At 70.3% G+C, this 57,119-nt stretch carries 54 protein-coding genes (2 of these 54 running past the window's edge); 21 read left to right on the top strand and 33 right to left on the bottom strand.

Features of this window, described 5'->3' with window-relative positions; genetic code table 11:
- On the top strand, window positions 1-2,100 hold the 3' portion of the coding sequence (locus ACX80N_RS05100) for an acyl-CoA dehydrogenase family protein (protein WP_459338556.1). The gene continues 30 nt to the left of window position 1, outside the view; 2,100 of the gene's 2,130 nt are visible here — the last part of the coding sequence; the start codon falls outside the window, past its left edge; it ends in the stop codon at window positions 2,098-2,100.
- 136 nt (window positions 2,101-2,236) lie between these two features.
- Here the strand turns inward: ACX80N_RS05100 and glgA are convergent, their stop codons facing one another.
- On the bottom strand, window positions 2,237-3,430 hold the full coding sequence (gene glgA, locus ACX80N_RS05095) for a glycogen synthase (RefSeq protein ID WP_459338555.1): 1,194 nt from the start codon (window positions 3,428-3,430) through the stop codon (window positions 2,237-2,239).
- Between the two features lie 133 nt (window positions 3,431-3,563).
- On the opposite strand from glgA, the gene glgC reads away from it, so the two are divergent.
- Window positions 3,564-4,808, top strand: coding sequence for a glucose-1-phosphate adenylyltransferase (glgC, locus tag ACX80N_RS05090; protein WP_105030653.1), 1,245 nt, complete (start codon window positions 3,564-3,566; stop codon window positions 4,806-4,808).
- 75 nt (window positions 4,809-4,883) lie between these two features.
- Here the strand turns inward: glgC and ACX80N_RS05085 are convergent, their stop codons facing one another.
- The 3 genes from ACX80N_RS05085 to ACX80N_RS05075 are packed head-to-tail and all read right to left on the bottom strand — an operon-like array spanning window position 4,884 to window position 8,260.
- Window positions 4,884-5,735 (bottom strand): transglutaminase family protein, encoded by an 852-nt coding sequence (locus ACX80N_RS05085; protein WP_105030654.1) that lies wholly within the window; start codon window positions 5,733-5,735, stop codon window positions 4,884-4,886.
- The gene (locus tag ACX80N_RS05080; RefSeq protein WP_459338554.1) at window positions 5,732-6,658 is read right to left on the bottom strand and encodes an alpha-E domain-containing protein; all 927 of its coding nucleotides are present in this window, start codon (window positions 6,656-6,658) and stop codon (window positions 5,732-5,734) included. Before ACX80N_RS05080 ends, ACX80N_RS05085 begins: the two co-directional genes overlap by 4 nt.
- A gap of 36 nt (window positions 6,659-6,694) precedes the next feature.
- Window positions 6,695-8,260 carry a circularly permuted type 2 ATP-grasp protein gene (locus ACX80N_RS05075; protein ID WP_459338553.1) on the bottom strand — a complete coding sequence of 522 codons (1,566 nt, stop codon included), beginning with the start codon at window positions 8,258-8,260 and terminating at the stop codon, window positions 6,695-6,697.
- A 105-nt stretch (window positions 8,261-8,365) separates the two neighbouring features.
- Here ACX80N_RS05075 and pepN point away from each other — a divergent pair, with 105 nt between their 5' ends.
- The gene (gene pepN, locus ACX80N_RS05070; protein ID WP_459338552.1) at window positions 8,366-10,987 is read left to right on the top strand and encodes an aminopeptidase N; all 2,622 of its coding nucleotides are present in this window, start codon (window positions 8,366-8,368) and stop codon (window positions 10,985-10,987) included.
- On the opposite strand, the gene ACX80N_RS05065 is transcribed toward pepN, so the two are convergent.
- From ACX80N_RS05065 to ACX80N_RS05050, 4 genes are all read right to left on the bottom strand, one after another.
- Complete coding sequence (locus tag ACX80N_RS05065) at window positions 10,972-12,048, bottom strand: lipoate--protein ligase family protein (protein ID WP_459338551.1); 1,077 nt, start codon at window positions 12,046-12,048, stop codon at window positions 10,972-10,974. The genes pepN and ACX80N_RS05065 overlap by 16 nt on opposite strands.
- 149 nt (window positions 12,049-12,197) lie before the next feature.
- A complete protein-coding gene (locus ACX80N_RS05060; RefSeq protein WP_105030659.1) occupies window positions 12,198-12,455 on the bottom strand; it encodes a type B 50S ribosomal protein L31 in 258 nt (85 codons plus the stop codon).
- A gap of 101 nt (window positions 12,456-12,556) precedes the next feature.
- Complete coding sequence (locus tag ACX80N_RS05055; protein WP_459338550.1) at window positions 12,557-13,396, bottom strand: TrmH family RNA methyltransferase; 840 nt, start codon at window positions 13,394-13,396, stop codon at window positions 12,557-12,559.
- Window positions 13,397-13,475: 79 nt separating this feature from the next.
- A complete protein-coding gene (locus ACX80N_RS05050) occupies window positions 13,476-14,258 on the bottom strand; it encodes an ABC transporter ATP-binding protein (RefSeq protein ID WP_105030661.1) in 783 nt (260 codons plus the stop codon).
- Window positions 14,259-14,455: 197 nt separating this feature from the next.
- On the opposite strand from ACX80N_RS05050, the gene serB reads away from it, so the two are divergent.
- Together serB and ACX80N_RS05040 are read left to right on the top strand one after the other, a co-directional pair.
- A complete protein-coding gene (gene serB / locus ACX80N_RS05045) occupies window positions 14,456-15,340 on the top strand; it encodes a phosphoserine phosphatase SerB (protein ID WP_459338549.1) in 885 nt (294 codons plus the stop codon).
- A 274-nt stretch (window positions 15,341-15,614) separates the two neighbouring features.
- Window positions 15,615-16,448 carry a formate/nitrite transporter family protein gene (locus ACX80N_RS05040; protein WP_459338548.1) on the top strand — a complete coding sequence of 278 codons (834 nt, stop codon included), beginning with the start codon at window positions 15,615-15,617 and terminating at the stop codon, window positions 16,446-16,448.
- A gap of 24 nt (window positions 16,449-16,472) precedes the next feature.
- On the opposite strand, the gene ACX80N_RS05035 is transcribed toward ACX80N_RS05040, so the two are convergent.
- Window positions 16,473-17,222 carry an SDR family oxidoreductase gene (locus tag ACX80N_RS05035; protein ID WP_105030664.1) on the bottom strand — a complete coding sequence of 250 codons (750 nt, stop codon included), beginning with the start codon at window positions 17,220-17,222 and terminating at the stop codon, window positions 16,473-16,475.
- Window positions 17,223-17,292: 70 nt separating this feature from the next.
- Window positions 17,293-18,030: a 3-oxoacyl-ACP reductase FabG gene (gene fabG, locus ACX80N_RS05030; protein ID WP_240614974.1), complete on the bottom strand. Its 738-nt coding sequence runs from the start codon at window positions 18,028-18,030 to the stop codon at window positions 17,293-17,295.
- 229 nt (window positions 18,031-18,259) lie between these two features.
- On the opposite strand from fabG, the gene ACX80N_RS05025 reads away from it, so the two are divergent.
- Genes ACX80N_RS05025 through ACX80N_RS05015 form a run of 3 tightly spaced genes read left to right on the top strand, consistent with a single transcriptional unit; the run spans window position 18,260 to window position 19,808 of the window.
- Entirely contained in the window at window positions 18,260-18,688 is a 429-nt protein-coding gene (locus ACX80N_RS05025; RefSeq protein WP_105030666.1) for a DUF3099 domain-containing protein, read from the top strand.
- Window positions 18,681-18,980 (top strand): hypothetical protein, encoded by a 300-nt coding sequence (locus ACX80N_RS05020; protein ID WP_459338547.1) that lies wholly within the window; start codon window positions 18,681-18,683, stop codon window positions 18,978-18,980. The genes ACX80N_RS05025 and ACX80N_RS05020 overlap by 8 nt, the downstream gene beginning before the upstream one ends.
- Window positions 18,981-19,808, top strand: a complete 828-nt coding sequence (locus tag ACX80N_RS05015) for an SURF1 family cytochrome oxidase biogenesis protein (protein ID WP_459338546.1) — start codon at window positions 18,981-18,983, stop codon at window positions 19,806-19,808.
- Between the two features lie 13 nt (window positions 19,809-19,821).
- On the opposite strand, the gene ACX80N_RS05010 is transcribed toward ACX80N_RS05015, so the two are convergent.
- The 3 genes from ACX80N_RS05010 to ACX80N_RS05000 form a co-directional block, all read right to left on the bottom strand.
- The gene (locus ACX80N_RS05010) at window positions 19,822-20,244 is read right to left on the bottom strand and encodes an MmcQ/YjbR family DNA-binding protein (RefSeq protein ID WP_459338545.1); all 423 of its coding nucleotides are present in this window, start codon (window positions 20,242-20,244) and stop codon (window positions 19,822-19,824) included.
- Window positions 20,245-20,329: 85 nt separating this feature from the next.
- Window positions 20,330-21,454: a serine hydrolase domain-containing protein gene (locus ACX80N_RS05005; protein ID WP_459338544.1), complete on the bottom strand. Its 1,125-nt coding sequence runs from the start codon at window positions 21,452-21,454 to the stop codon at window positions 20,330-20,332.
- Window positions 21,455-21,524: 70 nt separating this feature from the next.
- Window positions 21,525-23,123, bottom strand: coding sequence for an ABC-F family ATP-binding cassette domain-containing protein (locus ACX80N_RS05000; protein WP_459338543.1), 1,599 nt, complete (start codon window positions 23,121-23,123; stop codon window positions 21,525-21,527).
- A 167-nt stretch (window positions 23,124-23,290) separates the two neighbouring features.
- On the opposite strand from ACX80N_RS05000, the gene ACX80N_RS04995 reads away from it, so the two are divergent.
- Genes ACX80N_RS04995 through ACX80N_RS04985 form a run of 3 tightly spaced genes read left to right on the top strand, consistent with a single transcriptional unit; the run spans window position 23,291 to window position 25,301 of the window.
- The gene (locus ACX80N_RS04995; protein ID WP_459338542.1) at window positions 23,291-23,926 is read left to right on the top strand and encodes a biotin transporter BioY; all 636 of its coding nucleotides are present in this window, start codon (window positions 23,291-23,293) and stop codon (window positions 23,924-23,926) included.
- A complete protein-coding gene (locus ACX80N_RS04990) occupies window positions 23,923-24,618 on the top strand; it encodes an energy-coupling factor ABC transporter ATP-binding protein (protein ID WP_459338541.1) in 696 nt (231 codons plus the stop codon). The genes ACX80N_RS04995 and ACX80N_RS04990 overlap by 4 nt, the downstream gene beginning before the upstream one ends.
- Window positions 24,615-25,301, top strand: a complete 687-nt coding sequence (locus ACX80N_RS04985; protein WP_459338540.1) for an energy-coupling factor transporter transmembrane component T family protein — start codon at window positions 24,615-24,617, stop codon at window positions 25,299-25,301. The genes ACX80N_RS04990 and ACX80N_RS04985 overlap by 4 nt, the downstream gene beginning before the upstream one ends.
- Before the next feature lie 73 nt (window positions 25,302-25,374).
- Here the strand turns inward: ACX80N_RS04985 and ACX80N_RS04980 are convergent, their stop codons facing one another.
- Window positions 25,375-25,656: a winged helix-turn-helix transcriptional regulator gene (locus ACX80N_RS04980; protein WP_459338539.1), complete on the bottom strand. Its 282-nt coding sequence runs from the start codon at window positions 25,654-25,656 to the stop codon at window positions 25,375-25,377.
- Window positions 25,653-25,970, bottom strand: coding sequence for a VOC family protein (locus ACX80N_RS04975; protein WP_459338538.1), 318 nt, complete (start codon window positions 25,968-25,970; stop codon window positions 25,653-25,655). The genes ACX80N_RS04980 and ACX80N_RS04975 overlap by 4 nt, the downstream gene beginning before the upstream one ends.
- Window positions 25,971-26,009: 39 nt before the next feature.
- On the opposite strand from ACX80N_RS04975, the gene ACX80N_RS04970 reads away from it, so the two are divergent.
- Window positions 26,010-27,761 (top strand): alkaline phosphatase D family protein, encoded by a 1,752-nt coding sequence (locus ACX80N_RS04970; RefSeq protein WP_459338537.1) that lies wholly within the window; start codon window positions 26,010-26,012, stop codon window positions 27,759-27,761.
- A 51-nt stretch (window positions 27,762-27,812) separates the two neighbouring features.
- Here ACX80N_RS04970 and ACX80N_RS04965 read toward each other — a convergent pair whose 3' ends face one another.
- The 7 genes from ACX80N_RS04965 to ACX80N_RS04935 form a co-directional block, all read right to left on the bottom strand.
- Window positions 27,813-28,565, bottom strand: a complete 753-nt coding sequence (locus ACX80N_RS04965; RefSeq protein WP_459338536.1) for a DUF72 domain-containing protein — start codon at window positions 28,563-28,565, stop codon at window positions 27,813-27,815.
- Between the two features lie 174 nt (window positions 28,566-28,739).
- Window positions 28,740-29,069, bottom strand: a complete 330-nt coding sequence (locus tag ACX80N_RS04960; protein WP_105030674.1) for a metal-sulfur cluster assembly factor — start codon at window positions 29,067-29,069, stop codon at window positions 28,740-28,742.
- A gap of 77 nt (window positions 29,070-29,146) precedes the next feature.
- Window positions 29,147-29,914 (bottom strand): Fe-S cluster assembly ATPase SufC, encoded by a 768-nt coding sequence (sufC, locus tag ACX80N_RS04955; protein ID WP_459338535.1) that lies wholly within the window; start codon window positions 29,912-29,914, stop codon window positions 29,147-29,149.
- Window positions 29,915-29,967: 53 nt separating this feature from the next.
- Window positions 29,968-30,327 (bottom strand): non-heme iron oxygenase ferredoxin subunit, encoded by a 360-nt coding sequence (locus ACX80N_RS04950; protein ID WP_105030676.1) that lies wholly within the window; start codon window positions 30,325-30,327, stop codon window positions 29,968-29,970.
- Window positions 30,327-31,664, bottom strand: coding sequence for a Fe-S cluster assembly protein SufD (gene sufD / locus ACX80N_RS04945; protein WP_459338534.1), 1,338 nt, complete (start codon window positions 31,662-31,664; stop codon window positions 30,327-30,329). Before sufD ends, ACX80N_RS04950 begins: the two co-directional genes overlap by 1 nt.
- Window positions 31,665-31,666: 2 nt before the next feature.
- Window positions 31,667-33,139: a Fe-S cluster assembly protein SufB gene (gene sufB, locus ACX80N_RS04940; protein ID WP_459338533.1), complete on the bottom strand. Its 1,473-nt coding sequence runs from the start codon at window positions 33,137-33,139 to the stop codon at window positions 31,667-31,669.
- On the bottom strand, window positions 33,139-33,990 hold the full coding sequence (locus tag ACX80N_RS04935) for a helix-turn-helix transcriptional regulator (protein ID WP_459338532.1): 852 nt from the start codon (window positions 33,988-33,990) through the stop codon (window positions 33,139-33,141). The genes sufB and ACX80N_RS04935 overlap by 1 nt, the downstream gene beginning before the upstream one ends.
- Window positions 33,991-34,118: 128 nt before the next feature.
- On the opposite strand from ACX80N_RS04935, the gene ACX80N_RS04930 reads away from it, so the two are divergent.
- Genes ACX80N_RS04930 through ACX80N_RS04920 form a run of 3 tightly spaced genes read left to right on the top strand, consistent with a single transcriptional unit; the run spans window position 34,119 to window position 36,818 of the window.
- On the top strand, window positions 34,119-35,069 hold the full coding sequence (locus ACX80N_RS04930; RefSeq protein ID WP_459338531.1) for an ABC transporter ATP-binding protein: 951 nt from the start codon (window positions 34,119-34,121) through the stop codon (window positions 35,067-35,069).
- Window positions 35,066-35,839, top strand: coding sequence for an ABC transporter permease (locus ACX80N_RS04925; protein ID WP_459338530.1), 774 nt, complete (start codon window positions 35,066-35,068; stop codon window positions 35,837-35,839). Before ACX80N_RS04930 ends, ACX80N_RS04925 begins: the two co-directional genes overlap by 4 nt.
- Window positions 35,840-35,843: 4 nt before the next feature.
- Window positions 35,844-36,818 carry a COX15/CtaA family protein gene (locus ACX80N_RS04920; RefSeq protein ID WP_459338529.1) on the top strand — a complete coding sequence of 325 codons (975 nt, stop codon included), beginning with the start codon at window positions 35,844-35,846 and terminating at the stop codon, window positions 36,816-36,818.
- Window positions 36,819-36,976: 158 nt separating this feature from the next.
- Here ACX80N_RS04920 and ACX80N_RS04915 read toward each other — a convergent pair whose 3' ends face one another.
- Window positions 36,977-37,876, bottom strand: a complete 900-nt coding sequence (locus tag ACX80N_RS04915; RefSeq protein WP_459338528.1) for a dihydrodipicolinate synthase family protein — start codon at window positions 37,874-37,876, stop codon at window positions 36,977-36,979.
- A gap of 44 nt (window positions 37,877-37,920) precedes the next feature.
- Window positions 37,921-38,865: a heme o synthase gene (locus ACX80N_RS04910; RefSeq protein WP_459338527.1), complete on the bottom strand. Its 945-nt coding sequence runs from the start codon at window positions 38,863-38,865 to the stop codon at window positions 37,921-37,923.
- Window positions 38,866-39,378: 513 nt separating this feature from the next.
- On the opposite strand from ACX80N_RS04910, the gene tkt reads away from it, so the two are divergent.
- The 6 genes from tkt (at window position 39,379) to pgl (ending at window position 47,712) form a co-directional block, all read left to right on the top strand.
- Complete coding sequence (gene tkt, locus ACX80N_RS04905; protein ID WP_459338526.1) at window positions 39,379-41,565, top strand: transketolase; 2,187 nt, start codon at window positions 39,379-39,381, stop codon at window positions 41,563-41,565.
- Window positions 41,566-41,658: 93 nt separating this feature from the next.
- The gene (tal, locus tag ACX80N_RS04900) at window positions 41,659-42,771 is read left to right on the top strand and encodes a transaldolase (protein ID WP_459338525.1); all 1,113 of its coding nucleotides are present in this window, start codon (window positions 41,659-41,661) and stop codon (window positions 42,769-42,771) included.
- A 4-nt stretch (window positions 42,772-42,775) separates the two neighbouring features.
- On the top strand, window positions 42,776-44,419 hold the full coding sequence (locus ACX80N_RS04895) for a glucose-6-phosphate isomerase (RefSeq protein ID WP_459338524.1): 1,644 nt from the start codon (window positions 42,776-42,778) through the stop codon (window positions 44,417-44,419).
- Window positions 44,420-44,421: 2 nt separating this feature from the next.
- Window positions 44,422-45,966: a glucose-6-phosphate dehydrogenase gene (gene zwf, locus ACX80N_RS04890; RefSeq protein WP_459338523.1), complete on the top strand. Its 1,545-nt coding sequence runs from the start codon at window positions 44,422-44,424 to the stop codon at window positions 45,964-45,966.
- A complete protein-coding gene (locus tag ACX80N_RS04885; RefSeq protein WP_105030689.1) occupies window positions 45,963-46,907 on the top strand; it encodes a glucose-6-phosphate dehydrogenase assembly protein OpcA in 945 nt (314 codons plus the stop codon). Before zwf ends, ACX80N_RS04885 begins: the two co-directional genes overlap by 4 nt.
- Window positions 46,897-47,712, top strand: a complete 816-nt coding sequence (gene pgl / locus ACX80N_RS04880; RefSeq protein ID WP_459338522.1) for a 6-phosphogluconolactonase — start codon at window positions 46,897-46,899, stop codon at window positions 47,710-47,712. Before ACX80N_RS04885 ends, pgl begins: the two co-directional genes overlap by 11 nt.
- Before the next feature lie 95 nt (window positions 47,713-47,807).
- Here the strand turns inward: pgl and secG are convergent, their stop codons facing one another.
- The 9 genes from secG to uvrC all read right to left on the bottom strand — a co-directional run.
- Window positions 47,808-48,059, bottom strand: coding sequence for a preprotein translocase subunit SecG (gene secG, locus ACX80N_RS04875; protein ID WP_043445180.1), 252 nt, complete (start codon window positions 48,057-48,059; stop codon window positions 47,808-47,810).
- A 52-nt stretch (window positions 48,060-48,111) separates the two neighbouring features.
- Window positions 48,112-48,927: a triose-phosphate isomerase gene (gene tpiA / locus ACX80N_RS04870; RefSeq protein WP_459338521.1), complete on the bottom strand. Its 816-nt coding sequence runs from the start codon at window positions 48,925-48,927 to the stop codon at window positions 48,112-48,114.
- A 116-nt stretch (window positions 48,928-49,043) separates the two neighbouring features.
- Window positions 49,044-50,294, bottom strand: coding sequence for a phosphoglycerate kinase (locus ACX80N_RS04865; protein ID WP_459338520.1), 1,251 nt, complete (start codon window positions 50,292-50,294; stop codon window positions 49,044-49,046).
- A 12-nt stretch (window positions 50,295-50,306) separates the two neighbouring features.
- A complete protein-coding gene (gap, locus tag ACX80N_RS04860) occupies window positions 50,307-51,317 on the bottom strand; it encodes a type I glyceraldehyde-3-phosphate dehydrogenase (protein WP_105030693.1) in 1,011 nt (336 codons plus the stop codon).
- 246 nt (window positions 51,318-51,563) lie between these two features.
- A complete protein-coding gene (locus ACX80N_RS04855) occupies window positions 51,564-52,193 on the bottom strand; it encodes a superoxide dismutase (RefSeq protein WP_105030794.1) in 630 nt (209 codons plus the stop codon).
- Between the two features lie 126 nt (window positions 52,194-52,319).
- On the bottom strand, window positions 52,320-53,300 hold the full coding sequence (gene whiA / locus ACX80N_RS04850) for a DNA-binding protein WhiA (RefSeq protein WP_105030694.1): 981 nt from the start codon (window positions 53,298-53,300) through the stop codon (window positions 52,320-52,322).
- 10 nt (window positions 53,301-53,310) lie between these two features.
- Window positions 53,311-54,336, bottom strand: a complete 1,026-nt coding sequence (locus tag ACX80N_RS04845; RefSeq protein WP_105030695.1) for a gluconeogenesis factor YvcK family protein — start codon at window positions 54,334-54,336, stop codon at window positions 53,311-53,313.
- Window positions 54,336-55,235, bottom strand: a complete 900-nt coding sequence (gene rapZ / locus ACX80N_RS04840; RefSeq protein ID WP_105030696.1) for an RNase adapter RapZ — start codon at window positions 55,233-55,235, stop codon at window positions 54,336-54,338. Before rapZ ends, ACX80N_RS04845 begins: the two co-directional genes overlap by 1 nt.
- Before the next feature lie 94 nt (window positions 55,236-55,329).
- Window positions 55,330-57,119, bottom strand: partial view of an excinuclease ABC subunit UvrC gene (gene uvrC / locus ACX80N_RS04835; RefSeq protein WP_459338519.1) — the 3' portion only. 262 nt of this gene lie beyond the right edge of the window; only the last 1,790 of its 2,052 coding nucleotides appear in the window; the start codon falls outside the window, past its right edge; its stop codon occupies window positions 55,330-55,332.

Genomic DNA, 57,119 nt, shown 5'->3' with positions numbered 1-57,119 from the left:
ATCCCCGCGACGGCCGACATCAGGGACGACGACCAGGCCACCGTCGACGTCGCGGAGCTCGGGGAGCTGCTCCTCGGCCGCTGGGCCCATGTCCGCCGGATCGCCCGGGAACTCGCCGGACGCCCGGAGCTGCACAAGATCGAGGGCCTCACGCACACCGAGCACCGCCTGCGCTGCTTCGACCAGCTCCACTACCTCGTGGGACAGAAGGCCGTCCACCGCGCCTTCCCGAAGGCCTTCGGCGGTGACGGCGACAACGGCGGGAACATCGCCGGGTTCGAGGAGCTCGTGGTCGCCGACCCCTCGCTGCAGATCAAGGCGGGCGTCCAGTGGGGCCTCTTCGGCTCCGCCGTGCTGCACCTCGGCACCGAGCGGCACCATGAGGCGTGGCTGCCGGGCATCATGGACATGGAGATCCCGGGCTGCTTCGCCATGACCGAGACCGGCCACGGCAGCGACGTCGCGAGCATCGCCACCACCGCCACGTTCGACCCTGCCACCGACGAGTTCGTCATCGACACCCCCTTCCGCGCCGCCTGGAAGGACTACATCGGCAACGCGGCTGTGGACGGTCGCGCCGCCGTGGTCTTCGCACAGCTCATCACCAACGGCGTGAACCACGGCGTGCACGGCCTCTACGTGGAGCTGCGCGACGCGGACGGCACCTTCAAGCCCGGCGTGGGCGGCGAGGACGACGGCATCAAGGGCGGCCTCAACGGCATCGACAACGGGCGGCTGCACTTCACCGGCGTCCGGGTCCCGCGGACCAACCTGCTCAACCGCTACGGCGACGTCGCCGAGGACGGCACGTACAGCTCGCCCATCGCCTCGCCGGGGCGCCGCTTCTTCACGATGCTGGGCACCCTCGTGCAGGGCCGGGTCTCGCTCGACGGCGCCGCCGTCGCCGCCAGCAAGCTGGCCCTGACCGCCGCCATCACCTACGCCACGCAGCGCCGCCAGTTCAACGCGTCGTCGAACCTGAAGGAGGAGGTGCTGATGGACTACCAGCGGCACCAGCGCAGGCTCCTGCCCCGCCTCGCCGCGACGTACGCCGCGTCCTTCGCGCACGAGGAACTCCTCGAGAAGTTCGACGGCGTCTTCTCCGGCGAGCACGACACCGACGAGGACCGCCAGGACCTCGAGACCCTCGCCGCAGCCCTGAAGCCGCTCAGCACGTGGCTGGCACTCGACACGCTGCAGGAGTGCCGCGAGGCGACGGGCGGGCAGGGGTTCCTCATCGAGAACCGCTTCGCCTCGCTCCGCGCGGACCTCGACGTGTACGTGACCTTCGAGGGCGACAACACCGTCCTGCTGCAGCTGGTTGCCAAGCGCCTGCTGACCGACTACGCCCGCGAGTTCAAGGGCGTGGACTTCGGGGTGCTCGCCCGGTATGTCGTCACCCAGGCTGCGGGCAGGACCCTGCACCGCTCGGGGCTCCGGCGGGTCGCCCAGACCGTCGCCGACTCCGGCTCGGAGAAGAAGTCCGCGATCGCCCTGCGCGACGAGGACACGCAGCGCGAACTGCTGACGGATCGCGTGCAGGCCCGCGTGGCCGAGCTCGCCGCCGTCCTGCGCGGAGCGAAGGGCATGTCGCAGGAGAAGGCTGCCGCACTGTTCAACGAGCACCAGGACGAGCTCATCGAGGTGGCCCACGCGCACGCCGAACTGCTGCAGTGGGAGGCCTTCACGCGCGGACTGAAGAAGCTCGAGGACCCCGGCACGCGGGAGGTCCTCACGCGACTGCGCGACCTGTTCGGCCTGTGCCTGATCGAGAAGGACCTCGCCTGGTTCCTGATGAACGGCCGGTTGTCCTCGCAGCGCGCCCGGACGCTGGACGGCTACATCAACCGCCTGCTGGTGAAGATCCGCCCGCACGCCCTGGATCTCGTCGAGGCGTTCGGCTACGGCCCGGAGCACCTGCGCTCCGCCGTCGCCGGTGGCGCCGAGCAGGAACGCCAGGAGGAAGCGGCCGAGTACCTGCGCCGCCGCCGCGCCAGCGGTGAGGCCCCGATCGACGAGAAGACGCTCCTGGCCCGCGAGGCCAAGGAGAAGAAGGCCAAGAAGGCCACGAAGACCGCGAAGGTACGCGCGCCGCGCTGACCGAAGGGTCGGGTGGAGGAGCCGGGATCGGCAGCCCGGCTCCGTCGGGTCGCTCCCGGCACGAGGAAGGCCCGGGACATCACGTCCCGGGCCTTCCTCGTGCCGTGGGCTTTCCTGCCCCGGCTAGACGGCCGAGTCAGAGGACGCTGCGGTACACCCCGAGCGTCGTCTCCGCGATGGAGTCCCAGCCGAAGTGCTGCTCCGCCCGCTGCCGCCCGGCCTCGCCCATGGCGCTGGCCCGGGCCGGATCGGCGACGAGGGCGTTCAGGGCCGCCGCGAAGTCGGTCACGAACCTCTCGGGATCGAGCGGGGTGCCCGTGCCGTCCTGCACCTGCTCCAGGGGCACGAGGGTGCCGGTCACTCCGTCGTCGATGACCTCGGGGATCCCGCCGGTCGCGGAGGCGACGACGGCGGCACCGCAGGCCATCGCCTCGAGGTTCACGATGCCCAGGGGTTCGTAGATGGACGGGCAGGCGAAGACCGTGGCGTGGCTGAGGATCTGGATGACCTCGCGCCGCGGCAGCATCTGCTCGATGAGGACCACGGAGCCCCGCCGCTCCCGCAGGTCCGAGATGAGCACCTCGCTCTCGGCGGCCAGCTCGGGGGTGTCCGCGGCGCCCAGGCAGAGGACCAGTTGGACGTCGGCGGGCAGGTGCGCGGCCGCCCGCAGGAGGTAGGGCACACCCTTCTGCCGGGTGTTGCGCCCCACGAAGACCACGCTGGGCCGGTCGGGGTCGATGCCGTGGGCGCGCAGGGCGTCGTCGTCCTCGTCGCGCGCCCACAGGGAGACGTCGATGCCGTTGTGGACCACGTGTACCTTGCCGGGGTCGACGTCGGGGTAGCTGCGCAGGATGTCCGCCCGCATGCCGGCGGAGACGGCGATCACGGCGGCCGCCGCCTCGTAGGAGGTCTTCTCCACCCAGGACGAGAGCGCGTAGCCTCCGCCGAGCTGCTCGGCCTTCCAGGGGCGCAGCGGCTCGAGGCTGTGGGCGCTGAGCACATGCGGGATGCCGTGCAGGAGCGAGGCCAGGTGGCCCGCCATGTTGGCGTACCAGGTATGCGAGTGCACCAGGTCCGCGCCCGCCACCCCGCCGAGGATCTGCAGGTCTGTGCCCAGGGTCTGCACGGCCGCGTTGGCGCCCGTCAGGCCTTCCGGGACTCCGTAGGAGAGCACCGTGGCGCCGTGGTAGTCCTCCGGGCGGGGCGCGCCGAACGCGTGGACCCGCAGGTCCACCTGCGGCGCGAGGACCCGGCTCAGCTCGGCGACGTGCACCCCCGCTCCACCGTAGATCTCGGGCGGGAACTCCTTGGTCACAATGTCTATTCGCACCACCCCAACGTAGTGCAGTGCGTCGGAGTCCTCTAGTGTGAGGAGACCGGAAGGCTTCCGGAGGCATGGACCGGCCCCTGGCCGGCCGCCGCCCGGGCACGCAGAACACTCGAGGAAGAGCGGGGGGTCAGAAGTGGCACCGAAGAAAGTACTAGCCGTCGTGTTGGCGGGCGGGGAGGGCAAGCGGCTGATGCCGCTGACCGCGGACAGGGCCAAGCCGGCCGTGCCGTTCGCGGGGAGTTACCGGCTCATCGACTTCGCGCTGTCGAACCTCGTCAACTCCGGCTACCTGCAGATCGTGGTGCTGACCCAGTACAAGTCCCACAGCCTCGACCGGCACATCTCCGAGACGTGGAGGATGTCCACGCAGCTGCAGAACTACATCGCCTCCGTGCCGGCGCAGCAGCGCCGGGGCAAGAGCTGGTTCCTCGGCAGCGCGAATGCGATCTACCAGTCGCTGAATCTGATCCACGACGCCCAGCCGGACATCGTCGTCGTGATCGGCGCGGACCACGTGTACCGCATGGACTTCGAGCAGATGGTGGACGCCCACGTGAAGAGCGGCGCGTCCGTCAGCGTCGCCGCCGTGCGCCAGCCCATGAACCTCGTGGACCAGTTCGGCGTGATCGAGACGGCGCAGGACGATCCCGGCCGGATCGCCGCGTTCGTCGAGAAGCCGGCGACGACGCCCGGCCTGCCCGACGACCCCGACAGCTTCCTCGCGTCCATGGGTAACTACGTGTTCACGACGGAGGCCCTCGTGAAGGCCCTCGAGGACGACGCCGCGCGGCTCGACACCAAGCACGACATGGGAGGGGACATCATCCCCTACTTCGTGGAGCGCAACGACGCCGCGGTGTACGACTTCACGACGAACGACATCCCCGGGGCCACCGACCGCGACCGCCAGTACTGGCGTGACGTCGGCACCATGGACTCGTACTACGACGCGAACATGGATCTCATCTCGCCCCTGCCGCTGTTCAACCTCTACAACCTGCAGTGGCCCATCTACACACGGCAGAGCGTCTCACCACCGGCGAAGTTCGTCCGTAGCTCCTCGGGGCGGTCGGGCGAGGCCCACGACTCGATCGTGTCCGCGGGCGTCGTGGTCTCCGGCGGCGCTGTCCAGAGTTCCATCCTCGCGACGGACGTGTTCATCGACGAGGCGGCCGAGGTGACCGGCAGCGTCCTCCTGGACAAGGTCACCGTGGGCTCCGGTGCGGTGGTGCGCCGGGCCATCGTCGACAAGAACGTGCGGATCCCGGCAGGTGTGCAGATCGGCGTGGACGCCGAGCTCGACCGCCGGCGCGGCTTTTCGGTGACCGAGTCCGGGTTGACGATCGTGAGCAAGGGCCAACTGGTCACGCCGGCCTGACCGGGGCGATCCCGCTCCATACAAGAGGAAGGCCCGGCGATTCGCCGGGCCTTTCTCATATATGCAGGCAGGGCCCTAGGCGACCCGCGTGATCGCCACCGTCACGTTGAGGGTGGAGCCTCCACCGCCGGACAGGATGCCCTTGAGCGGGGAGACGTCCCGGTAGTCCCGCCCGCGGGCCACGGAGACGTGGAAATCGCTCACCGGTCCGCTGTTGGTCGGATCCCAGCCCCGCCACTCGCCGTCGTACCACTCCACCCAGGCGTGCGACTGGCCTGCGACGGTCTCGCCGATGCCGGCGCTCCGCCTCGGGTGCAGGTATCCGGAGATGTACCGGGCGGGGATGCCGAGGCTCCGCAGGGCTCCGATCGCCACGTGCGCGAGGTCCTGGCAGACGCCCTTCCGTTCCTCCCAGGCGTCCCGCGCATTGGTCTGCACACCGGTGGCCCCCTGCACGTAGTCCATCTGCGTCCGCAGCCAGTCGAAGACGGCGCGAGCGGCCTCGTGGGGGTTGAGGCCCTTCACGGCGTCGGCGACGAGTTCCCGGACCTCCTCCCCGGGCTCGCTGAGGGCGGTCTGGCTCAGCCAGTCCGCGAACCCGTCCGTGAGCGCCGGCGAGGCCAGATCCTGCCAGGACATGATCTCGTCCTCGCCGGGCACGCGCTCGGTCCGGCTCACCTCGACGGTGGAGACGGCCGTCACCTCCAGGTGCTCGTGCGGCACGTGGACGTCGAAGGACGTCACGCGGGTGCCCCAGTAGTCGCGGTAGGTCGCGACGGCCGCGCTCGAGGGGCTGACCTTCAGCGTGGATTCCAGGACCACCTGCTGCGGATCGGTGAGCGGCGTCATCCGGGCCTCGTTGTACGACAGGGAGACGCGCCGGAGGTAGTCGTAGCCGGTGCGGTGCTCGATCAGCAGGCGTGTCATGACATCTCTCCGACCCAGGCCAGCTCGTCGGCCTGGGAGAAGTACGTACGGGAGACCGCGTCCGAGGCACGGGCGCAGGCCTTCTGGATGCGGTCCATGTGCTCGGGCAGTTCGGACATCAGGTCCCGTGTCTGGTGGAACTCGAGGAACGTCCTGGCCTGGCCGACGATCCGGCTCGCGTCGTTGATGAAGCCGACGCGCTGGTAGGCCGGGTTGAGCTGGGTAAGGCACGTCTCGGCGTCGCTGAGAGCATAGACGATCGAACGCGGGAACAGACGGTCCAGCAGCAGGAACTCGGCCGCCTGCTGGTCGCCGAAGGAGGCCCTGCGCGTGCGCAGGAACGACTCGTACGCGCCCGCACACCGCAGCATGTTGACCCAGGAGAGACCCGCGGCGTGCACGTCATGGGTGGAGAGCATCCGGGCCGTCATGTCGGCGCGCTCCAGGCTGCGCCCGAGGACGAGGAACTGCCACGACTCGTCGTGGCTCATGGTGGTGTCCGAGAGCCCGCGCACCATCGCGGTGCGCTCCACCACCCAGTGGCAGAACCGGTACGTCCCGACGACGTCCTTGCGGTGCTGGGTCAGGCCGTACCAGGTGGTGTTCAGGGACTCCCAGACGCTGCTGGAGACCGTCTCGCGGGCGCGTCGGGCGTTCTCGCGCGCCGCACCGAGGGCACCGGCGATCGACGTCGCGCTGGAGCGGTCGTAGGCCAGGGCCTGCAGGAGGTCGGAGAGGTCGCTGTCCTCCTTCTCGGGCCTGCTGCCCATGACGCCGAGCAGCTGCCGGGACGTCTCGCGCTGCTGCGGCAGGGGCATCTGGTTGAGCCGTTCGAGGTGCACGTCGAGGATACGCGCCGTGCCGTCGGCCCGCTCGACGTAGCGGCCGATCCAGAACAGCGATTCAGCGATGCGGCTGAGCATGGGTTCCGCCTTTCGGGAGGTCTGTGGTGGGGGTCGTCACTGCTGCTGCTGCTCGGACTGCTTGTCCTGCCAGTTCGTCTCGATGGGCCACACACTCGTGCGCGCGCGCACCGCGGCGGGGCGTTCGTCCTGGAGGGCGCCCCGCGCCGGCCCGCGGACCTCGCCGTCGACCACCCACGTGTCCTTGGATCCGCCGCCCTGGCTGGAGTTCACGATCAGCGAGCCCTCCTTCATGGCGACGCGCGTCAGGCCGCCGGGCAGCACCCACACGTCCTCGCCGTCGTTCACGGCGAAGGGGCGCAGGTCCACATGCCGGGGGCTGAACTGGCCGCCGGACATCGTTGGGACGGTGGAGAGCTGGAGGACGGGCTGCGCGATCCAGCCGCGCGGGTCCTCGAAGATCTTCGCCCGCAGGGTGGCGAGTTCTGCCTTCGTGGCGTCCGGGCCGATCACGAGGCCCTTGCCGCCGGAGCCGTCCACGGGTTTCACGACCAGCTCGTCGAGGCGGTCGAGGACCTCCTCGCGGGCGGGGGCGTCCTCGAGCCGGTAGGTGTCCACGTTCGCGATGATCGGGTCCTCGCCGAGGTAGTAGCGGATGAGGTCGGGCACGTACGTGTAGACGAGCTTGTCGTCGGCGACGCCGTTGCCCACGGCGTTGGCGATGGTGACCATGCCGGCGCGTGCCGCGTTGACGATCCCAGGGCACCCGAGCACCGAGTCCGCACGGAACTGCAGCGGGTCGAGGAACTCGTCGTCGATGCGCTTGTAGATGACGTCGACGCGCTGCTCCCCCGCCGTGGTGCGCATGTAGACGCGGTTGCCGCGGACGATCAGGTCCCGGCCCTCGACGAGTTCGACGCCCATCAGGCCGGCGAGCAGGGTGTGCTCGAAGTACGCGGAGTTGAACACGCCGGGCGTCAGAACCACGACCGTGGGATCCTCGACGCCGGGGGGTGCGGTCTTCCGCAGTGCGGCCAGCAGGCGGCGGGGGTACTCCTCGACGGGGCGGATGTGCTGCTGGCCGAAGGCCTCGGGCAGGCCCTTGGCCATGGCGCGGCGGTTCTCGAGGACGTAGCTGACGCCGCTGGGGACGCGGACGTTGTCCTCGAGGACCCGGAACGTCCCCTGCTGGTCCCGGACGACGTCGATCCCGGAGATGTGCACCCGCACGCCGCCCGCGGGCGTGAAGCCGGCGACCTCACGGTGGAAGTGCGCACTGGAGGTGATCAGGCGGCGCGGGATGACGCCGTCGGCCACGACGGTCATCCTGTCGTAGACGTCGTTGAGGAACGCCTCGAGGGCCTTCACGCGCTGGGCCACCCCACGTTCGAGCGTGTCCCAGTCGCTGCCGGCGATCACGCGGGGGACGATGTCCAGCGGGAACGGGCGCTCCTCCCCCGCGAAGTCGAACGTGACGCCGCGGTCGAGGAAGGTGCGGGCCATGGAGTCGGCGCGGGCGGTCACGTCGGCGAGGTTCAGGGCATCCAGCGCGGACGCCACCTGGCCGTACTCGGTGCGTGGCAACTGGCCGGCGTCGAACATCTCGTCGAAGGCGGGCGTCTTGCGTGCGGCGGCTGCATAGTCAGCGAAGAGCTCGGACATGGGGACTACAGTGCCATGGATCACCCCTCGGTACACATCAGCACACACCGGTACACGCGCTGTTAACACGCCGGAAACGGCACGCCCGAATGGTTGAATGGCCGGATGGAGAACGAGAACCTCTCGCGGGACGAGGCAGCCACCCGATCGGCCCTGCTGGAGACCGAGAGCTACGCCGTCGAGCTGGATCTGAGCGACGCGAAGGACCCCGCGGCGCGCACCTACCGCAGCACCACCACCGTGGTGTTCTCCTGCCGGGAGCCGGGCGGCTCGGTGTTCCTCGACTTCATCGGCGACGTCACGGCGCTGGAGCTGAACGGGCGGACACTCGACCCCGCCACCGCGAGCGACGGCGCCCGCGTCACGCTGCACGGCCTCGCCGCCCGCAACACCGTGACGGTGGAGGGACGGGCGCGCTTCAGTTTCAGCGGTGAGGGTCTGCACCGGTTCGAGGACCCCGCGGACGGGGAGACCTACCTCTACACGCAGTACGAGCCGGCCGACGCCCGCCGTGTCTTCGCCTGCTTCGAACAGCCGGACCTGAAGGCGTCGTTCTCCTTCGGCGTCCTCGCACCCGCGGACTGGACCGTGGCCTCCAACGGCGCCGAGGTGGCGGCGGCTCCGGTCGAGGGTGCGGACGGCGGGACCCGCCGGTGGACCTTCGCGCCGACGCAGCGCATCTCGACGTACATCACCACGGTGCTGGCCGGCCCCTACCACCGGGAGACCGGTTCCTGGACGGGCCGGGACGGGACGGCGGCCGAGGGACTCGAGATCCCGCTCGCGCTGTACTGCCGGCGCTCCCTGGCGCCGTCCTTCGACGCCCCGGAGATTTTCGACACCACGCGGCGCGGTCTGGACTTCTTCCATGACCTCTTCGACTACCCCTACCCCTTCGGCAAGTACGACCAGGCGTTCGTGCCCGAGTACAACCTCGGCGCCATGGAGAACCCCGGCCTCGTGACCTTCACCGAGAGCTACGTGTTCCGGTCCGCCGCCACCGAGGCGCAGCGCGAGGCACGCGCCAACACGATCCTGCACGAGATGGCGCACATGTGGTTCGGCGATCTCGTGACGATGTCCTGGTGGGACGACCTCTGGCTCAAGGAGTCCTTCGCCGACTACATGGGCGCCCTCGCGGTCGCCGAGGCCACCCGCTGGGAGACCTCGTGGGTCAGCTTCGCGAACCGCCGGAAGTCCTGGGCCTACGTGCAGGACCAGCTCCCGACGACGCACCCGATCGTCGCCGACATCCCGGACCTCGAGGCCGCGAAGCAGAACTTCGACGGGATCACCTACGCCAAGGGCGCCTCGGTGCTGAAGCAGCTCGTGGCCTTCGTGGGCCGCGACGCATTCACCGCCGCCACGCGGCAGTACTTCCGGAAGCACGCGTACGGGAACACGACGCTCACCGACCTCCTCGACGTGCTCGCCGCCGCGACCGGTCAGGACCTCGCCGGGTGGTCACGATCATGGCTGGAGACCTCGGGCGTACCGTCGCTGCGCGCGGAGGTGACCGCCAAGGACGGTGTCCTCGCGGAGGTGACGATCGTCCAGGAGGCCGTCGATCCCGTCACGGGTAGGGACGAGCCCCGGCCCCATACGATCCGCGTGGGCCTGTACAGCTTCGACGACGCCGGGTGGCTGGTCCGCACGGCGTCCGAAGCGGTGACCGTCGAGGGCGGGCGGACGTCGGTGCCCGCACTCTCCGGGGTGGCGCAGCCGGACCTCCTGCTGGTCAACGACGACGACCTCACCTACGCGAAGCTCTCCTTCGACGAGCATTCCCTGTCGACGCTCCTGACCTCGGTCCACCGCCTCCAGGACCCCCTGGCGCGGGCCACGTGCCTCACGGCGCTGTGGTCCGGTACCCGGGACGCAGTGCTGCCGGTGGACTCCTACCTCGACGCCGTGATGCTCGCCGCACCGGCCGAGACGGGTGTGGGTGTGCTGCAGGTCCTGCTCGGCAATGCGCGCACCGCCGTCGAGAGTCTCGCACCCGCGGAGCGGCGGGGCGCGCTGCGCGACCGTCTGAGCGGTTTTCTGGCCGACGGACTTCGGGCGGCCGGGGCCGGGTCCGATCTGCAGCTCGCGTGGGCGCGGGCCCTCGCGTCGGCCGCCCGCACCTCGACCGGCGCGGCCGGCGTCGTACGGTCGGTGCTCGACGGCGACGAGGAGATCGCGGGCCTGCGCCTCGACGCCGAGCTGCGCTGGTTCTTCCTGCAGGGGCTCGCCGCGCAGCAGTGCGTGCGCCCCGGGGAACTGGAGGCCGAGCGGACGACGGACGCGACGGCGTCAGGCCGCGTGGGCTTCACGCTGGCATCGGCCGCGATCCCCGACGCCACCATCAAGGAGGCCACCTGGCAGGAGGCGGTCCACGGCGAGAGGCTGTCCAACGAACTGCTCGGCGCCGCCATCGAGGGGTTCATGATCGGTCCCCGCCAGCTGCTGGGGCGGTACGAGGAGCCCTACTTCGAGGCGATCCGCGGGGTGTGGGCGACGCGCGGGATCGAGATGGCCGGCAGGATCGTCCGGGGGCTCTATCCGGGTCACCAGGACCTCGACGGCTCACCCGACGGGGATCCCGCCCGGCACGCCGTCGTCGTGCGGACGGACCGGTGGCTCGCTGCGCATGCCGATGCCCCGGCCGCGCTGCGCCGGATCATCGTCGAGGAGCGCGATCACCTGCTGCGGTCGCTGCGGTCGCAGGCTCAGGGCACGCGGTAGAGCCAGTCCTCCGTGCCGAACTTGCGCTCCACGAGCTCCTCGGCGCGGCGTAGTTCGTCATCGCTCAGGGTGGCGTCCACCGCACCGTAGCGCCGGCGGAACGTGGAGATCAGGACTTCGATGATCTCCTCGCGTGTCCTGCCCGTCTGGCGGCGCAGCGGGTCGACGCGCTTCTTCGCGCTCCTCGTGCCCTTGTCGGACATCTTCTCCTTGCCGATGCGCAGCACCTCGAGCATCTTGTCGGCGTCGATGTCGTAGCTCATGGTCACGTGGTGGAGCATGCCGCCGTTGGCCAGCCGCTTCTGTGCAGCCCCGCCGATCTTGCCCAGGTCGGTGGCGATGTCGTTGAGCGGCTGGTACCAGGCCGTGATGCCGAGCTCCTGCAGTGCCTCCATGACCCAGGCGTCGAGGAACGGGTAGGAGTCCGCGAAGCTCATTCCGTCCACGAGGGACTGCGGGACGTAGAGGGAATAGGTGATGGCGTTGCCGTGCTCCATGAACATGGCGCCCCCGCCGCTAATCCTGCGCACCACGGTGACACCGTGCCGGGCGGCGCCCTCGGGGTCCACCTCGTTGCGCATGGACTGGAAGCTGCCGATCACCACGGAGGGTGACTGCCACTCCCAGAAGCGGAGGGTGGGGTTGCGGGCGCCGGTGCCGACGTCGTGCGTGAGGACCTCGTCCATCGCCACGTGCATCGCGGTGGACAGCGGGGTGGGCGGGATGATCTCCCACTGGTGGTCGGCGAAGCCCGTGGCCCTGCCGAGGGCCCGGCGGACCGCCGTGGCGATCGCCTCCGGTGAGAACCCGAACAGGACGGCCGACGGGTCGAGGCGCGCCGCCACGGCCGCGGCGAGTTCCCCGGGTGCCGTGTCGGCGGGGAGTCCCTCGAGCGCCGCGTTGATGTCGAGCAGCGCCTCGTCCGGTTCGAGGAAGAAGTCACCGTTGACCGAGACGTCGGCGAGGCAGCCGTCGCTGACCGTGAGGTCGACGGCGGTGAGCTTGCCGCCGGGGGTCTTGAACTCGCCGTGCAGGCGCCCCGTGTACGATGCCTGTGCCATTCCTGGACCTCCGGTTCCGCCCGCTGCCGGGCACTGGTGTGGTGGATCGCGGTTCGTGCCGTCTTAAGCGGGAAAAGCCACGCCGTGGCGGCGTGGCTTTTCCTCGGAAGGATACGGACTCTCGCCCGGGCGTCCAGTCCGGAGCTGGACTACTTCTTGCCGCCGAAGCCCTTGAAGCGGGCGTTGAAGCGCTCGACGCGGCCGGCGGAGTCCATGATGCGCTGCTTGCCCGTGTAGAACGGGTGCGACTCCGAGGAGATCTCGACCTCGATGAGGGGGTAGGTGTTGCCGTCTTCCCACTCGATGGTCTTGGGCGAGCCGACCGTGGACTTGGTCAGGAACGCCTTGTCGGAGGCCAGGTCGCGGAACACGACCGACTGGTACTTGGGGTGGATATCAGACTTCACGGGACTACCTTCTCTGGTGGCCTGGATTTTGCCAGGCACGGAAAATTGAAAGTGTGGCGACAGCGCCAGCTGTCCATACTACCGCAGGAGCCGTGCCGCCGCTAAACGACGGCGTCCACCACCGCTGCTGCGGCGTCCTCGTACCGGCACTCCCAGAACGCGACCGCGGCCGCCGCTGCGACGTTCAGCGAGTCCACGCCCCCGTGCATGGGGATGGTCAGGGCGACGTCGGCCCCGGCGAGCGCGGCGTCGCTCAGGCCGTCACCCTCGGTGCCGAGCAGCAGGGCGAGCCGTTCCTGCTCCCGCCCGGGGAACGTCCCGAGCGCGACGGCGCCGGGTACCAGGGCCAGGGCTGCGACGGTGAAGTCGGCGTCACGGACGGTGGCGAGATCCGCCGGCCACGACCCCAGCCGTACCCACGGCACCTGGAAGACGCTGCCCATGCTGACGCGGACCGCCCGCCGGTAGAGCGGATCGGCGCTACGGGGGCTGAGAAGGACGGCGTCGATCCCGAGGGCGGCCGCGGAGCGGAACACGGCCCCCAGATTGGTATGGTCCACCATGTCCTCGATCACCGCGACGCGCCGGGCACCGGCGAGGACGTCCTCCAGCGGGAGCGGCGCGGGCCGGTGCATCGCGGCGAGCGCTCCGCGGTGGAGGTGGAAGCCCGTGATCGCCTCGAGGGTGCTCTCGGGCGCCACGAACGCAGGGACGGTCGGGAACCGGGCAAGGACGTCCTCGAGGTCCGGCAGCCATTTGGGTGCAAGTAGAAAGGACCGCGGTGTATGGCCCGCATCGAGCGCGCGGCGCAGCACCTTGGAGCTCTCGGCGATGTAGAGGCCCTCGGCGGGCTCCCGCGCGAGGCGCAGCTGCACGTCCGTGAGATTCCGGTAGTCGCCCAGCCGGTGATCGTCCACGGTGTCAAGGTCGATGACCGGCATCAGCGGACGCTCGCCACCGCGGGATGCGCACTGGAGACGGAGCGAGCGGCAGGGCTGCCGGCCGGGCTCTCGGCAGGGCTCACGCGGCGACCGCGCTGTACCGGCCGTTCTCCTCGGTGACCTTCAGTGCGACGTCGAAGGCGGCGCTCAGGTTCTCCTCGGTCAGGACGCCCTCGATCGGACCGGCGGCGACGACGGCCCCGTCGCGCAGGAGCAGCGCATGCGTGAAGCCCGGCGGGACCTCCTCGAGGTGGTGCGTGACGAGCACCATGGCCGGGGCTGCCTCGTCACGGGCCAGGTCCGTCAGCCGCTTCACGAGGTCCTCGCGGCCGGCGAGGTCGAGACCGGCGGCGGGTTCGTCCAGGAGCAGCAGCTCGGGGTCGGCCATGAGGGCACGGGCGATCTGCACGCGCTTGCGCTCCCCCTCGCTGAGGGTGCCGAACGGCCGGTTCATGAAGCGGGACATGCCCCAGGTGTCGAGCAGGCGGAAGGCGCGGCGCTCGTCGAGCCGCTCGTACTGCTCCCGCCACCGCCCGGTCACGCCGTAGGACGCCGTGACGACGACGTTCAGCACGGTCTCGTGGTCCGGGACCTGGGAGGCCAGGGCCGCAGAGGCGAGCCCGATCCGCGGGCGCAGCTCGAACACGTCGACAGCGCCCATGACCTCGTCGAGGATCCCGACAACGCCGCGGGTGGGATGCAGCCGCGCTCCCGCGAGCTGGAGGAGGGTTGTCTTGCCCGCCCCGTTGGGGCCCATGACCACCCAGCGCTCACCCTCGCCGACCTGCCAGTTGATGTCATCGAGGAGTGTCTTGCCGCCCCTGACGAGGCTCACTCCCGCCAGCTCCAGAACGTTCCACATGGTCCTAGACACTAGGCTAAGGAGCGGCCCCGTGGCGAAACCGCCCGGCCGTGCGGGCCGGGCCGTCGTCGCCCTCGGGCCGGCCGTCGCGCAGGCTCCCTCGGCCGGCGTCCAGGGACGAGCCGGCGGGGACGAGTGGACGAGGACGAGCCGACGCGTCCCCCGGGGCGGGCGGAGTGGACAGGAGCGCAGGACACATGCCGGACAACGCCAGGGTGGTCGCTTATGCGCAGCACCTCGACGACGGACACCGCGAAGCCCTCGCTGCCGCCCTGCAGGGCCTGGGCGCCGACGTGGTGGCGGCCTCCTCCGCGGCGTCCGCGACCTATGACGTCCTGACGCTCGATATCCGCCTCCGGTCCGATGCGGCGCAGGTCCGGGCGGGCCTCGGGCGGTGGACCGCGGAGAGCGGCCTCGGCGCGGCCCTGGTCCCGGAGGCCGTGTACGCACCCGGCCCGAAGCTGCTCGTCATGGACGTCGACTCGACGCTCATCAAGCAGGAGGTCATCGAACTGCTCGCCGCCCACGCCGGCCGCGAGGCCGAGGTGGCGGCCGTGACGGAGGCCGCGATGCGCGGCGACCTCGACTTCGCGCAGTCCCTGCACCACCGCGTCCGTGCGCTGGGCGGACTGCCGGTGGCGGTGATCGACGACGTCGTCGCGCGGATCGAGCTGAGCGACGGCGCGGAGCAGCTCGTCGCCGCGTACCTCGACGCGGGACACCGGGTCGGTGTGGTGTCGGGCGGCTTCTCCCAGGTCCTGGCGCCCCTCGCCGAGCGCCTGTGCCTCAGCTTCGCCAGGGCGAACGATCTCGGCGTGGAGGCCGGGGTGCTCACCGGGAAGGTGATGGGCGCCGTCGTCGACCGCCGCGAGAAGGAACGGGTGCTCCGGGCGGAGGCCGGCCGCGCGGGCGTGCCACTCGCGGCGACGGTCGCCGTCGGCGACGGCGCGAACGACCTCGACATGCTCGCGGCTGCAGGACTCGGGGTCGCCTTCCGGGCGAAACCGGCCGTCCGTGCGGCCGCCGATGCCGCGCTCGACCTCCCCGACCTGGACGTCGTCCGGCATTTCGCCTGCCTGTGACGGACCCCGGTGCGTCCGGTCCGCTCGACGTGCCCGATGCCGTCCGGCCTTTCGCCGGCGCACGCCGGGAGCGGGGAGCCCGCCCTCCGCCACCACACCTGGCCTCCCGTGCCCAGAGAAATCTCGGCCCTCGCGTGCCCGCCTCCCGGTGACACGATGGCAGTCCACGGAGGGCGGTGCCGCTGCCGGGTGCCCCACGTGCCCGGGCGTCGCCGGTAGACCACACAGCGGTGCCGGAGCGGCGCCAGGCGGTCGGTCAGGCGGAAGGGCGGGCATGAGCGAGGAACGCAGGCGGCAACTGGGCGAGACCGACGCCCCGGTCGAGGACGAGCTGAAGCAGTCCTTCGACAGGACGACCGGCGAGGGCGCGGAGCGCCTGCACAGGACCCTGAGGACGGTCCTGGTGACGGGGGTCTTCGGTGGCTTCGAGGTGGGCCTGGGCATCATGGCGTACCTGGCCGTGCTGCACGCGACCGGCGACCACCTGCTCGCGGGTCTCGCCTTCAGCGTGGGACTGGTGGCCCTCATGCTGGCCCACAGCGAACTGTTCACCGAGAACTTCCTGATGCCGGTGGCCGCCGTCGTCGCCAAGCAGGGCAGCGTGGCACAGCTCGCGAAACTCTGGGGAGGGACCCTGCTCGCCAATCTCGCCGGCGGGTGGGTGTTCATGTGGATCGTCATGCAGGCGTTCCCGCAGTGGTCCGCGACGGTCAGCACGAGCGCTCACCATTTCGTCGATGCCCCCTTCTCGCTGCAGGTCGTCGCCCTCGCGGTGCTCGGCGGCAGCACGATCACCCTCATGAGCAGGATGCAGCAGGGCACGGAGAACGACGTCGCCCGGATCGTCGCGACCGTCATCGGCGGCTTCCTCCTGGCCGGCCTGCAGCTGTTCCACTCCATCCTGGACTCGCTGCTGATCTTCGCGGCGATCCATTCGGGCGCGGACATCGGCTACGGGCAGTGGCTCGGCTGGTTCGGCTACACGACCCTGTTCAACGTGCTCGGGGGGATCGTCCTGGTGACCCTGCTGCGCCTGGTGCGCACGAAGGAACTCCTGGAGCAGAGCCGGGCCCAGGCGCCGGCGGACCCGGACGCACCCCGTACCTGAGCACCAGGTCCGCCGCCCGGCGGATCAGCTCTTGGCGAGGAAGTCCTCCGCACCGCCCACGTACTCCGTGTGGCCGGTGGGCACGTCGGCCGTCGCCATCCTCACGATCTCGGCGGCGAACTCCGCCACCGAGTAGAGGCGCCCGGCCTCCTGGCGTCGGGCCTCGATGGCGCCGGGGGTCGCGCGATCCAGCAGCGTCGCGGTGACGGTGCCCTCGATCATGTCGCCCGAGACGACCACGAGGGTGATGCCCTTCTCCTCGAGCTGCGGGATGAGGGCGCGGAGCGCGTCCTCGCCGGCGCGCTTGCTGCGGGCCACGGGCTCGTAGGCGTCCATCGTCTCCACCTTCTCGATGAAGTGTGCCTGGTGGCTGGTGATGAACACCACGCGCGACCCGGCCGGCATGACCTCCGCCGCGGCCGTGAGCATGGCCACCTGCGCGTCGCGGTTGAGCCGGAGGGCGTAGTCCTCCCCCATCGAGGTCTCCATGCCGCCGGAGGCGTTGAGCACCAGCAGGTCCAGCCCGCCGAAGCCGGACACGGCGGCGTCGATCAGGGCTGCCGGCCCTTCCGGAGTGGTCAGGTCAGCTCCCACGGCCACGGCCCTGCCTCCGGCCGCCTCGATGCCGGCGACCACCTTGTTGGCGCGGGGTGCCTTCTGCCGGTAGTTGACCACGACGGCGGCGCCCTGCGCGGCGAGCAGCTGCGCGACGTCGGCGCCGATGCCGCGGGACGACCCGGTGACGATTGCTGTGGTTCCCTCGAGGGTGGCCATGGTGCTCCTTCTGCTCAGAATCAGGGATGGTGCCGGCGGCGCCGGCGGTACTGCTCGTGGTGGGGAGGCGTCAGTGGCCCATGCCGAGGCCGCCGTCGACCGGGATGACCGCACCCGAGATGTACGCGGCAGCGTCGCCGGCCAACCAGGAGACGACGCCGGCCACCTCGTCGGGGGATGCGAAGCGCCCGGCCGGGATGGTGGCGAGGTAGTTCTTGCGGGTCTCCTCGGGCAGTTCGGCCGTCATGTCCGTGTCGATGAAGCCGGGCGCCACCACGTTGGCCGTGATCCCCCGGGAGCCGAGCTCACGCGTCAGGGATCGGGCGATACCGACGAGTCCAGCCTTGGAGGCCGAGTAGTTGATCTGGCCCGGCGCGCCGTAGAGGCCCGTCACGCTCGAGATCAGGATGACGCGGCCTCGCCGGAGGCGGATCATCCCGCGGGACGCCCGCTTGACCACCCGGAACGCACCGGTGAGGTTGGTGTCGATCACATCCGTGAAATCGCTCTCGGTCATGCGCAGGAGCAGGACGTCCCGGGTGATGCCGGCGTTCGCGACGAGCACCTCCACCGGTCCGTGCTCGGCCTCGACCTGTGTGAACGCCGCATCGACCTGCTCCTCGCTCGTCACGTCGGCCCGGACGCCGAGCATTCCCTCGGGCACCTCGCCGCTTCGGTAGGTGATGGCAACCTTGTCGCCGTTGGCTACGAATACCTTTGCGATGGCAAGGCCGATGCCCCGATTGCCCCCGGTGATCAGGACGCTCCGACCGGATCCTGTGGTCTTGCTGTCTGCACCAGGTGCCAAGGGGAAACTCCTCTGTCGGTGGGCCGGCGACGACCCGCGTTGTTCGTTGTCCATCGTTCGTTGTCGACGGTCGCGGAAGCGGTCCGGAGCGCCCATCGGGTGACCGTGGGCGACGTCGGACCGTCCCGCGGCTCCCCGTCAAACTATCCCGACGATCCTATCGGCGCATCCCTCGACTTCGGGAACGGGACCCGGAGTGAGACAATTGAGGGAGTCTTCATGGAGTGTGATGAGCAAGCAATCGAAGCACAACACAGACGTCCACAGCATCTCCGACGCTCGGGAATCCCACACGGACGAGATGCGGTCGCGCATGATCCGGTACACGGTGTCGATGAGCATCCGCCTCGTCTGCTTCGTCCTGATCTTCGTGGTCCCCTACGTGTGGCTGCAGTGGGTCATGATCGCCGGGGCGGTGTTCCTGCCCTACTTCGCCGTGATCGTCGCGAACGGCGGCAGTGACACGAGCAACATCCGGCACAGCGACGCGCTGATCGATCGCGCCCCGGTCCGCGAGATCGAGGCGAAGGTCCTCGACGCCGGCCCGGACGACACCGACACCGTCCTGAGCGGCGAGATCATCGATGATTCCGCGCGGCCCACGCCGCACGGCTCGTCCGCGGCCGGTTCCGGCAGGGCGACGGGTACCGATGGCTGACGACCTCCCGCCGCTCGGAGGACCCGCGGCCGCCCGGACGGCGGGGCCCTCCTTGTTCCCGCCTGCGCAGCAGCCGGCGGGTGAGGGGCCCGTGTGCTCGCGCAAGGGCTGCCGCAGGACCGCCGACCGGCAGCTGCTGTGGAACAACCCGCGTATCCACACGCCCGAGCGCCGCAAGGCCTGGGCGTCGTGTCCGGACCATGTCGCGTGGTTCGAGGAGTACCTCCGCGACCGCGGCCTGTGGAAGGAGACGCTCCCCCTCACCGCCGACCGACCGATGGAGACCCGCTAGGTGTACCGCTTCCTCTTCTCCAGCCGCTGGCTCGGCTGGCTCGCGATGGTGATCGTGCTCGCCGCCGGCTGCGTGGCGCTCGGCCGCTGGCAGCTGGACCGCCGCGAGGCCGTCGTCGAGAACATCCAGCGCATCGAGGCGAACTACGACGCCGCGCCGCAACGCTACGTGCCCGGGGTAAACGGGTTCGACAGCTACGAGCCCGGCCGCGAGTGGACGCCGGTCACCTTCGTCGGGACGTACGACGTCGACCACCAGGTGGTGGTGCGCAACAGGCCGCTGAACGGGCAGCCCGGGTACGAGGTCCTGACGCCCCTGAAGCTCGACGACGGCACGGCCGTGGTGATCGATCGCGGCTGGCTCCCGATCGGCAACGCCGAGGCGGGACGTCCGGACGAGATCCCCGCCCCGCCGCCGGGCCAGGTGGAGGTGACCGCAAGGACGAAGCCGGGCGAACCGGCGGTGAACCGCGGCGCGCCCGAGGGCCAGGTCGCGTCGATCCACCTCCCGGCGCTCGCGGAGCGGGTGGACTACCCGCTGCAGGACGCCGCGTACGGGCTCCTCGCCCTGGAACGGCCGGCGGCCGCGCAGACACCCCTCGCCGCCCCGAAACCCTCGATCGACGAGGGCCCGCACCTGTCCTACTCGATGCAGTGGTTCGCCTTCGGCGTGCTGGCCTTCGTGGGCCTGGGCTACGCGGCCCGACAGCAGCGCAGGAGCGACGCGGAGCAGGACGGGACGGCACCGCAGCGCCCGACCCGGCAACGCCGTCGGCCCTCTGCCGAGGAGGAGGAGGACGCCATCCTCGACGCCCAGGAGATCCGCTAGTCCCGTACGCCTGTCATGGTTCGGGTTCAGGTTCGGGATCCGGCGTGCCGGACGGCCAGCCCAGTGCGGTACGGTCCGCTGCGGGCAGGGACGCGACCACGAGGTCGTAAGAGTCCTCGATCATGTCGCGCACGGTGGCCGCGGGCAGGTCGCCGTCGAGCCGGACGCCGTTCCAGTGCTTCTTGTTGAGGTGCCAGGCGCCCGTGATCTCCGGGTGGGCCGCGCGGAGCTGCACGGCGAGGGCGGGATCGCACTTCAAGGAGATCGACGGCGGGACGGCCTCGACGCCGCTGAGGGCGAAGATCCTCCCGGGCGTCGGCGTCCGCCCCCGCTGCCGGACCCGGACGCGGAACACCGCCGTCCCGGGGCCGAAGGGATAGTCCTCGTAGGCACCGGGGAATGCCAGGCACGAGGTCCTGAGCCAGTCGAAGTCCACGCGACCACCCTAGCGGCTCCTCTCCCGGTGCAAACCGTCGCCCAACCTCGTGCGGGCGGCCGTCCCCGATCGGCGCAGCCCGTCCTCAGCGCGCCAGGACTGCCTCGGCCGTGGCGATGACCGCATCGAACAGCGGAGCGGTGGGAGGCATCACCTGGGTCATCAGGACGATCGCCGTGTCCTCCTGCGGCCAGCTGTACCAGAGCGTCCCCAGCCCGCCGCCCCAGCCGTACCGTCGGCCGAGATCCCCCACGTCCACTCCCACGCCGTAGCCCCAGCCGCCGCCGTTCAAGAAGGCGCGGGCCGAGGGGCCCGACCGTTGCTCGGGGGTGAGCCGGTCGGAGGTCATCGCCTCCGTCAGCGCCGGGGACAGCAGCCCTCCTCCGCCGTCGAGCAGCATCCGGGCGAAGCGGAGGAGATCGCCCGCCGTCGACACGAGTCCGCCCCGGGCATCCGGGAACACCGGCGGTGCCGACCACCGGCTCTGCGGGGCTCCGTCGAAGAGCGCCAGGCCGTCCCCGGTCCGAACGAACGACGGGACGAGGCCGTGCGGTGGGGCCACGAACCCGGTGTCCTGCATCGCGAGCGGTCCGAACAGGCGCTCGCGCATCAGGTCATCGAGGGAGCAGCCGGCCGCGCGGGCGAGGACCACCCCGAGCAGCGCGTAGGCCAGCTCGTAGCGCCATACCGTGCCCGGCTGCTCGAGCAGCGGCAATGCCGCGAGGCGCGCCACCCAGTCGTCAGGCGCAGGCATCCCGGCAGGGTCGGGAGGTCCGAACCCCAGGCCCGCTGCCGCGGCTGCCTCGGCGGCCGGGCACTCGCCCTCGACCACGAACCCGATTCCCATGCGCATCGTCAGCAGGTCCTCGACGGTGACGGGGCGTCGTGCCGGCACGGTGTCGTCGAGCGGACCATCGAGCCGGCGGAGGATGCGCCGCCCGGTCAGTTCCGAGACGTACTCCTCGACGGCGTCGTCGAGTGCCAAGACCCCCTCCTGGACGAGGAGGAGCGTGACGGCCGCGACCATCGGCTTCGTGTTGGAACTGATGCGCATCACCGCGTCCACCGGCATGGCGCCGGTGCCATCGGGCTCGGTGGTCCCGACGGCGCCCATGGACACGTCCGTGCCCTGCAGGACGCCGACGACGGCACCGGGGACCTCGTCCCCCACCCATGGTCGGATGGTCCGGATCAGCTGCTCGGCATCCACGGACGAAGCGTAGCAGTGGCCATGCGGGCGCCGCAGGCCCCGCTGAGCGGCGGCGCGGCAGGGGCGGAGGTCAGGCCAGGGTGACCAGCTCCAGGTAGTCGGAGTTCCACAGGTCCTCGACGCCGTCGGGCAGCAGGACCACGCGCTCGGGGTCGAGGGCGTCCACGGCTCCCTCGTCGTGGCTGACCATGACCACCGCGCCGCTGTAGTTCTTGAGGGCGCCCAGGATCTCCGCACGGCTCGCCGGGTCCAGGTTGTTCGTCGGCTCGTCGAGGAGCAGCACGTTCGCCGAGGACGCGACGATGGTGGCGAGCGCCAGGCGGGTCTTCTCACCGCCGGACAGGACCCCGGCGGGCTTGTCGACGTCGTCGCCCGAGAACAGGAACGATCCGAGGATGCCGCGTACCTCGGCGTCCTGCATGTCGGGTGCGGACGACTTCATGTTCTCCAGCACCGAGCGTTCCGTGTCCAGCGTCTCGTGCTCCTGCGCGTAGTACCCGACCTTCAGCCCGTGGCCGGCGATGACCTTGCCCGTGTCGGGCTTGTCCACGCCGGCGAGCATGCGCAGCAGCGTGGTCTTGCCCGCACCGTTGAGGCCGAGGATCACCACCTTGGAACCGCGGTCGATCGCGAGGTCCACGTCGGTGAAGATCTCCAGCGACCCGTAGGACTTGCTGAGGCCCTCCGCCGTCATGGGCGTCTTGCCGCACGGCGAGGGTTCGGGGAAGCGCAGGGCCGCCACGCGGTCGGAGGCGCGCACGGCGTCGAGGCCGCCGAGCAGGCGCTCGGCCCGCTTGGCCATGTTCTGGGCTGCGACCGCCTTGGAGGCCTTGGCGCGCATCTTGTTGGCCTGGTCCATGAGGACCTGCGCCTTCTTCTCCGCGTTGGCGCGTTCGCGCTTACGGGCGCGCTCATCGGTCTCACGCTGGAGCTGGTAGCGCTTCCAGCCCATGTTGTAGATGTCGATCGTGGCGCGGTTGGCGTCGAGCTGGAACACCTTGTTGACGGTCGCCTCGAGCAGTTCGACGTCGTGGCTGATGACGATCAGGCCGCCCTGGTGGTTCTTCAGGAAGTCGCGCAACCAAGCGATGGAGTCGGCGTCGAGGTGGTTGGTGGGCTCGTCGAGGAGCATGGTCTCGGCGCCGGAGAACAGGATGCGGGCCAGCTCCACGCGGCGGCGCTGGCCTCCGGAGAGCGTCTTCAGGGGCTGGTTCAGGATGCGCTCGGGCAGCGCGAGGTTCGAGGAGATGGACGCTGCCTCGGCCTCCGCCGCGTAGCCGCCGCCAGCGAGGAACGCGGACTCGATGCGGTCGTAGCGGGCCATCGCCTTGTTGCGCACCGAGGTCTTATCGCTGGCCATGTCCTCGTGCGCCTGGCGCAGCTCACCGACGACGGCGTCGAGGTTGCGGGCGGAGAGGATGCGGTCGCGGGCGAGCTGCTCCATGTTCGGGGTGCGCGGGTCCTGGGGCAGGTAGCCGATCTCGCCGGAGCGGGAGACCGTGCCGCCGGCCGGCAGCGACTCGCCGGCCAGCACCTTCGTGAGGGTCGTCTTGCCGGCGCCGTTGCGGCCCACGAGCCCGATCTTGTCGCCCTTGTCCACCCTGAAGGACACCTGATCCATGAGCAGGCGGGCTCCGGCGCGGAGCTCCAGGTTCGAGACGCTGATCATGGTGGGGCCTTTCGATGGTGCCGGACACGGCGTTTGTTGTAGGAATCCCACAAGGGAGTCCCTGATGACCGGCGCTAGTCTCGGTACAGAAGCAGTTGCGGCTGGAGGAAATCGACATATCACCGGAATAGCCGGTGCGACTCCCGCCGCCTGGAGGAGGATGTGCCATGCAGCCAGCTGCGAGAACCGCTGCCGGACCGGCCGGCTCGGGCCGACCGACGTCCCGCCGGCGGTGGGACACCACCGATCTCTCGCTGGTCGCTGTCTTCGCCGCCCTCATCGCCGCCCTGGCAATCCTACCCGGTATCCCGGTCGGCCCGCTCGGGGTGCCCATCACCCTGCAGACGCTCGGGGTCATGCTCGCCGGGATCGTCCTCGGACCTGCGCGCGGAACGGCGGCCGTCCTGCTCTACCTCGCCGCCGGGCTGATCGGCCTGCCGGTGTTCAGCGGGTTCACCGGAGGCTTCGGCGTGCTCGCCGGCCCGTCGGCCGGGTACCTCGTGGCGTTCCCGCTCGCCGCCCTCGTCGCGGGCCTCCTGGCCGTCGCGGTCCTCCGCAGGACGCGACGCTTCCGCACGGCGCTGCTGTTCCTCGCGTGCCTGACCGCCAGCCTCCTGACGGTCCACCCGATCGGTATCGCGGGACTGGTCGTCAACGCGGGCCTGCCCCTGCGGGATGCCGTCCTCGTCGACGCCGCCTACCTTCCCGGGGACGTCCTCAAGAACCTGCTCGCCGCGGTGCTCGCCGTGTCCGTCCACCGCGCCTTCCCGCGCCTGCTCGCCGGGAGGCGCAGGAACGCGTGATCGAGTTCGACGGCGCGAGCGTCCGCACCGACGACGGCCGTACGCTGCTCCATCCGCTCACGCTGTCGCTCTCCGAGCGCCGGATCTCGGTGATCGGCGCCAACGGCTCCGGCAAGTCGACCCTCCTGCGCCTCGTCAACGGCCTCCTCGTCCCGTCCGCCGGATCGGTCGCGGTCTTCGGCCGCGACACCCGGACCGAGGGGCACGCCGTCCGCCGCAGCGTCGGTTTCGTGTTCACCGATCCCCTCTCCCAGCTCGTCATGCCGACGGGGCGTGAGGACGTGGAACTGTCCCTGCGGTCCCGGAAGCTGACGGCGGCGGACCGTCGGCGTCAGGGCGAGGCCGTCCTGCGGCGGTTCGGGATGGACCACCTCGCCGACCGCAGCATCTATGACCTCTCGGGCGGTGAACGGCAGATCCTCGCCCTCGCCGTCGTCCTCGCCGTGGAGCCACGCGTGCTGGTCGCCGACGAACCGACGACGCTGCTGGATCTCCGCAACGACGCCCGGGTGCGCTCGCTCATCAGCGGCCTCGATCAGCAGGTCGTGTTCACGACGCACAATCTCGACTTCGCACTCGAGAGCGACCGCACGCTCGTGATCGACGGCGGCAGGATCGTGTTCGATGGGCCCCCGCCCGCGGCCGTCGCCAGGTACCGGGAGATCGCCGCGGCCGGGATCGGTGGGACATGAGGGGTTTCGGCAGCACGCTCGGGCTCTACCAGCCCGGTTCCGGTTTCCTGTACCGGACGCCGCTGTCGGTGAAGGCCATCGTGTCCCTGGCGTGCGCCGTCGTCGTGGTCACCTGGCGGTCACCGGCGACCAGCGCCGTCGCGCTCGTGCTCTCCGTGGGTGCCCTGCTGATCGGCGCCCACCGCACACCCGTGCGCGTCCTGCGGATGCTGCTGCCCGCGGCACCGGTGCTCGTCATCCTCGCGCTCTACCAGGGCCTGTCCCAGGGGTGGCCGCAGGCGTTCGCGGTGGTGGGCGGCATCACGGCCTGCCTGCTCGCGGCGCGGGCCGTGACACTGACGACACCCCTGCAGGACCTGCTCGACGGCGCGGCGCAACTGGCACGGCCGTTCCGCGTCGTGGGCGCGGATCCGGAGCGATTCGCCCTGGCGCTGTCCATCATGCTGCGGAGCATCCCCTACCTCGCGGGACTGTTCGTCGACGTCCGCGACGCGGCCCGGGCGCGCGGACTCGACCGGAATCCACGCGTCGCGGTCACGCCGCTCGTCGTCGGTGCCGTGGCCTACGCGCACCGCACGGGTGAGGCCCTCGCGGCGCGTGGCCTGGGCGACGGCGCCGCCGACGATGCCGCCGACGATGCCGCCGACGATGCCTCGGACCGGTCGGGCCCCCACGCCGACTGAGCGGGCGCCGGGACTCGACCGGCGTCCGGATGGCCCCAGGGGTGGTCGGATGCATCGCCACCCGGTACTCCGCCTACGTCTCCTCGGCGCCCCACCGTCCGAGCGCGACGATCGCCTCGCGCAGTGCGAACCCGCGATCGGTCAGTGCGTAAGCCCGGGTGTTGTGCCGGAGGGGCAGGCGGGCCAGTACGCCGGCCGCCTCGAGTTCCCGCAGGCGGATCGCGAGCATGTTGGTCGGCACCCCGAGGTCGCGCTGCAGATCACCGTAGCGCTGCGGCCCGTCGAGCAGCCGCTCCACGATGAGCAGCGCCCACCGGCTCCCGACGACGTCCAGGGCCGCGGCGAGGTCGCTCACGCAGTCTGATCGGCGTCCGGCTTCATCCAGAACGGCGAGTAGTGGTAGCCGTCGGGGTCGTCGAACTGGCGCTGGTACATGAAGGGGTAGTCATCGGTGTCACCGATGCGCCCGCCGGCGGCACCGGCGCGCTCGAGGAGCTCGTCGACCGCGTCGCGGCTGCCGAGGTCGAAGGAGACCGTGACCTTCGAGGGCGTGCGGGGCCCGCCGACCAGCTCCTCGACGCCGCCGACACCCGCGTACATCTCACGGCTGCCGAGCATGACGTACTGGCCGGGCGCGATCGCGAAGCACGACACGTTGTGATCGGACATCGACCTGCGGGGCGAGGGGTAGAAGGGTAGAACATACGTATGACACCGACTCCCCTGGTCCTGGGCCCCATACTGCGGTACGTCGACGAGACCTCGGCGAGTATCTGGGTGGAGGCCGGCACCGCCGCACGCGTCGTCGTCCGGGCCGCCCAGCGAGCCTGGGAAGCACGCACGTTCGCGGTCCACGGGCACCATTACGCGCTCGTCGAGGTGGACGGGCTCGAGCCGGGAAGCGTCACCCCGTACGCGGTGGAGATCGACGGACACCAGGTCTGGCCGGACCCGGGATCGGTCCCCGAGTTCCCGCCGTCGAGCATTGCGACACGCACCCCGGGAAGGCCCCTGCGACTGGTCTTCGGGTCCTGCCGCACGAGCGTCCCCCACACCAGGGAGGGCAACCGGACCCACGGGGTCGATGCCTTGCGTGCGTACGCGATCAACCGTATGAAGGACGACGGTTCACCGCGGCCGGACCTGATTCTCTTCCTCGGCGACCAGGTGTACGCCGATTCCACCAGTGAGGAGATGCAGCAGTTCATCCGCGGGCGGAGGGACATCGAGGAGGAGCCGGGCGCCGAGCTGAAGGACTACGAGGAGTACGCCCACCTCTACAACCTGGCCTGGTCCGACAGTGCCAACCGCTGGTTGCTGTCCACCCTTCCCAGTGCCATGATCTTCGACGACCACGACATCCGCGACGACTGGAACGCCTCCGCCTCCTGGAAGCGGGAGATGGAGGCCACCTCCTGGTGGCAGGACCGGATCGTCGCGGGTCTGGCGTCGTACTGGGTGTACCAGCACCTCGGCAACCTGTCACCGGACCAGCGCGCCGAGGACCGCTTGTGGCAACGGATCGTCGACCATCACGGCGCCGCCGAGCTCGACCTCAGCGAGGAACTCGACGCCTTCGCCGACCGGGCGGACAAGGACCCGGCCAGCTACCGCTGGAGCTACTGCCGCGACTTCGACGACACGCGCCTGGTCGTGGTCGACTCCCGCGTATCCCGCGTGCTGACACCCGATGCGCGGGCCCTGCTCAGTAGGGAGGAGACGGCGTGGCTGGATTCCAGGATGGTGGGCGGATTCCGGCACCTGCTGGTGGGCACCTCGCTGCCGTTCCTCCTGCCGCTGGGACTGCACCACATCGAGTCGTGGGACGAGGCCCTCGCACAGGGTGCGTGGGGTGCGCGGGGCGCCCGGCTGGGTGAGAAGCTGCGGCAGGGCATGGATCTCGAACACTGGGCCGCCTTCCAGACCAGCTTCCGCGCCGTGGCCCTCATGGCGACGGACGTGGCGGACGGCAACCGGGGGCCGGCACCGGAGACGGTGACGTTCCTGTCGGGAGACGTGCACTTCTCGTACGTCGCGGAGGTGGACAGGACGTCCGGCAGCCGTATCCTGCAGGTGGTCTGCTCCCCCATCCGCAATCCGCTGCCGCGGCTCCTGCGCTCCTCCACCGCCATCCTCTCCTACGCCGTGGCCGCACCTTTCGGGGCCCTCCTGGCGCACTCCGGGAGAGTTCCCGATCCACCGTTCCGCTGGCGGAACATCAGGGGACCGTGGTTCGACAACAACCTCGCGTCGCTCGAGGACACCGCGGACGGGCTCACGCTGTCGTGGCAGTCGGGAGCGGTGGACGGTGACCAATATCTCCACCCCCGGCTCAGGGAGGTTGCCGCCATGACAGTGCCGAAGCGGAGGTCCAGCGATGTGCCGGGAGGGGAAGCTGTGCCCGAGGCAGCGCTCGCGACGTCCGAGGGCATTCGGGCACGGAGAGGACGGCGACAGTAGGAAACGCCTCCAGCGCCGTGTCCCCGGTTCCCGTAACCGGAGATGAATGTGTCAGCTGCGGGTAGGCAGGTCGTCTGCCCGGACCAGTGCCTGTAGCGTCTCGGCGTTCCGCACCGCGTTGCCGCCGCCGTCGTTGTTGAAGTAGACATACGCGTCCCGGCCGGCGCCGTGCCATTCCAGGATCCGGTCCGCCCACCAGCGCAGGTCCGCGTCCGAGTACGAGCCCGCGTAGAGATGCTCGTGGTCCGGTCCGTGCAGCCGCACGTACACGAACGGTGCCGTCGCCCTCAGGATGCACGGCAGCCCGGCGCCGCTCATCACGCAGTAGGCGGCCCCATGTCGCCCGAGCAGGCTGTAGACGGTGTCGTCGTCCCAGCTCGGATGGCGGAACTCCACCGCTACACGGATCCATCCCGGCACGCACGACAGGAAGTACTCGAGGCGGGCGTCGTCCCGCTCCATCGCCGGCGGGAGTTGGACGAGCAGGACGGCTCGTCGGTCGCCCAGCTCATGCCAACAGTGCGCGATTCGCTCGATCCAGACCTCCGGCGCGTACAGCTTCTTGCCGTGGGTCAGCCCGCGCGGCGCCTTCACGGACAGCGCGAATCCGGAGGGAAGGCGGCGCTGCCACCCGGCGAAGGTCGTATCGCGCGGCCAGCGGTAGAAACTGGCGTTCAGCTCCACCGTGTCGAAGCGTGCCGCGTAATGGTCCAGTCGCTTCGCCGGCGCGGTTCCCTGCGGGTAACAGACGCCGTTCCAGTGGTCATAACTCCATCCGGAGGTGCCGATGCGGATTTCGCTCACCCTTGCCACACTACTCATGCGTCCCGCACTCCCAGCATCAGGTGCTCCGACGACGTGGCACGATCAGCTGGTCCGGCCGTAGCCGATCGGAGGCGTCACGGATTGCCTCCTGGGCTCATACCCGGAAGGGCGGCCCCGGCACATGCCGGAACCGCCCTCAACCGTGGCTCGTCCTCAGATGTTGAATCCGAGGGCGCGCATCTGGTCGCGGCCGTCCTCGGTGATCCGCTCGGGACCCCACGGCGGCATCCACACCCAGTTGAGGCGCCACTCGTCCACGACACCGTCCAGCGCCTGGCCCACCTGCTCCTCGAGCACGTCGGTCAGGGGACAGGCGGCGGTGGTGAGGGTCATGTCGATCAGGAGGGCGCCGTCCTCCGCGTAGTTCAGGCCGTACAGGAGCCCGAGGTCGACGATGTTGACGCCGAGCTCCGGGTCGATCACGTCCCGCAGCGCCTCTTCGATGTCATCCAGGGCGGTCTGCGCCTGCTGCACATCACTCATCCGACTGTTCCTTTCAGGCGATGTATCCGCGATATTCGGGTGCCCGGTACGCGCGCGTGCCGGGCGGGGAGGAAGTCCTACGCTTCGACCGCGGCCTGGGCCGTGAACCGATCGTAGCCCTCTTCCTCGAGGCGGTCCGCGAGTTCCGGTCCGCCCTCCTCGGCGATGCGGCCGGCGACGAACACGTGCACGAAGTCCGGCTTGATGTAGCGCAGGATGCGCGTGTAGTGCGTGATGAGCAGCGTGCCCATCTCGCCCTTGGAGTGCTCGCGATTGACGCCCTCCGAGACGACCTTCAGGGCGTCGACGTCGAGGCCGGAATCGGTTTCGTCGAGGATGGCGAACTTGGGGCGGAACAGCTCGAGCTGGAGGATCTCCACGCGCTTCTTCTCGCCGCCGGAGAAGCCCTCGTTGACGTTGCGCTGGGCGAAGTCCGCGTCGATGCGCAGCTGGGCCATGGCGGTCTTGACGTCCTTGGTCCAGTGGCGGAGGCTGGGCGCCTCGCCGTCGAGCGCGGTCTTCGCCGTGCGCAGGAAGTTCGTCATCGTCACGCCGGGTACCTCGACCGGGTACTGCATCGCGAGGAAAAGCCCCGCACGGGCACGCTCGTCGACGCTCATGGACAGGACGTCCTCGCCGTCGAGGGTGATGGAGCCGCTGTCGACCTTGTAGCGGGGGTGGCCGGCGATGGTCGACGCGAGGGTCGACTTGCCGGAGCCGTTGGGTCCCATGATCGCGTGGGTCTCGCCGGTGTTGATGGTCAGCGTGACGCCGCGGAGGATGGGGACGTTGCCCTGCTCCGTGTCGATGCTGACGTACAGATCCTTGATTTCAAGGGTGGACATGTGTTCTCCTTCGCCTGCTGTGCAGGAAGAGTGCGGGAAGTGGAGGGTCGGCCTCAGCCGAACTGCGGGGCGGGTGCTCCGTTGGTGACCGTCGCGACGTCCACGTAGACGTGACCGTCGTGGATCTCGAGGGCGAACACCGGCACGGGGTCGTACGCCGGCAGCTGCAGCGGGGCGCCGCTGCGCAGGTCGAACTGGGAGCCGTGGCCCCAGCACTCGATGGCGCACCCCTCGACGTCGCCCTCGGAGAGGGAGATGTCCGCGTGGGAGCACGTGTCACCCAGCGCGTGGATCTCGCCGTCGGAGTCACGGACGACCACCACGGGGTAGTCGTCAATCAGCACGCGCAGCGCCTGCCTGACCTGGATGTCGTCGACGTCGCAGATCAGCTCGCCGCGGGGTGCATCCGCCATCAGAGGTTGCCTGCCGCGAGCTCGCGCTCGACCGAGGCGGACAGGCGCTCCTCGAGGGCGGGGACCTTGATCTGCTGGATGACCTCCGTGAGGAAACCGCGGACCACGAGGCGGCGTGCTGCCTTCTCGGGGATACCGCGGGCCATCAGGTAGAACAGGTGCTCGTCGTCGAACCGGCCCGTGGCGCTGGCATGGCCGGCGCCCTCGATCAGGCCCGTCTCGATCTCGAGGTTCGGCACCGAGTCCGAGCGCGCGCCGTCCGTGAGGATCAGGTTGCGGTTGGTCTCGTAGGTGTCGGTACCCTCGGCCGCCTTGCGGATCAGGACGTCGCCTACCCACACGGTGTGCGCGTCCTGGCCCTGCAGCGCACCCTTATAAGTGACGCGGGACTTGCAGTTGGGGACGGCGTGGTCCACGAGGAGGCGCTGTTCCAGGTGCTGTCCGGCATCCGCGAAGTACAGCCCGTACATCTCGACCTCCGCGCCGGTCGCGGTGAAGATCGACGACGGCGTGAGGCGCACGAGGTCGCCGCCGAGGCTGACGACGACGTGCTTGTAGCGTGCGTCGCGTCCCACCTTCGCCTGCTGCGAGGACACGTGCACGGCGTCGTCGTCCCACTCCTGGACGCTGACGACCGTCAGTTCCGCGCCGTCGCCGACGGCGATCTCGATGTTCTGGGCGAGCGTGGCGGAACCCGAGTGGTCCAGCACGACGACGGCCTTCGAGAACGGCTCCGCGCTGATGAGGAGGTGCTGCGCCGCGGCGTCGGACGACGACCCCGTGACGCTGACCATGACCTCGCCGTCGGCGACCGTCTCCCGGGGGATGGTGATGACGGTGGCCTCGGCGAAGGCGTTCCAGGCCGCGGCGGAGACGCGGTCCTCGGGCGTCGCGGTCGAGCCGAGACGCGCGTCGCCGCGGCCGACGGTCTCCACGGTCACATTGCCGGCGCCGCCGACCGCGACGGCGGGGGCCGCACCGGTGAGCGCGTCGGTGTGCAGGCCGCGGAGGCGCTTGAGCGGTGTGAACCGCCAGTCCTCCTCGAGACCGGTCAGCGCCGGGAAGTCGGCGAGGTCGAAGGACCGGCGACGCTCCCCGCGGGAGGCCTCGGGGACCACCGGCGCGTTGCCGTGGCTGTGCTTCTTGAAGCCGAGCTGCTCGACCCCGTCGTCACCCCCGGGCAGGCTCTCGCCCTCCTCGGTGAAGCCGTCGATGACGGCGCGGGTGTCCACGGTGCCGGAGGGAGCACCTATGCGTGCCTTGTCGGCAGAACGTCCGAGTTCGGTCCGCTCTCCGTCGGAGGTGGTATCGGGTGAGATCTGGGTGGTATCAGCCATCGCTAGCCCACGGCCCCTTCCATCTGCAGTTCGATCAGCCGGTTCAGCTCGAGCGCGTACTCCATCGGCAGTTCCCGGGCGATCGGCTCGATGAAGCCGCGCACGATCATGGCCATGGCCTCGTCCTCGGGCAGTCCGCGGGACATCAGGTAGAACAGCTGCTCCTCGCTCACGCGGGAGACCGTGGCCTCGTGGCCCATGGTGACGTCGTCCTCGCGGATGTCCACATAGGGGTACGTGTCGGAGCGCGAGATCGTGTCCACCAGGAGGGCATCGCAGCGCACCGTGTTCGCAGAGTGTGTGGCACCGTCGCGAACCTGGACGAGGCCGCGGTAGGCCGCCCGCCCGCCGCCACGCGCCACGGACTTCGAGATGATCGAGGACTTGGTGTTCGGCGCGATGTGCACCATCTTCGAGCCGGTGTCCTGGTGCTGTCCCTCACCCGCGAAGGCGATGGAGAGGGTCTCGCCCTTGGCGTGCTCGCCGACAAGGTAGACGGCCGGGTACTTCATGGTGACCTTCGAACCGATGTTGCCGTCGATCCACTCCATGGTGGCACCCTCGTGCGCGATCGCACGCTTGGTGACGAGGTTGTACACGTTGTTCGACCAGTTCTGGATGGTGGTGTACCGGACGCGCGCGCCCTTCTTCACCACGATCTCCACGACGGCCGAGTGCAGGGAGTCCGAGGTGTAGATCGGGGCGGTGCAGCCCTCGATGTAGTGCACGTAGGAGTCCTCGTCCGCGATGATCAGCGTGCGCTCGAACTGACCCATGTTCTCGGTGTTGATGCGGAAGTAGGCCTGCAGGGGGATCTCCACGTGGACGCCCTTCGGGACGTAGACGAAGGACCCGCCGGACCAGACGGCCGTGTTCAGCGAGGCGAACTTGTTGTCGCCGACCGGGATGATCGTGCCGAAGTACTCCTTGAAGATCTCCGGGTGCTCGCGGAGCGCGGTGTCGGTGTCGAGGAAGATGACGCCCTGGCGCTCGAGGTCCTCGCGGAGCTGGTGGTACACCACCTCGGACTCGTACTGGGCCGCGACGCCGGACACGAGGCGTGCGCGCTCGGCCTCGGGGATGCCGAGCTTCTCGTACGTGGTGCGGATGTCCTCGGGGAGGTCCTCCCACGTGTTGGCCTGCTTCTCCGTGGAGCGCACGAAGTACTTGATGTTGTCGAAGTCGATCCCCGAGAGGTCGGCACCCCAGGCGGGCATGGGCTTCCGGTCGAAGTACTTCAGGCCCTTGAGGCGGAGGTCGAGCATCCACTCGGGCTCGTTCTTCTTGGCGGAGATGTCGCGGACGACCTCCTCGCTCAGGCCGCGGCGCGCATTGTCGCTCGCCTCGTTCTTATCGGCCCAGCCGTACTGGTAGGTACCGATGCCCTCGAGCTCCGGGTTCTTCTCCAGGATGTCGCTGATCACCGACTCCGGCACTGCCGACGCGACTGGCTTGCGGTCTACTTGATCCGTCATCATGACCTTTCTTGCTGATGGATGGATAGCGTTGCTGGGCTGCTGGGCGACGCCGCTGCGGGGTCCACCGCGGTGGAGCCTGCGGCGTCGGGGGCACCCGGTGCGGGCACCGCCGTCGTCCGTCCCAGGGGAATGTGGGTGGTGCAGACGTGTCCGCCCGCGGCGAGCGTGGACAGGCGTCGCACGTCGACGTCGAGCAGACGCGCGAAGACGCCGGTCTCCTGCTCGCAGAAGGCGGGGAAGGCCGAGGCGAGCCCCTGGATCGGGCAGTGGCCCTGGCACAGCTGCACACTGAGCATGACCGGGCGTCCGGCGGGACCGCCTCGCGCGCCGCGGACCTGCGGCAGGCCCACGGTCTTGGTGGACCCGACGAAGCCGTCGGCGGTCAGGGCGCCGGCGAGGGCGCGGGCGCGGGCCTCGAGATCGGGACCGGCAGCCTCGACGATGGGGCGGTAGCGCTCCTCCATGCCGGAGAACCGCGTCCGTGCGAATTCCTCGATGGCCTCGGGACCCGCGGCGGCTCCGAGCTGCGCCAGGGCGGCGGTCGCGATGTCCAGGTAGTCGTTGCCCATCTTGGCCTGGCCGCGCTGGCTGAGGACGTACCGCCGGGCGGGCCGCCCGGCGCCGGAGGCGGAGGTGCGGGCGCGCTTGACCTCGATCAGGCCGTCCTGGGCCAGGGCATCGAGGTGGCGGCGCATGGCGGCGGGCGTGAAGCCGAGTCCGTCACCGAGTTCGGCGGCGCTCACGGGGCCGCGTTCCAGCACGGCGGACAGGACGCGGTCGCGCGTGCGCTCGTCGGGATCGGGCGACACGATCTGTGCCGTGCGGTCGGTCGGGTACGGCACTGTCACAGTCCACTCCTCCCGTCGGCGTCAAAATACACAACATAAGCATGACCTAATGTATTCCGCTCCACCACTTAGGCGAGGCTACCCATCGGCAGCCCCTCGGCCATTACTACCTGCCGTAGAATAAGGGGGTGCCGACACCTCCCCCCGCCCTGACGATCGACGGTCTGATCAAGGATTTCGGTCCCGTCGGTGCCCTCGACGGACGGATGGTGCGCGTGCTCGAGGGGGTCAGCCTCCAGGCCGTCCACGGCGCCGTGACGGTCCTGCTCGGTGCCAACGGCGCCGGCAAGACGACGACGCTCGAATGCGCCCAGGGACTGCAGCGTGCCGACGGAGGCGTGGTGCGCCTCCTCGGCCAGGATCCGTACCGGGCGACACCGGAGCTCCGCGCGCGGGTGGGCGTGATGCTGCAGGACGGAGGGCTCCCCCCGTCCGTGCGCCCGCTGGCCCTGCTGCATCATGTGGCGTCCATGTACGGTTCCCCGCTGCCCGTCGACGCCCTGGCCGAGCGCCTCGGCCTGGACGAGTTCGGCGCGGTGTCCATCCGCAGGCTCTCCGGCGGGCAGAAGCAGCGCCTCGCGCTCGCCTGCGCCCTCGTGGGACGGCCAGAGGTGGTGTTCCTCGACGAGCCGAGCGCGGGCCTCGACCCCCAGTCGCGCACCATCGTGTTCGACCTCATCCGGGAACTGCGCGCGGACGGGCTCGCCGTCATCCTGACCACGCACCTGCTCGACGACGCCCAGAGGCTCGCCGACTACGTCTACATCCTCGAGGGAGGCCGGACCGTCGCCGAGGGCACCGTGGCGGACCTGACCGCCGACAAGGACGCCGACGGCATGCGTGAGCTGCGCTTCGAGACCGTGCCCGGACTCACGCTCCCGCCGGAGCTCCTCCCCCACCTGCACCAGCGCGAGGACGAGCCCGGACGGTACGTCCTCCGGGGGGCCCTCACGGCCTCCGACGTCGCGCACCTGGCCCAGTGGTGGGACGCGCGCGGCGTGATGCCCACGGCCATCTCCATGGCTCCCCGCTCTCTCGAGGACGTCTTCCTCGACATCTCCGGACGGAGTATCCGATGACCCCGGCCGCGACCCCTGCCCGCACCCCCGGGACCGCGGCGGCGCTGCCGGTCCGCGTGCTGCGCCACGGCGGCTACGAGGCGCTGGCGATGCTCCGCAACGGCGAGCAGCTCGTACTGGCGATCGTCCTGCCGCTGCTGGCGCTGACCGCCCTGGTCATCACGCCGCTGCTCGACGCCTACGGCCCCAGCCGTGTCGACATCGCCGCACCGGGCATCCTCGCCCTCTGCACCATGTCCACCGCCTTCACGGGACAGGGGATCGCGACCGGCTTCGACCGGCGGTACGGGGTGCTGCGCTTCCTCTCGACGACGCCGCTCGGGCGGTCCGGGCTGATCCTCGGCAAGGCGGTGGCGGTGGCCGCCGTCCTCGCCGTCCAGCTCGTGGTGATCGGTGGCGCGGCCGTGCTTCTGGGCTGGTTGCCCCGCGCCGAGGGTCTGCTGCCCGCGGCGCTCCTGCTGCTCATCGGCTCCGCCGCGTTCACGGCCCTCGGCTTGCTGGTCGCGGGGACGCTGCGGCCCGAGGCCACCCTCGCCGTCACCAATCTCGTGTGGATCCTGCTCGCTGCTGCGGGCGGGGTCATCATCCCGGCGGCGAGCCTGCCCGCCGCCGCGGAGCCGTTCGTCGCCGTCCTCCCGTCCGCCGCCCTCGGCGACGGGCTGAGGAGTGCGCTGGCGGACGGCGTCCTCGATCCCATCGCGTGCCTGGTGCTCCTCGCCTGGGCCGCCCTCGCCGGACTGGCGGTCATCCGCTGGTTCAAATGGAGCTGATCCCGTGACCCTCCCCCTGCCCTCGCCGTCCCGACTGCGGGACGCCCTTCCCCGCACCACGACGCCGGTGGTGCGCCGGCTGGCGGTCGCCTCCCTGGTCTCGCAGATCGCCATCGTGGTCACCGGCGGCGCCGTCCGGCTCACCGCCTCGGGACTGGGGTGCCCCGAGTGGCCGCGCTGCACCGCCGACTCGATCGTCACCACGCCGGAGATGGGCTTCCACGGTGTGGTGGAGTTCGGCAACAGGCTCCTGACCTTCGTGCTGGTGATCATCGCCGTCGCGATGATCGTCGCCGTCCTCGGGATGCGGCGGGACCGCAAGGACCTCTTCCGCCTGTCCGTCGCGCTCTTCCTGGGCATCCCCGCGCAGGCCGTCATCGGCGGCATCACGGTCTGGACGGACCTCAACCCCTGGGTCGTGGGACTCCACTTCATCGTCTCCATGGTCCTGGTGGCCTTGGCGACCGTGCTGGTCAACCGTGCACGGCTCACCACCGAGCAGTACCGGGAGCAGCGCGCGCCGGCCGCCCCGCCGCTGCTGCGCCGACTGCTCGTCGCCGCGACGGTCCTGACGTCGATCGCGGCGCTCCTGGGCGTGGTCGTGACCGGGTCCGGCCCCCACGCCGGTGACCATGGCGCTGCCCGGAACGGGCTCGATGCGCTCCTCGTCACGCGGCTCCACGCACTCCCGGTGTACCTGCTGGTGGCCACGGTGGCCCTCGCCGTCGTCGTCGCCTACCGCAGCGGAGTGCACGCGAAGCTGCGCAAGGCCCTCATGATGCTCGCCGTCGTCGTGCTGGTCCAGGGCGCCATCGGGTACACCCAGCACTTCCTGCACCTCCCCGTCGTCCTCGTGGCGCTGCACATGCTCGGGGCATCCCTGCTGATGGCCGCCGCGGTCCACGCGCAGTACACCGGGACCACCGCGAAGCCGCTGCCGGGCACCGCCGATGCGCGGGTGCCGCAGGCCGTCGCCTGACCTGTCCGGCGACCGCCTGCGGCCGGTCGGCTGCGCGTGAGCACCGCGTGGTCGCCGTTCCGGGTCTCGGCTCCTGCGGCGCTGCCGTGCCCCGACGCCGGGGCATCCGTCGATGACATGGAGCGACGGCGGGGCTGCGGCCGTCGATCGACGCGCCCTCAGTCGTCCTCGAACTCCGCCTCGAGCAGATCGAGGAGGCGCCCGAGCTCGCGCAGCTCCGAGCCGGGACTCGGCAGCAGGGGCGGGCGGGGATCTCCCGCGGCGATGCCGCAGGCACGGGCGAGCAGGTGCAGCCCGCTGATCTTGCGCAGGCCCGCCACATGGTCCACGAGGGGGACGAGGACGCGCCGCACGCGGTCGATCTCGGAGCGGTTCCCGGCGACGACGGCGGCACGCAGACGCGCGTAGTACGCCGGCAGGAGCGCGGCCGGGCCGCTGTGCCAGGCATCGGCGGCGACCTCCCCCGTCATCATGAGCGCGTCCCCGCTGACGCCATGGCTGAAGCCGTCCGGCACGAGCGCCGCGAGCTCGGCGTGCCGGGCGTTGAAGGTCGCAGCGTCGGAGGCCGTGTCCTTGAACGCGACGACCTGCGGCAGGGCGGACAGCTCCGCGACCACCTGCAGCGAGTAGTCGAACTGCGTGGTGCCCGGGTTGTTGTACAGGCAGATCGGCAGATCTGTCACGGAACACACGGCGCGCACCTGCGCCAGGACCTCGTCGTCGGTCAGGGGGACGTAGGACACCGGCGAGAGCACGAGCCCCGCGGCGCCGGCCGCCTGGGCGTCGGCGGCGGCATCCAACACTTCGCGTGTTCCCACGGAACTGATCCCGACGGCCATGGGCAGCCGCCCGTCGACCGCTTCAATGGACGTCCTGGCGACGAGGGATCGTTCCGCGCGGTCGAGGTAGGCGAAACTGCCGGAGGACCCCAGGACGGTGACGGCGTCGACGGGCGCAGCGGCCAGGCCGCCCACGAGCGCGTGGAGGTCGTCCCGGCTGACGGAGCCGTCGGGGGTGAACGGCGTGACGGGATAGGCGATGAGCCCGGTAAAATCCATGGCAGCAAGCCTAAGTGGAGAGGCAGCCGTTCCCGGCATCGGGGTCAGGCGAGGACTGCGGACCCGACGAAGGGGTCGATGGCCAGGGCCAGGAAGAGCACTGTGAGGTAGCTGATGGAGCCGTGGAAGACCTTCATCGCCGCCTTGTTGCTCAGCTCGCCCTGCTGGGCCAGGGAATGCAGGCGGTGCGACTCCCGGATGAACCAGGCGCCTCCCACGAGCGCCGCCACCGAGTACACCCAGCCCGCACCCGCGGGGACCAGCAGGAGCGAGCACGCCACCATCGCCCACGCGTAGAGCACCACCTGCACGGACACCACGCGCGCACCGGCGATGGCACCGAGCATGGGGACGCTGGCTGCCCGGTAGTCGTCGCCGTACTTCATGGACAGCGGCCAGTAGTGCGGGGGCGTCCACAGGAAGATGATCAGGAACAGGACGACGGCGGGCCACTCGATCGAGTTGGTGACCGCGGCCCAGGCGATGAGGACGGGCATGCATCCCGCGGCACCGCCCCACACGATGTTCTGCGACGTGCGGCGCTTGAGCACCAGCGTGTAGACCACGACGTACAGGAAGATGGCCCCGACACCGAGCATCCCGGCGAGCGGGTTCGCGCCGAACCACAGCACGGCGATCGCCACCACCCCGAGGATCCAGGAGAAGACGAGGGCCTCGCGCGGCGAGACCTCGCCCGTGACGAGCGGGCGGTTCTCCGTCCGGTGCATGAGCTTGTCGATGTCGCGGTCGATGTAGCAGTTGAAGGCGCCGGCGCTACCGGCGGCGAGGGCACCACCGACCATGGTGGCGAGGATCAGCCCGAGGGGCGGGAATCCACCCTGCGCGAAGATCATGGTGGGAAGAGTGGTCACCAGCAGCAGCTCGATCACGCGGGGCTTCGTCAGCGCGAGGTAGGCCTTCGCCTTGCGGCCGAAACCCTGACGGGCCTGCGGGGAACGTGCCGGAGCAGGAGCCTGCTGGGTCTTCACGAGGCAACACTTTCGTTTCTTCCGGAGTAAAAGACAAGGCCCATCATACCCTTTTACGTCCTGTAGAAATCGGCGCCGTCCTGCGCGCCGCAGTCATCCCGGGGCGACATGGAGCGAGCGGGCCTTCCCGGTCCGCCTCCTGCCGGGCGGTGTGCCCCCTGCGGGACCGCCGTCGTCGGCGCCGCACCCCGGAGCGCCCGCCGGTGGACGGCGGATCGGCGGGTCCCGGCGGCGGGGGCCGCGCAACCCCGGGATGTGAGTCATGACATTCTTCGACTCCCACGGCCCAACGCGGTGCGGAAGGGATAGTGTGGATTCGAAAGCCAGCCTCGGAAGCACGACCGGACCTCGTCGTCCGGCCTCCGTGCTGTCCCCGGTCGGCGTGGACTTTGCTGGACCGAGCAGGATTCAGCAGGACCGAGCAGGATTCAATGGTGAACGGCCGGCCTGACGGCGTGCCTGGAGGCACCCGTCGGCTACGGGGCCGTTCCGGACAGAAAGGGGCCCTTAAACGTGCCGCAGACGCAAGAGCAGGAATTGACCTGGACCGAGCTCGACCAGAGGGCTGTGGACACCGCCCGCATCCTCGCGGCCGACGCCGTGGAGAAGGTGGGCAACGGCCACCCGGGGACGGCGATGAGCCTCGCCCCCGCCGCCTACCTCCTCTTCCAGAAGCTCATGCGGCACGATCCCTCGGATCCGGAGTGGACGGGCAGGGACCGGTTCGTGCTCTCCCCCGGCCACACCTCGCTGACCCTCTACATCCAGCTCTTCCTCTCCGGCTACGGGCTGGAGCTCGACGACCTGAAGGCGCTGCGCACGTGGGGCTCCCTGACCCCGGGACACCCCGAGTACCGCCACACCAAGGGCGTGGAGATCACCACCGGCCCTCTCGGCCAGGGCCTGGCGACGTCGGTCGGCTTCGCGTACGGGCAGCGTCGCCAGCGCGGCATGTTCGACGCCGACGCCCCCGCGGGCACGAGCCCGTTCGACCACACCGTCTGGGTCATCGCCTCGGACGGCGATCTCCAGGAGGGCGTGACGGCCGAGGCGTCCTCGCTCGCCGGGCACCAGGAACTCGGCAACCTCGTCGTGATCTACGACGAGAACCACATCTCCATCGAGGACAACACGGACGTGGCCTTCACCGAGGACGTCCTCAAGCGCTACGAGGCGTACGGCTGGCACACGCAGCGCGTCGACTGGACGAAGACCGGCGAGTACGTCGAGGACGTCGCCGAGCTCTACTCCGCACTGGTCGCGGCGAAGAACGAGACCTCCCGCCCGAGCATCGTCTCCCTCCGCACCATCATCGGTTTCCCCGCGCCGACCAAGCAGAACACCGGCAAGATCCATGGGTCCGCCCTCGGCAAGGACGAGGTCGCAGCACTCAAGGAAGCGCTCGGGTTCGACCCGGAGAAGCACTTCGACGTCGACCCGGAGGTCCTGGAGCACGCACGCGGCGTCGTGCAGCGCGGCGCGGAGGCGCACAGCGAGTGGCAGGAGGGCTTCGACGCCTGGACGGCAGCCCACCCCGAGGAGACGGCACTGCTCGAGCGCATCCAGCAGCGTACGCTCCCCGAGGGCTGGGAGTCGAGCCTGCCCACCTTCGAGGCGGGCAAGGACATGTCCACCCGCGCGGCCTCGGGCAAGGTCCTCACGGCCATCGGTCCGGTACTGCCGGAACTCTGGGGTGGCAGCGCCGACCTCGCGGAATCGAACAACACGACCATCGAGGGCTCGCCCTCGTTCATCCCCGAGAGCCGGCAGACCAAGGCCTGGTCAGGTAACCAGTACGGGCGCGTCCTGCACTTCGGCATCCGCGAGCATGCGGCGGCGGCGATCGTCAACGGCATCGTCATGCACAGCAGCACGCGCGCCTTCTCGGGCACCTTCCTGATCTTCAGCGACTACCAGCGCCCCGCGGTGCGGCTCGGCGCCCTCATGGGCGTCCCTGCGATCTACGTGTGGACGCACGACTCGATCGGCCTCGGCGAGGACGGACCCACCCACCAGCCGGTCGAGCAGCTCTCCTCGCTGCGTACCATCCCGGGACTCGACGTCGTCCGCCCCGGTGACGCCAACGAGGTGGCGGTCGCGTGGCGGACCATCCTGGAGAACACCGAGAACCCGGCCGGCATCGTGCTGACCCGCCAGAACATCCCGACCTACGAGCGGGGCGAGGGAGCAGCCGACGGCGACACCTTCGGTTCCGCCGAGGGGGTCGCGAAGGGCGGCTATGTGCTCGCCGAGGCGAAGGGCGGCTCGCCCGACGTGATCCTCATCGGCACGGGCTCGGAGGTCCAGCTCGCCGTCGAGGCGCGCGAAGCCCTCGAGTCCCAGGGCATCGCCGCCCGCGTGGTCTCCATGCCGTGCCTCGAATGGTTCAACGCGCAGGACGCCGCCTACCGCGAGAGCGTGCTGCCCCGCAGCATCCGCGCCCGCGTGTCCGTCGAAGCCGGTGTCTCGCAGAGCTGGACCGGGGTGGTCGGCGACGCCGGACGCAGCGTGTCCCTCGAGCACTTCGGCGCGTCCGCCGACTACAAGACGCTCTACCGCGAGTTCGGCATCACCGCCGACGCCGTCGTGGCGGCCGCCAAGGACTCTCTCGAGGCCGTAGCCGCCGACCCGCTGGCGCCCAACGGCACGGCGGCGATGCCCTCCGGTGAGCGTGCCACCGAGACCGGCGACCAGCAGTAGCCGGTGCCGCTCCCGGGCGTACCCCGGCCGGGAGCGGCCCCCTCTTCGATCCGTCCCGAACACATCTCCGCGGAAGCGGAAAAGGAGCACACCATGACCGCATCACCCACTGCCGACCTCTCGGCTGCCGGAGTCTCCATCTGGCTCGACGACCTCTCCCGGGAACGCATCAACTCGGGCGCCTTCAAGCACCTCATCGAGGACCTGAACGTCGTCGGCGTCACGACCAACCCGAGCATCTTCGCCGCGGCGCTGAAGAACGGCGAGTCCTACGCCTCCCAGGTGGGGGCCCTCGCCGAGGCCGGTGCCGACGTCGACCAGGCGGTCTTCGACATCACCACGCACGACGTCGCCCAGGCCTGCGATCTCTTCGCTGCCGAGGCCAAGCGCACCAACGGCGCCGACGGCCGCATCTCCATCGAGGTGGACCCCCGCCTGTCACGCGACACCCAGGGCACCATCGCCGAGGCCAAGCGCCTGCACGCCAAGGTGCAGCGCACCAACGTGCTCATCAAGATCCCCGCGACGATCGAGGGCCTCGAGGCCATCACCGAGACGATCGCCGCGGGCATCAGCGTCAACGTCACCCTGATCTTCTCCCTCGAGCGCTACCGTGCCGTCATCAACGCCTTCATGCTCGGCATCGAGCAGGCGAAGGAGAACGGGCACGACCTGACGAAGATCACCTCGGTCGCCTCCTTCTTCGTCTCCCGGGTGGACGCCGAGATCGATGCGCGGCTCGACACGATCGGCACCGATGAGGCCGCGGCCCTGAAGGGCAAGGCCGGCCTCGCCAACGCGCGGCTCGCCTACCAGATCTTCGAGGAGCAGTTCGCCTCCGAGCGCTGGCAGGTCCTCGCCGCGGCGGGCGCCAATGCGCAGCGCCCCCTGTGGGCGTCGACGGGCGTCAAGGACCCGAACCTGCCCGACACGCTCTACGTCACGGGCCTTGTGGCCCCGAACGTGGTCAACACCATGCCGGAGAAGACGCTCCTCGCGACCAGCGACCACGGCGTCGTCGAGGGTGACACCGTGACCGGCACGTACGAGGAGTCCAACGAGCTCCTCAACCGGCTCGACGCCGTCGGCGTCTCCTACGACGAGGTGGTGGAGCAGCTCGAGACCGAGGGCCTGGACAAGTTCGTGGCCAGCTGGGCGGAACTCCTCGAGACCGTCCAGACCGCCCTCGACGCCGCGAAGGGCTGATCCCATGGGTTCCTTCGCTCTCACCGCATCGGGAGATGCCCTCGCCGCCGTCGACGCGGCCGTGCCGGCACTCGTGAACGACCGCATCGCCTCACGCCTGATGGCCAAGGACGCCACCCTGTGGGGCGCCGACGCCGAACCGGAAGCCTCGATCCGCCTCGGCTGGATCGACCTCTTCGACGGCTCCCGCGCCCTTCTGCCGGAGATCGCGGGCCTCCGCGCCGACCTCCACGCCGAGGGCGTGGACCGCGTCGTGCTCTGCGGCATGGGCGGCTCGTCCCTCGCGCCCGAGGTCATCACCAAGGAGGCCGGCGTCCCGCTCGTCGTCCTCGACGCCACGGACCCCGAGCAGGTCCGCGCGGCGCTCGAGGTGGACCTGCAGCGCACCGTGATCGTGGTGTCCTCGAAGTCCGGGTCCACCGTGGAGACGGACTCACAGCGCCGCCTGTTCGAGCAGGCGTTCACCGACGCCGGGATCGACGCCGCCTCGCGCATCGTCGTCGTCACCGACCCGGGCTCGCCGCTCGAGGAGGCATCGCGCAAGGCGGGCTACCGCAGGGTCTTCACGGCCGACCCGGAGGTGGGCGGCCGCTACTCGGCGCTCACAGCCTTCGGCCTCGTCCCGTCCGGGCTCGCCGGCGCGGACGTGGAGGCGCTGCTCGACGACGCCGAGGACGCCGCGGAGTTCCTCGGCGACGACGTCCCCGACAACGTGGGCCTGCAGCTCGGAGCCGTCCTCGGCGGGACCACACCGCTGCGGGACAAGATCGTCTTCGCGGACGCCGGATCCGGCCTGCCCGGCTTCGCCGACTGGGCGGAGCAGCTCATCGCGGAGTCCACCGGCAAGCTCGGCACGGGCCTGCTCCCCGTGGTCGCCTCAGCCGACGCCCCCGAGCTGGCCGAGGTGGCGGACGACGTCCTGCCCGTCCTCCTCGCACCGTTCGACGAGGCCCCGAGCGACGAGACGACGGGCGGCACGCGCATCACGGTCAGCGGGACGCTGGGCAGCCAGCTGTTCGTCTGGGAGTACGCCGTCGCCGTCGCCGGGCGGCTGCTCGGCATCAACCCGTTCGACCAGCCCGACGTCGAGGCCGCCAAGACGGCCGCGCGCGGACTGCTCGACGCGCAGCCCGAACCCGTCCCGGCCGCCTTCGTCGACGGCGCCGTGGAGGTGCGCGGCGACGCGGGCCTGCTCGGCTCCTCCAGCACAGTCGCCGAGGCCCTCGAGGCCCTCCTCGCGGCCCTCCCGGCCAACGGCTACCTCTCCGTGCAGGCCTACCTCGACCGCCACCACCAGGCGGCGCTCGAGGAGATCCGCTCGCCGCTCGCCGCGGCCACCGGCCGCCCGGTCACCTTCGGCTGGGGCCCGCGCTTCCTGCACTCCACCGGCCAGTACCACAAGGGCGGCTCACCGATCGGGGCGTACCTGCAGCTCACCGGGGCAGCCAGCACGGACCTCGCGATCCCCGACCGGCCGTTCACCTTCGGGGAACTCATCTCCGCGCAGGCCGCCGGCGACGCCCAGGTGCTGAGCGACCACGGCCGCCCCGTGCTGCGCCTCCACCTGACCGACCGGACCGCCGGTGTCGCGCAGCTGCGCGACGTCGTCGCCTCCCTGGCCGCCGGCCAGGGGCACGGGAACGGTTGAGCATGCCCGACAGCACCCCGGCGAGGCCGGCCAATCCCCTGCGGGATCCGAGGGACCGGCGGCTGAGCCGGATCGCCGGTCCCGCCTCCCTGGTCCTGTTCGGCGTGACGGGCGACCTCGCCCGGAAGAAGCTGATGCCGGCCATCTACGACCTCGCGAACCGCGGGCTCCTGCCTCCGAGCTTCGGCCTGGTGGGTTTCGGCCGCCGTGAGTGGAGCGACGAGGAGTTCGTGGAGCAGGTCCGGGAGTCGGTGACGCAGTACGCCCGGACGCCGTTCAACGAGACGGTGTGGGAGCAGCTCTCCGCCGGTATCCGCTTCGTCCAGGGCAACTTCGACGACGACGAGGCATTCAAGAAGCTCAGGGAGTGCCTCGACGGGCTGGACCAGAGCAGGGGTACGCGGGGCAATGCCGCGTTCTACCTCTCGATACCGCCCAAGGCGTTCGAAGCGGTCTGCGAGAAGCTCTCCGAGCACGGCCTGGCGAAGCCCGACGACGGCCAGTGGCGCCGCGTGGTGATCGAGAAGCCGTTCGGGCACGACCTCGCATCGGCCCGTGAACTCAACGGGATCGTCGAGGAGGTCTTCCCGCCCGACGCGGTGTTCAGGATCGACCACTACCTGGGCAAGGAGACCGTCCAGAACATCCTGGCGCTTCGCTTCGCGAACCAGCTCTTCGAGCCGCTGTGGAACGCCAACTACGTGGACCACGTGCAGATCACCATGGCCGAGGACATCGGGATCGGCAGCAGGGCCGGCTACTACGACGGCGTGGGCGCGGCGCGCGACGTCATCCAGAACCACCTGCTGCAGCTGCTCGCCCTCACGGCGATGGAGGAGCCGATCTCGTTCGACGCCGACCACCTGCGCTCGGAGAAGGAGAAGGTGCTCGCGGCCGTCTCCCTGCCCGAGGACCTCGCGGGACGGTCGGCGCGCGGACAGTACGAGGCCGGCTGGCAGGGCGGTGAGCGCGTCAACGGCTTCCTCGAGGAGGAGGGCATCCCCGACGACTCGACGACCGAGAGCTTCGCAGCGATCCGCCTCGACATCAACACGCGCCGCTGGTCCGGGGTGCCCTTCTACCTGCGCGCCGGCAAACGCCTGGGACGCAGGGTGACCGAGATCGCCGTCGTCTTCAAGCGTGCCCCGAACCTCCTGTTCCGCGACCACGGCTCCGAGGACTTCGGGCAGAACGCCGTGGTCATCCGGGTGCAGCCCGACGAGGGCGTGACCATCCGCTTCGGATCCAAGGTTCCCGGCACCCAGGCGGAGGTCCGCGACGTCACCATGGACTTCGGCTACGGCCACTCCTTCACGGAGTCCAGCCCCGAGGCCTACGAGCGGCTCATCCTCGACGTGCTCCTCGGCGAGCCACCGCTGTTCCCCCGGCAGCAGGAGGTGGAACTGTCCTGGAAGATCCTCGACCCGTTCGAGGAGTACTGGGCCTCCCTCGACGGCCAGCCCGAACCCTACGTACCGGGCAGCTGGGGACCGGCCTCCGCCGACCAGCTGCTCGCGGCCGACGGACGAACCTGGAGAAGACCATGATCGTGGACCTGCCCGACACCACCACCTCGAAGGTGTCGAAGGAACTGATGGCGATGCGCGATCGCGGCGGCGTCGTCGCGCTCGGACGCGTCCTGACGCTTGTCGTCATCACCCGCTCCGGCTACGAGGAGGAGGCCATCGACGCCGCGAACGAGGCGAGCCGCGAGCACCCGTGCCGGATCATCGTCCTGGCCGAGGGCTCCGCCGACGAGGATACGCGCCTCGACGCCCAGATCCGGGTCGGCGGTGACGCCGGAGCCTCGGAGGTGGTGGTCCTGCGCGGATACGGCGAGCTCTCCGAGGAGAACGAGTCGCTGGTCTCGGCGCTGCTGCTCCCCGATGCGCCGATCGTGGCCTGGTGGCCGCACGGCGTACCCGAGGCGGCGTCGCAGTCGTCGATCGGCAGCATCGCCCACCGCAGGATCACCGACTCCGCCAACGAACCGGACCCCACGGCGGCCCTGTTCAACATCAGCAGCACCTACACCGCCGGCGACACCGACCTCGCCTGGACGCGCCTGACGAACTGGCGCATCCAGCTGGCGGCGGTCCTCGACCAGCTCGAGGGCGACCAACCCATCACGGCCGTCATGGTGGAGGGGGCGTCCGACTCCCCCAGCACCGTGCTGCTCGCCGCGTGGCTGACGAAGGCCCTCGAGGCGCCCGTCACGATCACCGCGGGTCCGGCCGGGACAGGGCTGAAACGTGTGCGCCTGACCCGCCGCGGAGGCGACGTGGAGCTGCACCGCCCCGGCCACGACGTCGCCGAGCTGCACCAGCCGGACCAGCCGGTCCAGCGCATCTCCCTGCCGCGGCGGGGCCTGCGCGACTGCCTCGCCGAGGAGCTCAGACGCCTGGATCCGGACGAGACCTTCGGCGAAGTGATCACGGAGGGCCTGGCCCGGACCAACCTGAGGAGTGTGCGATCGAATGAGCGCTGAGCCGAGAGTCAGCATCCATCCCTCCCAGACCTCCCTCGCGGCGGCCGTGGCGGCGCGCCTCATCACGCGTCTGGTCGACGTGCAGGGCGAACGCGGGACGGCGACCGTCGTACTGACCGGCGGGTCAATCGGGACGGCCGCGCTGCAGGCGGTGGCGGAATCACCGGCGCACACGGCCGTCGACTGGGCCAACGTGCACTTCTGGTGGGGCGACGAGCGTTTCCTGCACGCGGAGGACCCGGACCGCAACGCCGTGCAGGCCCGCGCCGCGCTCCTCGACCGCATCGAGGTCGACCCGGTGAAGATCCACGAGTTCGGGTCGCGGGACGAGTTCCCCGACGAGGACGCGGCCGCTGCGGACTACGCGGAGCAGCTCGCCGCCGCCGCGCGTGCCGAACTCGCGGCTGACGAGAACACGGTCCAGCCGGATCCGCGCCTCCCCCGCTTCGACGTCCTCCTCCTGGGGGTCGGGCCGGACGCGCATGTCGCCTCGCTGTTCCCCGAACTGGCCGGGATCCGCACCAAGGGCGCGACGACGGTGGGCGTGCCCGACGCCCCGAAGCCGCCACCGCAGCGCGTCTCCCTGACGCTGGAGGCCATCACCACGGCGCAGGAGGTGTGGCTCTCGGTCAGTGGCAGCGACAAGGCCGGCGCCGTGGGGCTCGCCCTCGCCGGAGCCGGGCACGTCCAGGTGCCCGCCGCGGGCGCGCGCGGCCTCAGCAGGACGCTGTGGCTGATCGACCAGGACGCGGCGCAGAAGCTGCCCGGCCGCCTGATCAACCACGACGACGACACCGTCGACTGACGCACCCGGTTCGTCCCGTCCCTGCACGACCCGTTGCACGACGAAGCCCCCGTCTCCTCGAGGAGACGGGGGCTTCGTCGCGGGTGCTGCGGGGCCTACGACTCGCCGGCGAACCGCTGGATGAGGCCGAGGGCAACGATGACCACACCCCACGCGAGCCCGAGGGCCACGGTGAACCGGTTGAGGTTGCGCTCGGCGACGCCGGAGGACCCCATGCTCGAGGTCATGCCGCCACCGAACATGTCCGACATGCCGCCGCCACGACCCTTGTGGAGGAGGATCAGCAGGGTCAGCAGGAGGCTGGTGATCCCGAGCAGGACGAGCAGGATGATACGAAGGATTTCCACGGGGCCCTTTCAAGGCTGGATGGCCGCTGTCCGGAGCGGCCGGCGCACGGAACTAGTCTGTCACCAGATGCTGTTCGAACCTGACAATACTAGCAAACTCGGACACATCGAGGCTCGCACCGCCGACGAGGACGCCGTCGACGTCGCGCTCCCTGAGGATGCTGGCGGCACTGGCCGCCTTGACCGACCCGCCGTACAGCAGGCGCGTGGCCGCGGCGCTCGAGGCGTCGAACAGCGAGTCGAGTTCCGCGCGGATCGCGGCGCACATCTCCTGTGCGTCGCCGGGGCCCGCGACCTCGCCCGTGCCGATGGCCCAGACGGGCTCGTAGGCGATGACGAGGGAGGCAGCCTGCTCGGGCGAGAGCCCGGCCACACCGGCGCGCACCTGCTCGAGCGTGTGCGCCACGTGGGTGTCGGCCTGGCGGACCTCGAGGCCCTCGCCGACGCAGAGGATGGGGACCACTCCGTGGCGGTAGGCGGCATGCACCTTGCGGTTCAGCAGCTCGTCCGACTCGGAGTGGAGGGTGCGGCGCTCCGAGTGGCCCACCAGCACGTACGTGCAGTCGAGCCTGGCCAGGAACTGGCCCGAGATGTCGCCGGTGTACGCGCCGGAGTCCTCGGGCGAGAGGTCCTGCCCGCCGTACACGAGCTGCAGGTCGTCGCCCTTGACGAGGGTCTGCACGCCGCGGAGGTCGGTGAACGGCGGGAAGACCGACACCTCGACCCGCGCGAAGTCATGGCCTGCGTCGTCGAGCGTCCAGGCGAGCTTCTGCAGGAAGGTGATGCCCTGCATGTGGTCCAGGTTCATCTTCCAGTTGCCCGCGATGAGCGGCCGGCGGTCGAAGGCGCCGTTGGTCGAGGTGGTCATCGTCCTACTCCATCTGTTCGTTGCATCACTGGTGGTTCCATGACAGCGGGATCCGCGCGGCCTCGGCCCTGCGGATCCCGCCAGTACTGTGCGCCCGTGCCGGGCGGCCGGTCCCGCTAGTCGCGTGCCAGGGCGGTCAACCCGGGCAGCTCCTTGCCCTCGAGGTACTCGAGGCTCGCGCCGCCACCGGTGGAGATGTGCCCGAACTGCTCGTCGGCGAAGCCGAGGCCGCGCACGGCGGCGGCGGAGTCGCCTCCACCCACCACCGTCAGGGCCCCGCTCGCCTGGGCATCGGTGAGGGCCTGCGCGACGGCACGCGTGCCGCCGGCGAAGGCCTCGAACTCGAAGACGCCCATGGGTCCGTTCCAGAACACGGTCCTCGCCTCGGCGATGTTCGCCGCGAAGTCCTCGCCCGTCACCGGGCCGATGTCGAGGCCGATCCCGGAGGCGCCGTAGGTACTGGACTCGATGGCGTCGGCGGCGACGACGCTGTGGCCGGCGTCGGCCGCGAACTTCTCCGCCACGACGATGTCCGTCGGCAGCACGAACCGCGTGCCGTCCTGCGGCCCGCGCTCGAGGTAGCCGCGGACCGTGTCGATCTGGTCCTCCTCGAGCAGGCTCGCGCCCACCGCGTGGCCCTGCGCGGCCAGGAACGTGAACACCATGCCGCCGCCCACGAGGATGCGGTCGGCGGTGCCGATGAGGTTCTCGATCACGGCGAGCTTGTCCGACACCTTCGACCCTCCCAGCACCACGACGAAGGGCCGCTGCGGGTCCTTGGTCAGCCGTTCGAGGACCACGAGTTCCGCGCGGACCAGGTCGCCCTGATAGGCGGGCAGCAGCGCCGCGATGTCGTACACGCTCGCGTGCCGGCGGTGCACCGCACCGAAGGCGTCGTCGACGTACGCACCGTCGGCGCCGGCCAGGTCCGCCAGTTCACGCGCGAAGGTCTGCCGCTCGGCGTCGTCCTTGCTGGTCTCCCGGGCGTCAAAGCGCACGTTCTCGAGGACGAGCACCTCGCCGTCGGCCAGCGCGGCCGCCGCTGTGCGCGCCCCCACGCCGGTGGTATCCGGGGCGAGCGTGACCGGGAAGTCGGCGAGCCCGCGGAGGGCGTCGACCGCCGGCCTGAGCGAGTACTTCTCCTCGGGTGCGCCCTTGGGCCGCCCGAGGTGGGCGACGACGATGACCGCCGCTCCCGCCTCGGTGAGCCTGCGCAGCACGGGCAGGGACGCGCGGACCCGTCCGTCGTCGGTGACCCTCAGCGAGGGGACCTCGCCCTCGAGGGGCACGTTGAGGTCCGAGCGCACGACGACACGGCGCCCCCGGACACCTTCGGCGAGGAGGTCGTCGAGTGATGCGTAAGCCACGGCCGGGTCCGCCTAGGAGAGCTTGGCGGCGACGATTTCGGTCAGGTCGACCAGGCGGTTCGAGTAGCCCCACTCGTTGTCGTACCAGCCGACCACCTTGACCTGGTTGCCGAGGACCTTGGTCAGACCCGAGTCGAAGATGCATGACGCGGGGTCCGTGACGATGTCCGAGGAGACGATCGGCGCGTCCGTGTAGGCGAGGTAACCCTTGAGGGAGCCGTCGGCTGCGGCGGCGCGGTAGGCCTCGTTGACCTCGTCCACGGAGACCTCACGGCCTACGGTGACGGTGAGGTCGGTGGCGGAACCGGTGGGGACGGGCACGCGGATCGCGTAGCCGTCGAGCTTGCCCTTGAGCTCCGGCAGGACCAGGCCGATCGCCTTCGCCGCACCCGTGGAGGTGGGGACCATGTTGATGGCCGCTGCGCGGGCGCGGCGGAGGTCCTTGTGGGGGCCGTCCTGGAGGTTCTGGTCGGCGGTGTAGGCGTGGACCGTCGTCATGAGGCCGCGCTCGATGCCGAAGGCGTCGTGCAGCACCTTCGCGAGGGGGCCGAGGCAGTTCGTGGTGCAGGACGCGTTCGAGATGATGTGGTGGTTCTCGGGGTCGTAGTCGCCGTCGTTGACGCCGAGCACCACGGTGATGTCCTCGTCGGAGGCGGGAGCGGAGATCAGGACCTTCTTGGCGCCTGCGTCGATGTGCTTCTGCGCGTCCGCGGCCTTCGTGAAGAACCCGGTGGACTCGATGACGATGTCGACGCCGAGGTCTGCCCAGGGCAGGTTCGCGGGATCGCGCTCGGCCAGCACGCGGACGCGCTTGCCGTCGACCACGAGGTCGCCGCCGTCGACCTCGACGGACGCCTTCAGGCGGCCCGTGACGGAGTCGTACTTGAGCAGGTGGGCGAGGGCCTCAGGGCTCGTGAGGTCGTTGACGGCCACGATCTCGAGGTCGGCGCCCTGCTCGAGGGCGGCGCGGAAGTAGTTGCGTCCGATACGGCCGAAGCCGTTGATTCCAACACGGGTAGTCACTGGGTTCCATCTCCTTCATAGGTGGTGCCGCCGTGAAAACCCTTCTCGGGCGACGCCGGCGACGAATACATCTGGTACCGGGCACACCTTCGTGCCGAAATCAATCGGGTCCTGCTGGGAACCGTGCACGGACTGAGCCGTGCACGGTTCCCACCTTACTCAGCGCGGCATGTCGCCCGCACCCCTGACGCCGGTTGCGGGACGGGCGCTGATTGATGCACGCGCGGCCCTTCGCGGCGCCGGGCGTCAGGAGCCGGGGGTGATGAGGGTCGATGCGCCGGTGCGTGCCGCCTGGAAGCGGGTCTGGACGTCGGCCCAGTTCACCAGGTTCCACCACGCCTTCACGTAGTCGGGCTTCACGTTGACGTAGTCGAGGTAGAAGGCGTGCTCCCACATGTCGAGCATGAGCAGCGGGATGGTTCCCACGGGCACGTTGCCCTGCTGGTCGTAGAGCTGCTCGATGACGATGTTCTTTCCCAGGGGTTCGTACGCGAGGACGGCCCAGCCGGAGCCCTGCAGCGAGGTGGCCGCGGCGGTGAAGTGGGCGCGGAACGCGTCGAAGGAGCCGAAGGCGTCGTCCAGGGCTGCTGCGAGCTCGCCCTCGGGCTTGTCGCCGCCCTCGGGGGACATGTTCTTCCAGAAGATGCTGTGGTTGATCACACCGCCGACGTGGAATGCGAGGTCCTTGGAGAGCTTCGGGATAGTGCCGAACTCGCCCTTGGCGCGGGCTTCGGCGAGCTGTGCCAGGGCGTCGTTGGCGCCCTTGACGTAGGTGGCCTGGTGCTTGGAGTGGTGGAGCTCCATGATCCGGCCCGAGATGTGCGGCTCCAGTGCGGCGTAGTCGTAGTCAAGATCCGGCAGTACGTATTCGCTCACGTAGTCCTCCATGGGGTGATCGCGGGTGGTCTCGGGTGCCCGCGCTCGGCTGCCCCGTGGGGAGCCCGGACGACGGGCGGCCCGCCTGATACGAAGCGGGCTTGCTGTCCCATCCTATGCACTTCTTCACTCGTCGAGCATGTCCGCGGTCACATTCGCGTCCGTCCCCGGGATCCCGATGTCGGAGGCCCTCTTGTCCGCCATGGCGAGCAGGCGCCGGATGCGTCCGGCAATGGCGTCCTTCGTCATGGGCGGGTCGGCGAGACGGCCGAGTTCGTCCAGGCTCGCCTGCTTGTGCGCCACGCGCAGTTCGCCCGCGTAGCGCAGGTGCTCGGGGACGTTCTCGCCCAGGATCTCGAGGGCGCGCTCCACCCGGGCTCCGGCGGCGACCGCCGCCTGTGCGGACCGGCGCAGGTTGGCGTCGTCGAAGTTGGCGAGGCGGTTCGCCGTGGCGCGGACCTCCTTGCGCATCCGCCGTTCCTCCCACACCATCAGTGCGTCATGGGCGCCCATGCGGGTCAGGAGCGCGGCGATGGTGTCACCGTCGCGGATGACCACGCGGTCGATGCCACGGACCTCCCGCGCCTTCGCGGAGATGTCGAGGCGGCGTGCTGCACCGACGAGCGCCAGGGCCGACTCCGGCCCGGGGCAGGTGACCTCCAGGGACGAGGACCGCCCCGGTTCGGTCAGCGAGCCGTGGGCCAGGAACGCGCCCCGCCAGACGGCTTCGGCGTCCGCCGTCGAACCGTTGACCACGGCGGAGGGAAGGCCCCGGACCGGGCGGCCGCGGCTGTCGAGAAGCCCGGTCTGCCGGGCCAGGGACTCGCCGTCGCGCACCACGCGGACCACGTAGCGGTTGCCGCGCTTCAGCCCCCCGCCGGTGACGACGATGATCTCGCTGTTGTGGCCGTAGACCTCGGCGATGGCCGCGCGGAGCCGCCGGGCGGTGGACGCGAGGTCCACCTCGGCCTCGATGACGATCCTGCCGGAGATGATGTGGAGGCCCCCTGCGAACCTCAGGAGCGCGGACACCTCGGCCTTGCGGACCGAGGACTTCTTGACGTCGAGGTGCGACAGCTCCTCTTTGACGTCGGCGGTCAGGGCCACAGATCCACTCCTAGTTCTCCGCAAACATGTCGTTGTAGGACGTCGCCAGCCGCAGCGGGTCGTGCACAGGCTTACCGGTCGAGACCCCCACTGTACCGAAGACGGCGCGTCCACCCATCTCCGCGACGGCTCGCTCGAACTCGTCCCGGTCGGCTATCACGGCCGGGTCCGCGAGTACGACGTCCACCGTGAAATCGGGCGCGTACCGCGAGATCACATGGAGGTGGTCGACCGCGCTCATGCCCTGGGTCTCCTTGGTGTCGTTGCTCAGGTTCATCGTGAGGCAGCGCCGTGCCGAGGTGCGGCACAGGGCGTCGCGGAGTTCCGGGAGCAGCAGGTGGGGCAGCACCGAGGTGTACCAGGAACCGGGGCCGAGGACCACCCAGTCGGCGAGCTCGATCGCCTCCAGCGCGTCCGCGCAGGCGGGGGCGACGGCCGGCAGCAGCCGGACGCTGCTCACGTTGCCGGACGCGGCGGCGACCGCGAGCTTCGCCTGCCCGGTGACGGTCGTGACCCGGAGGCTGCCGTCCACCTCGCTGAGGACGTCGCCCTCGATGGTCAGGGGCACGCTCGCCATCGGCAGGACACGCCCGCGCGCCCCGAGAAGGGCGCCGGCCCACTGCAGGCCCGCCACCGGGTCCCCGAGCAGTTCCCACAGCGTGACGATCAGCAGGTTGCCGAGGGCGTGGTCGTCGAGCGGGCTCTCGACGCCGTCGCGCGAGGCGAAGCGGTGCTGCATGACGTCGCGCCAGGTCCTCCCCCAGTCCGTGTCGTCGCACAGGGCGGAGAGGGCCATGCGCAGGTCACCGGGCGGCAGCACCCCGAACTCGTGCCGGAGCCGCCCGGAGGAGCCGCCGTCGTCCGCCACCGTGACCACCGCGGTCAGTTCCTGCGTCAGGTGGCGCAGGGCCGCGAGGGACGCCGAGAGGCCGTGGCCGCCACCCAGGGCGACGACGGAGGGCCCGGCGCCCGTCCCGTCGCCCTGCCGTCGGGCGGACGGAGGGACGAGGGGCAGGGGTCCGGAGAACAGTCCCACTACTCACGTCCGAGGTCGCGGTGATGCGCTGCGACCTGCACTCCCGGCAGCTGGGCCAGGCGCTGCGCGATCTCCTCGGTGACGGCCACCGAGCGGTGCTTGCCGCCCGTGCAGCCCACCGCGATGGTGGCGTAGTGCTTGTTCTCGCGGCGGTAGCCGTCGAGCACCGGCACCAGTGCGTTCACGTACCGCTCGATGAAGTCGCCGGCACCCTGGGCGGCGAGCACGTAGTCGCGCACCGGCTCGTCGAGTCCTGTCTGGGGACGCAGGGCGGGCACCCAGTGGGGATTGGGGATGAAGCGGACGTCGGCGACGTAGTTGGCGTCGGCCGGGAGTCCGTACTTGAAGCCGAAGCTCATGACGTTGAGCCGCAGGACGATCGGACCGGACTCGGAGAACAGCTCGGTGACCTTCGTGGCCAGGGCGTGCACGTTGAGGTCGGTCGTGTCGATGACGTCGTCCGAGGAGTGCTTGAGCTCCTTGAGCACCTCGCGCTCGGCGGCGATGCCGTCCAGGATGCGGCCGTCGCCCTGCAGGGGGTGCGGGCGGCGGCCCTGCTCGAACCGGCGGACCAGGACGGCGTCGTCGGCGTCGAGGAACAGCACGCGGTAGTTCACGCCGGCGGACCGGAGGCCGGCGAGGGAGGCCTTGATGTCGCTGAAGAGCTCCTTGCCGCGCACGTCGATCACCACGGCCAGCTTGGGCATCGACTGCGGCGTCCGCGCGACGAGCTCCGTCAGCATGGCGAGCATCTGCGGGGGGAGGTTCTCCACGACGTACCAGCCGTGGTCCTCGAGGGCGTTCGCGGCCGTGCTGCGGCCCGCCCCGGACATGCCGGTGACCACCAGCAGCTCGGATTCGGTGGGTTCGACCGGAGTCAGGCTCGTGGCCTCAGTCATCGTGGTGCATCCGTTCCGGCTCGACGGGGCGACCGGTGTCCCGGCCTGCCCTGGGGTGGTCTGCGCGGCGCCTGCGGCCGCGTCTTCAGCCTAGCTAATCTTCGATGATCTCGCCCGTGGTCATGTTCACGGCAGGAGCCGGGGCGTCCGCGACCGCGAGCGAGGTGCGGATGGTCTCGGCGAGGGCCGGGCCCACCCCCGGCACCTCCACCAGCTCCTCGACGGACGCCGCCCGGATCCTCTTCACCGAACCGAAGTGCTTGAGCAGGGCCTTGCGCTTGGCCGGGCCCAGGCCGGCGACGTCGTCGAGCGCCGAGGCGGTCATCGACTTGCCGCGCTTCTGCCGGTGGAACGTGATCGCGAAGCGGTGCGCCTCGTCGCGGATGCGCTGGAGCATGAACAATCCCTCCGAGGCCCGCGGGAGGATGACCGGGAATTCGCTGTCCTGGACCCACACCTCCTCGAGGCGCTTGGCGAGGCCGATCACGAAGACGTCGTCGATCCCGAGGTCCTCGAGCGCGCGGGAGGCCGCTGCGACCTGGGGCGGGCCGCCGTCGACGACGACGAGACTGGGCGGGTAGGCGAAGCGGTTGCGGGTGATCGCCGTGGTCGTGTCCTTCAGTGGCCCGCCCCCGGCCTCGGGGGCGCCGGGTGCGTCGACGGCGGGGTGCGCGAGGACCGACCCGGCGTCGTCCACCGGGTCCACCTCCGGGTCCGCGGCGGCGTCGACCTGGTTCCCCGCCTTCGCCGCGAGGTAGTTGCGGAAACGGCGGTGGATGACGTCGTACATGGAGGCGGTGTCGTCGCGGGCGGCGTCGCCGGTGATGGAGAACTTGCGGTACTCGGACTTCCGCGGCAGGCCGTCCTCGACGACGACCATGGAGGCCACCACGTTGGTGCCCTGCACGTGGGAGATGTCGAAGCACTCGATGCGCATGAGCGGCTGGGGCAGGTCGAGGGCCTCCTGCAGTTCCTGCAGCGCCGCCGACCGCGTGGTGATGTCACCGGCGCGGCGGCTCTTGTGCAGGCGCAGAGCCTCCGCGGCGTTCTGCTCGACGGTGCCCATGAGGGTCGCCTTGTCGCCGCGCTGCGGCACGCGCACGTCCACGCGGGCGCCCCGGAGCCCGCGCAGCCATTCGAGGATCTGCTCGGAGTTGCTGGGCAGGACCGGCACGAGGACCTCGCGGGGGATCTGCTCGTTGCTGCTGCTGCCCTCGCCGTAGACCTGCTGCAGCAGGTGCTCCACGAGGTCCGGCGTGTCCATGTCCTCGACCTTCTCGACCACCCAGCCGCGCTGCCCGCGGATCCGGCCGCCGCGCACGTGGAAGACCTGCGCCGCGGCCTCGAGCTCGTCCTCCTTGATGGCGAAGATGTCCGCGTCGGTGTCCTCGCTGAGCACGACGGTGTTGCGCTCGAAGACGCGGCGGAGCGCGGAGATGTCGTCGCGCAGGCGTGCCGCCGACTCGTAGTCGAGTTCGGCGACGGCCTCGGCCATCTTCTTCTCGAGCCCGGAGATGAACTTCTTCGCCTCACCGGACATGAAGTCGCAGAAGTCGCCGGCGAGGGCCCGGTGGTCCTCCGCGCTGATGCGTCCCACGCACGGCGCCGAGCACTTGTCGATGTAGCCGAGGAGGCAGGGTCTGCCGGTCCGCTCGGCGCGCTTGAACACGCCGGCGCTGCACGTGCGGACGGGGAAGACGCGAATCATCGTGTCCACCGTCTCGCGGATGGCCTTCGCCGGGTAGAACGGGCCGAAGTACCGCGTGTCCTTCTTCTTGTCGCCGCGCAGGACCTGGACGCGGGGGTACTTCTCCCCCATCGTCACTGCGAGGTACGGGTACGTCTTGTCGTCCCGGAACATGATGTTGAACCGCGGGTCGAATT

This window comes from Arthrobacter sp. MDT2-16 (assembly GCF_054510925.1).
This window is presented reverse-complemented; position numbering and strand designations above follow the sequence as displayed.

Coding starts and splice junctions, on each gene's coding strand:
- ACX80N_RS05085 (WP_105030654.1), bottom strand. CDS start 5,735: ATGACACGCCTGCTGATCGAGCACCGCACCGGCTACGACTACCTCCGG.
- ACX80N_RS05080 (WP_459338554.1), bottom strand. CDS start 6,658: ATGCTCAGCCGCATCGCTGAATCGCTGTTCTGGATCGGCCGCTACGTC.
- ACX80N_RS05075 (WP_459338553.1), bottom strand. CDS start 8,260: ATGTCCGAGCTCTTCGCTGACTATGCAGCCGCCGCACGCAAGACGCCC.
- pepN (WP_459338552.1), top strand. CDS start 8,366: ATGGAGAACGAGAACCTCTCGCGGGACGAGGCAGCCACCCGATCGGCC.
- ACX80N_RS05065 (WP_459338551.1), bottom strand. CDS start 12,048: ATGGCACAGGCATCGTACACGGGGCGCCTGCACGGCGAGTTCAAGACC.
- ACX80N_RS05055 (WP_459338550.1), bottom strand. CDS start 13,396: ATGCCGGTCATCGACCTTGACACCGTGGACGATCACCGGCTGGGCGAC.
- ACX80N_RS05050 (WP_105030661.1), bottom strand. CDS start 14,258: ATGTGGAACGTTCTGGAGCTGGCGGGAGTGAGCCTCGTCAGGGGCGGC.
- serB (WP_459338549.1), top strand. CDS start 14,456: ATGCCGGACAACGCCAGGGTGGTCGCTTATGCGCAGCACCTCGACGAC.
- ACX80N_RS05040 (WP_459338548.1), top strand. CDS start 15,615: ATGAGCGAGGAACGCAGGCGGCAACTGGGCGAGACCGACGCCCCGGTC.
- ACX80N_RS05035 (WP_105030664.1), bottom strand. CDS start 17,222: ATGGCCACCCTCGAGGGAACCACAGCAATCGTCACCGGGTCGTCCCGC.
- ACX80N_RS05025 (WP_105030666.1), top strand. CDS start 18,260: ATGAGCAAGCAATCGAAGCACAACACAGACGTCCACAGCATCTCCGAC.
- ACX80N_RS05020 (WP_459338547.1), top strand. CDS start 18,681: ATGGCTGACGACCTCCCGCCGCTCGGAGGACCCGCGGCCGCCCGGACG.
- ACX80N_RS05000 (WP_459338543.1), bottom strand. CDS start 23,123: ATGATCAGCGTCTCGAACCTGGAGCTCCGCGCCGGAGCCCGCCTGCTC.
- ACX80N_RS04995 (WP_459338542.1), top strand. CDS start 23,291: ATGCAGCCAGCTGCGAGAACCGCTGCCGGACCGGCCGGCTCGGGCCGA.
- ACX80N_RS04985 (WP_459338540.1), top strand. CDS start 24,615: ATGAGGGGTTTCGGCAGCACGCTCGGGCTCTACCAGCCCGGTTCCGGT.
- ACX80N_RS04975 (WP_459338538.1), bottom strand. CDS start 25,970: ATGTCCGATCACAACGTGTCGTGCTTCGCGATCGCGCCCGGCCAGTAC.
- ACX80N_RS04970 (WP_459338537.1), top strand. CDS start 26,010: ATGACACCGACTCCCCTGGTCCTGGGCCCCATACTGCGGTACGTCGAC.
- ACX80N_RS04960 (WP_105030674.1), bottom strand. CDS start 29,069: ATGAGTGATGTGCAGCAGGCGCAGACCGCCCTGGATGACATCGAAGAG.
- sufC (WP_459338535.1), bottom strand. CDS start 29,914: ATGTCCACCCTTGAAATCAAGGATCTGTACGTCAGCATCGACACGGAG.
- ACX80N_RS04950 (WP_105030676.1), bottom strand. CDS start 30,327: ATGGCGGATGCACCCCGCGGCGAGCTGATCTGCGACGTCGACGACATC.
- sufD (WP_459338534.1), bottom strand. CDS start 31,664: ATGGCTGATACCACCCAGATCTCACCCGATACCACCTCCGACGGAGAG.
- sufB (WP_459338533.1), bottom strand. CDS start 33,139: ATGACGGATCAAGTAGACCGCAAGCCAGTCGCGTCGGCAGTGCCGGAG.
- ACX80N_RS04925 (WP_459338530.1), top strand. CDS start 35,066: ATGACCCCGGCCGCGACCCCTGCCCGCACCCCCGGGACCGCGGCGGCG.
- ACX80N_RS04915 (WP_459338528.1), bottom strand. CDS start 37,876: ATGGATTTTACCGGGCTCATCGCCTATCCCGTCACGCCGTTCACCCCC.
- tal (WP_459338525.1), top strand. CDS start 41,659: ATGACCGCATCACCCACTGCCGACCTCTCGGCTGCCGGAGTCTCCATC.
- ACX80N_RS04895 (WP_459338524.1), top strand. CDS start 42,776: ATGGGTTCCTTCGCTCTCACCGCATCGGGAGATGCCCTCGCCGCCGTC.
- zwf (WP_459338523.1), top strand. CDS start 44,422: ATGCCCGACAGCACCCCGGCGAGGCCGGCCAATCCCCTGCGGGATCCG.
- ACX80N_RS04885 (WP_105030689.1), top strand. CDS start 45,963: ATGATCGTGGACCTGCCCGACACCACCACCTCGAAGGTGTCGAAGGAA.
- pgl (WP_459338522.1), top strand. CDS start 46,897: ATGAGCGCTGAGCCGAGAGTCAGCATCCATCCCTCCCAGACCTCCCTC.
- tpiA (WP_459338521.1), bottom strand. CDS start 48,927: ATGACCACCTCGACCAACGGCGCCTTCGACCGCCGGCCGCTCATCGCG.
- rapZ (WP_105030696.1), bottom strand. CDS start 55,235: ATGACTGAGGCCACGAGCCTGACTCCGGTCGAACCCACCGAATCCGAG.